Source organism: Peptoniphilus sp. oral taxon 836 str. F0141 (assembly GCF_000179335.1).
GTDB classification, from domain to species: Bacteria; Bacillota; Clostridia; order Tissierellales; family Peptoniphilaceae; genus Peptoniphilus_A; species Peptoniphilus_A lacrimalis.
The window spans coordinates 57,672-102,985 of record NZ_AEAA01000100.1; the positions used below are offsets into that span (position 1 = coordinate 57,672).

Below are 45,314 nucleotides of genomic sequence, written 5' to 3' on the forward strand. Positions count from 1 at the left end.
AGGGTCTTAGAGGGCGATAAGAGTATAAAAATTGGAAGAGTTCTTATTAAAGATTTTATAAACATTGTTACCATAGATGCTGCAAAACCATGCCCTACTGAGTCTGAAATATAGACTGCAATATTATCTTCATTTATTTCAAAAACATCAAACATATCGCCTGAAAGCATATTTGAAGGTTTGTAAATATAGTCAATTTTTAAATTTTTTATAAAGCCCTTGTCTGGTAAGACTGTTTTTTGTATTTGTGATGCCGCCATGGTTTCTCTTACCATTGCCCTGTTTCTTTCTATTATTTCTCTTTGAAGTCTTCTTTCCACTGTTACATTTCTAAAAACTTCTACCACTCCGATTATTTGTCCCTTTTGACCTAATACTGGAGAGCATTTTACTGAATAGATTGTATCTTTTATTATCTCTTCTCTTTGGACAACTTCTCCAGTTCTTAAGACACTTCTTGTGATATCAGGGTTGAAGATACTCTCATCAATGTCACAGAGCAAATTTTTTCTATCGTAACCAAGAGTTTTTTCCATTGCTTCATTTACAAATATAACTCTTTCATCGGAATCTAAAACTCTAATGGGATCGGCAATTCCATTTAATACTTGATGGTCAATTTTTTGCGAGTATAAATAATCTTCTTCCATAATATCACCTCCAGCTTTATGATTATATCAAATTATCACTTCTTAACAAAGGGTCTAGGACCATAATATTGAAAATAATAGGTTTTTATTTTGCCGTTGTATAACTTTCTTTTTCTGTCGGCTTTTTTGCCAAAATCTTTTTGAAAAGTTTCTGAGCCTGTAATGGCATATAAAGACCAAGTTGGTATAGTCTTATAGAGTCTTCCCAGTTCTCTATTAAGTTCCGGTGCTTCTTTTACGGCAAGCCTTTCTCCATAGGGAGGGTTTGTGATTAAAACTCCATAATTATCCTCAAGATCTAAATTGCGGATATCTTTTTGGAAGAAATTAATATCTTCATCAAGACCAAGTATGGCTGAATTATTCTTTGCTACTTCTATTGCCTTATAAGATACATCAGATGCATTAATGTTTAGTTTCTTATCATAATCAATTTTTTCATAGCACTTTCTTTTTTCTTCCTTAAATATTTCTTGAGGAATAAAAATAAAATTTTCAAGGTCAAATTTTCTCATAAGTCCAGGGGCTATATTTTTCCCGATCATGGCAGCTTCTATCACTATTGTTCCCGAACCACAAAAAGGATCGGCTAGTGGTCTTTCAGGATTCCAAAAAGAAAGCATAACCATAGATGCGGCTATTGTTTCTGAAATAGGAGCCTTGTAATTAATTTGTCTGTATCCTCTTTTGTGTATGCCATCTCCTGATGTGTCTATAGCTATTGTGGCTATATCATCAAGTAGAGAAACTTCAATTTTTATTCTCTCATTACTTTTAGAAAACCAGTCTTTTTTATATTTATTTTGTAATTTTTTTATTATTGCCTTTTCAGAAATTCTTTGTATATCTGAAAGAGAAAATAATTTTGATTTATGACTTTTGGCAAGAAGAATAAAGTTTGAATCTTCATTTAAAAAATAAGTCCAATCTATATCGTAAACTTTATCAAAAAGTTCTTCAAAACTTAGAGCCTCAAAAGAGGCAACTACCATAAAAATTCTTTCTGCTGTTCTCAGATTCAAATTCAAAGCACAGACATCTTTATATGTTCCTGTTAATTCTATTCTTCCGTCTTGCACTTTTAAATCATTGTATCCCATATCTAAAAGCTCTCTTTTGCATAGGGCTTCTAATCCAAAATTTGTCGTGGCAATTATTTTAAATTTTTCCATAATTCACCTCTTTTTTATTATACTAAATATTGACAAGGCATAATAGTCTTAAATTTTCTTGACAAGAATTATCCCATATTATACTATTAGTTTTAATAATTAAATTTTATAATAATTAGGGTGATAATTATGTCAAGTTATGATAATAGGAAAAGACCTTATAGGAAAAGAAGGCTCAAGAGAAAGTATGTCATCAGAAGAGCTATCTTTGTTTTCTTTGTTTTTATACTTCTTATGTTTATAGTAAAATCTTGTGGCAGAGGTAAGTCAAATGATAATAAAGAAAATAATTTAAACAATAATTCTGTAAATACTTCTTTACCTGCCAAAGAAACTACCAACAATTCTTCCGATAAGTCACAAGAAAATCACGAAGGAAATTTATCTATAGAAAATGAAAATTTACGAATTTCAGATTTAAGTGTAGAATATGGAACTTATTATACAGACTCAGGAATAGAAAAAGAAAAAAGAATTTTATATGTTCTCGATAACAAAAAAGCTGAGGATGATTTGATTAAGCTTTTAAAAACTTCCATAGAAGGTCAAATTCCTGCAAGTTTTGCAAAGGAAGAGTCCTCTGATTCCTATATTAATATTTCTTTAAATCCTAATGATAATCTTTTGATCAAATCAAATGATTTGTTCAAAACTTCTTATGAAGATATTGATGGTTTATATAAATATATTTATCTGGTAGATAAGTCCCTTGGAAGTGATGGAAAAGTTAAAGCTATATTTATTACAAAAAGTAACTTAAAAGATGATATAGAAAAAATTTTAAAAGACAATAACATTGAAGGAAATGAAATGGAAATAGGTCAATAGTAAATAAAAATTTACTATTGATTTTTTTTGCCCTTAATTTGAAGTTGAATAAACTATTAGTTTCACAAAATTTCATATGATCTTTTTAAATAAAATATAGGCGATAAGAATTAAAAGATATTTTCAAAATGTTTATAGTTCCACTCACAAGTTTTAAAATTATTTCTTTCTAAAATCATCTTATAATTAATTATAATTATCTATAAGTAATATTTTTTTGTATAATTTGTATATAATTTAATCCAATCTAATAAAAAAACGCTTGCATTAACATTGCCAATATGTTAAATTTAACTTGTTAGGAAGTTGTTTGTTAATAACTTATTAAAATTTTTTATTTATGGGAGGGATTGATATTAAACACACAACAAATGAAGTTGTTATGGTAAGACCTAAGGGATTTTTCTTTAATGCCCAAACGGCTGTAAATAATGCTTACCAACACAATGATGAAGCCGATCTTAACGAAGTACAAAAAAGAGCGTTGGAAGAATTTAATAATTTAAGTGATGCTCTTAAGGCAAAGGGAGTAAAGGTTAATATCCTTGAAGATACCGCTGAACCTAAAACACCCGATTCCATATTTCCAAATAACTGGTTTTCAACTCATGAGGGTGGAATAATGTGCATATATCCTATGTTTGCAGAAAATCGTCAAATGGAAATTTCTAAATTTAAGGAAAAGGTTGTTAAAATTTGTAAAGACAAGGCTAAGGATGAAGAATTTTTCAAAATTTTTGATTACAGCGAAAATCATGACAAGAATAAATTTTTAGAAGGTACTGGTTCTATTGTTATTGATAGAAAAAATAAGGTGGCATATTGTTCCCTATCTCCACGTGCCGACAAGAATTTATTTGAAGCTTGGTGTAAAGACACAGGTCACGTTGGCGTAGCCTTTGAATCAAGACAAGACGGAAATCTTATATATCATACAAATATAGTAATGGGTATAGGTGAAAAGAAGGCAATCATCTGCCTTGAAGCTGTTGATGAAAAAGATAGACAAAGAGTAAAAGATAAGCTTATCGAAGGTGGCAATGATATTGTCGAACTTACTTTAGAACAAACTAAGGCTTGTGCCGGTAATACTCTTGAGCTTATGGGTTCAGACGGCAAGAGTTTTATAGTTATGAGCAAAATGGCTTACGATAGTCTTGATAAAGATCAAATCAAAAAAATCGAAGAAACTACTGAAATTGTTTGTGTAGACATTTCTACGATTGAATATTACGGTGGAGGTTCTGCACGCTGTATGATTGCAGAAATTTTCTAATTTTTTTAGAATCTTAATTTTTAATTAAAAAATGGTCTTTGACTAAAACGGAGGATTTATATGAAATTTCTTGATATTTTAATTAATTTGGCGAACTGGTTTTGGGGTCCACCAATCCTAATTTTATTAGTTGGTGGCGGTTTATACCTAACCATACGTTTAGGATTTTTCCAATTCAGGTATTTTGGATACATAATAAAACAAACTTTTGGTGGAATGTTTAAAAAATCTGACGGTGAAGGTTCCGTATCCGCTTTTGCCGCAGCCGCAACTGCCCTTGCTTCCTGTATAGGTGGGGCAAATATTGTTGGTGTTCCTGTTGCTATAGCCTTAGGCGGACCTGGTGCTGTATTTTGGATGTGGGTAACCGCTCTTGTTGGTATGGCAACAAAATTTACAGAAATCACTTTAGGTATAAAATATAGAGAAAAGAACGAAAAGGGAGAATTTGTTGGCGGTGCCATGTATTATCTTAAAAATTCACCCCTTCCATTCTTAGGACCATTATTTGCATTCTTCTTGATGATTGAAATTGCACCTTCTATTTCAACTCAAACTCTTACTTTTATACAAAATGTTGAGCTTTTAGGAATCAGTAAATATGTAGGATTAGGAATATTTCTTATTATAGTTGGCGCTATTGTTTTTGGTGGACTTAAAGGTGTTGCAAGATTTTGTGAAATCGCAGTTCCTTTTATGGCAGCTTTTTATATTCTTGGCGGTCTTGTGGTTATCGCTTTTAATTTAAAACACGTTCCCGGAGCTTTCGCTACTATTTTTGCTCACGCATTCTCACCTGCTGCTGCTGTTGGTGGATTCTCAGGAGCTGCCGTTGCACAAGCTATGAGAAATGGTATTGCAAGAGGATGTTATTCTAACGAAGCCGGTATGGGTACTTCAACTATAGCCCATGCAAGTGCTACTGTTGAAATTCCTGCACAACAAGGTTTGTGGGCAGTATTTGAAATTTTTGTTGATACAATTATAGTTTGTACAGTAACTGCAATAGTAGTTTTAGTATCAGGCGTATGGACAGAAATTCCATCTGATTTAGCAGCAACAATGCCTGCTCAAGCTTTCGGAGCAGCCCTAGGCGCAGGGTTCGGTTCTACTATCGTTTCAGTTTGTTTATTACTTTTCGTTATAACAACTGTTGTAGCAATAATCTTCTTCGGAGAAAAACAAGCTGAATTTTTATTCGGTCACACTGCGGCAATAATTTGTCGTTGCGTATATATGGTGTTTATAGTTCTTGGCGTTGTATTTAGTCTAGAAACTGCTTATTCTCTACTTGACTTCTTGTTAGGTATTGTAGTTATTACAAATATGATAGGTGTACTTCTTATGAGCGGACAAGCCGTTGAAATGAAGAATCAATACTTTAAAGACCCCAAGTACTATCCAAAGGCTAATAAATAGTTAGTAGCTGTTTATATAAAATTTTTCTAAACCCCTGAAAAAATCAGGGGTTTAAAATTTATCTTTTTTAAGTTTTATCGGTTAATAAATTTTTTATAAAAAATATCTGTCGGCTTATAATCACCAACAGATATTTAAAATTATTATTTTTATTTAATGAACATATCCTTTACATCAACTTTATCTTTAATCATTTGAGAATTAAACATAAAGTCTGCTGTCTTTTGAAGACCTTCAACATCCTTATCACTAACTTTTGTATCGAAATTATACTGTGGATACATAGTATCATATGCGTTATCATCAAGTTTTAATTCATTTTTTACAAGTTCCTTAGTTTTATCTGGCTGGTCTTTCATAAAAGATAAAACTTGGTCTTGAGCTTTTTCTAGTGCTTCAATAACATCATGATGTTCCTCATAAAATTTTTGGCTTGTAGCAACACAAATTATAGCTTCAATCAAGCCTTCTCCATCACAAACTTTATGAAATCCCGCTTCTTGTGCCTTATAAGCTGCTGGTCCACCTAAAAGACCAACATCTAAAGAACCATTTTCAAGTCCAGCAAGAGCATCAGGAATTGCCATATTTACAAAATTCACATCTTTAAGAGTCATATTTTTTGTATTCAAATATGCAAGTAAAAGTTCATGCAAATTAGTTCCCATCGGTCCTGCTATTGTTTTTCCCTTTAAATCTTGCGGACTTTTTATAGAGTCATCTTTTGAATATAAGCAAAATGCCTTAGGTGCTCTTGAATACATATTGATAATTTTTATATCTGCTCCTCCGGCATAGGCTGAAACTGCTGATGAACCTCCAAGGGCATATAAAATATCTACATCCCCTGATGCTAGAGCTTGAGTTTGGTCAGCACCTGATGTAATTTCAGCATAATTTACCGGAAGGCCTAAATTTTCTTCAAAAAATTTATTTTGCTTTTCCACTATTGATGGCACATTTAAAGGGCTTGTAACATAAGTTACGTTTAGCTTTTCTATACTTAATTTTTTATTTGTGTCCTTAGTTTCTTTTTCTTCTGTCTTAACATTTGCTTGATTTTCACTATTCGCTTCTCCTGCAGACTTTTGTCCACAAGCAGTAAGTAAAAGGAGTGATAAAACAAGAACTAATACTTTCTTCATACTACTTCCTCCTCTAAGTCTCTCAAAATTTCTGAGCGTAATTTAGAAATACCAATTTTTTCCATATAAACTTTGTGGTATTTCTTTTTGATTTTTCCCTGATCCATTATTAAAATGACATCAGCTATATTTATTGCCTCTTCAATGGAATGTGTTACAAATAAGACTCCAAAATTATTAAGCTTATAAAGTCTTATAAGTTCTCTTTGGAGATGTAACCTTGTAAAATAATCGAGAGCAGCGAACGGTTCGTCCATCAAAATAAAACCCGCCTTTGTTGCAAGTGCTCTTGCAAGAGATACCCTTGAGCACATACCCCCACTAAGTTCCTTGGGATAAGCTTTTTTAAAATCTCTTAGTCCTATCATATCAATCAGTTCATCTATATTTTTATTATTGACTTCTTGTTTCTTTAAGCCAAAAATAATATTTTCATAAACATTTAGCCATGCCATCAACCTTGGTTCTTGAAATACATAGGATATATTTAGATTTTCTTTTTTTATAATTCCTTTTTCAATTGGAATTAACCCTTTTATAGCTTTAAGTAAAGTAGTCTTTCCACAACCAGATTTACCCAAAACTACACTTATTTTGTCTGATTCAATATTTAAATTTAAGTCCTTTAAAACTTTCACTTTTCTATCTGTGATTTTAAAGCTTACATTTAGATCAGAAATTTCTATTTCATTCATAAATCTCTCTACCTTTTAAAAGTAATTTGCTCATTTTTTTAAACAAATAATCGCATAAATATCCCAATAATCCTATAATAATAATGCCCACAATGACAACATCTGTCTGTGAAAGCGAGCGAGCAAAATTAATCATATAACCAAGACCTGTTGATGAGGCTATCATTTCAGCTCCGATTATTGCTCTATAGGAATATCCAAGCCCAATTCTCATACCGACTAAAATATCGTTTAAAGCGTATGGAAGCCTTATCTTGAAAAATAATTTTAACTTTGAAAAGTTAAAGGCTTTGCCCACCTCAATAAGTTTTACATCAGTCATTTTAAAACCTTTGTTGATGTTTAGATACATCGGAAAAAATGATGCCAAAATAATTATTATTATCTTTGTTTTTTCACCTATTCCAAACCACAATATTAAAAGTGGTATAAGGGAAAGAGGCGGTACGTTTCTTAAAAATTGAATGAGCCAATCAAAATACTTGTCAAAAGACTTAAAAATTAATGACGCAATAGAAAGGAAAAAAGCTAGAAAAAAAGCAATAAAATAGCCTATAAAAACCCTAGTAAGAGATGTTGATACATGGACAAAAAGTGAGCCATCTTTTAACATCTGAAAAAAACTTTCCCAAATCATAGGAAAGGTCGGCAATAAATAAGTGCTATAGATTCCTATTTTTGTTAAAAAATACCAAAGGAAAATTATAGCAAAAAAGCTTATTAGACCCTTAAAGTTTACTTTCAAAATTTAGCCTTCTTTCCAAAAAAGTAGAACTTAAAAAATTTCACTAGTTAATGATAACAAATATTATTAATCATTTCAATAATATCCTAGTATTTTGCTAAGAAATATTTATCAAAAAAATATCTGTCGGCTTTTAATCACCAACAGATATTTAAAATTATTTATTCATTTTTACCACAGCAGTTTTTATATTTTTTACCGCTGCCACATGGACATGGGTCATTTCTTCCAACTTTTTTATTTTTTCTTACAAATGGTTTTTTCTTTCCATCATCAGGATTTACTGTTTCTACTTCTTTTGCAACTCTAACCCTTTTTACTCTTTCAGGATTAATTACATGATAAAGCATCTTCACTGTGTCTTCCTTGATAGATTCATTCATTTGTTCAAACATATCAAAGCCTTCTTCAGCATAAGCACGAACAGGATCTACTTGACCAACAGCTCTAAGACCTATACCCTTACGAAGTTGATCCATTGCATCTATATGATCCATCCATTTGGAGTCTACATTTTTAAGAAGGACTACTCTTTCTACTTCTCTAAATCTTTCATCCCCAAATTCTTCTTCTTTTTCCTTATATTTTTCCGCTGAAGCTTCACTAATATATTCTTTAATATTTTCTATGCTGTCATTTTCATGACCCTTTAAAAATTCTTCAGGAAAATCAAAAGTATCTTCCACAAAATTTTCTAATCCTTCAATATCTAAATGTTTAGTATTGTTGTGGTCAAGTTTATTATAAAAATCAACAGTTTGAGAAATTATATCTTCCTTCATAGCTACGATATCATCTTTGAGATTTTCACCTTCAAGGACTCTAGTTCTTTCTCCATAGATAACTTCTCTTTGCTTATTCATGACATCATCATATTGCAATACATTTTTACGAATTGAGAAGTTGTTTCCTTCAACCTTTCTTTGAGCTGATTCAATTAGCCTTGTCAATATTCCTGCTTCTATAGGTTCATCTTCTGGAGTATCAATTTTTTCCATTGTATTTTTAAACCTATCTCCGGCAAATAGTCTAATTAAATCATCATCACCTGAAATATAAAATCTTGAGGAACCTGGATCTCCTTGACGACCACTACGGCCACGAAGTTGGTTATCAATACGTCTACTTTCGTGTCTTTCTGTACCGATTATATGAAGACCTCCGACTTCAGAAACTTTTTTAGCTTCTTCATCAGTTTCTTTTTTAAATTTTTCAACTAAATTTTGATAATCTTCTCTAGCCTTAATAATTTCTTCATCATCAGTTTTAAAATAAGAATCTGCAAATTCAATCATTTCATCTTCCATGCCACGTTTTTTAAGTTCTTTTTTGGCAAGAAAAGATGGGTTACCACCAAGCACAATATCCGTACCACGGCCAGCCATGTTTGTTGCAATTGTAACTGCACCAAAACGTCCTGCTTGGGCAACAATTTCAGATTCTTGAGCATGTTTCTTAGCATTTAGTACCTTATGCTCAATCCCTGCTCTTTTCAAATATTTAGAAAGTTCTTCTGACTTATCAATTGAAATTGTACCTACTAGAACTGGTTGACCTTTTTTGTGAAGTTCATCTATTTCCCTTGTAACAGCTCTAAATTTAGCAGGTTCATCTCTATAAATAACATCATTATAATCTTTTCTTATAACTTGTTTATTAGTAGGAATTTCCACAACGTCAATATTGTAGATGTCACGGAATTCTCCTTCTTCTGTCATAGCTGTACCAGTCATACCTGAAAGCTTTTTGTACATTCTGAAATAATTTTGGAAAGTTATTGTAGCAAGAGTTTTAGATTCAGCTCTAACTTCTAATCCTTCCTTAGCTTCAATTGCTTGGTGAAGTCCTTCAGAATATCTTCTACCATACATTAGACGACCTGTAAATTCATCAACAATTATAATTTCACCATCATTAACTACATAGTCAATATCTTTTTTCATATTACCCTTAGCTTTTAGGGCTTGATTAATATGGTGAGAAAGTTCCATGTTATCTAAATCAGAAAGGTTATCTATGCCAAAATATTTTTCAGCCTTAGCTACACCCTTGTCAGTAAGAGTTGAAGTCTTGTCCTTTTCATTGATTACATAATCAACAGTTTCTTCTTCAAACTCTCTATTAAATCTTTCAAAATTAGTTTCATCTTCAGTCTTTATTCTTGAAGTTAAAGAATTTACAAAATCTCTAGCTCTGACGTATAAATCTGTTGATTCATCACCTTGACCAGAAATAATAAGAGGAGTTCTCGCTTCATCAATTAAAATTGAATCGACTTCGTCCACGATACAGAAATTAAGAGTTCTTTGCACCCTTTCTTCCTTATAAATAACCATATTATCTCTCAGATAATCAAAACCAAATTCGTTATTAGTACCATAAGTTATATCTGCACCATAAGCTTCTCTTCTTTGGTCGCCATCAAGATCATGAAGTATACATCCAACACTTAAGCCTAAAAATTCATAAACTTTTCCCATCCAGTCATGGTCACGCTTTGCCAAATAATCATTGACTGTTACTACGTGGACACCCTTACCAGTTAAGGCATTTAAATATACAGGTAGAGTTGCCACTAGGGTCTTACCTTCACCAGTTTTCATTTCAGCTATTCTTCCTTGGTGAAGAATTATACCCCCGATCACTTGAACTCTAAAGGGTTTCATTCCAAGCACACGCCATGCTGCTTCTCTAACAACTGCAAAAGCCTCAGGTAATAGTTCATCAAGGCTTTCGCCATTTTTATATCTATCTTTAAATTCTTCAGTCTTAGCTTTTAATTCATCGTCAGATAGTTTTGCAGTTTGGTCTTCAAGATCCATAACTTTATTAACCAGTGGTTCAATCTTTTTTAATTCTCTGTCACTATAGGTTCCAAATATTTTATCTATTAAACCCATCTTACCACTCCTTTATCTCAAATATATATTTTAACATTTAAAATATTTATTTACAAATAAAATGCCATTAAATTACTAAAAACGCAATTTTACATATAAATTATAAAGAGTGGAGAGGTTAAAGTCAACTGTTAATTAGTTATTGAAGGCTTCTTCAGCAATTTCCCAAAGGAGTTTTATTTTTCTCCATTGTTCTTCAATAGTTAAAATATTTCCTTCTTCAGTTGAAGCAAAGCCACATTGAGGGGAAATTGAAATTCTTTCAATAGGAATATATTTACTAGCTTCTTTAATTCTATCAAGAATCTCACCCTTATCTTCAAGCTTAGGAAATTTAGAAGAAATAAGACCAAGTACAACTTTTTTATTGGGACTTACTTTTTTTAAAGGTTCAAATCCGCCGGCTCTTTTTGTATCATATTCTAAATAATAACAGTCCACATTTTCCTTAGCAAAAAGCAAATCAGAAATTTCATCATAAGCACCGCTTGAAGCATAAGAAGAATGATAATTACCCCTACAAACATGAGTAGTAATCAATAAATCATCAGGCAAATCAGAAATAGCCTTGTTATTTATAAGCAATAGTTCATTAACTTCTTTATTAAAATCAATATTTTGCTTTTTCAAATTATCTTGATAATTTTTGTCAACAACCATTCCCCAAGTACAGTCATCAAGTTGAAGGTTTCTGCATCCATTCTTATAAAGATCAAGAATTACATGTTTGTAAGCCTTGGCAATATCATTTATTAACTCATCTCTAGATGGATAAATTTTTTCAATTTCTTCTTTGGGATTTCTGTCAATTTCCTTTAGTAGTTGAGCAGGAGCCGGAATTGTTTGTCTAGCAAAATGGTCCTTATCTTCATATTTCTTGATAAATTTATAATGCTCAACAAAAGGATGATTTTCACCAGAAATTTTTCCTGTAAGTGTAGCTGATTCGGCCCTAGTAACTTCATCATGGAAAATATATCCTTCTTTTACATCAATTTTTTTAACCCATTGAAGTCCCCAAAAGAAATCAAGATGCCACCAGCTTCTTCTAAATTCACCATCAGTGAAAAACTTTAATCCTATTTCTTTTTCCCTTTCAATTAACTTTTCAATCTCAGTGTCTTCTACCTTCTTTAATTGAGCTTCAGTAATTTTACCAATTTCAAAATCTTCCCTAGCCTTTTTTAAACTATCTGGTCTTAAAAAAGAACCTACTACATCCACTCTAGCAATTTCTAATTTTTTTGTCATTTTGTAATCCTCCTTATTCTTTATGAGAGTTACTTTAAAAAATAAGTATTAGCCTATAAAAAAAGTCCTTGCTGTTAAAAAACAACAAGGACGAAATATTTCCGCGTTACCACCTATTTTGCATAAATGCCACTCTCAAGTACCAACATACTCTAGCTCTGTAACGGGAGCTCCCGTAAATATCTCATATTGATAAATCCTAGAAAAAGACCATGTTCATCAAAGTTCATTTTGCTTCTTTCACCAAACGAAGCTCTCTGTAAAAACTCCCTCCAACTACTCTTCTTTTTATAAAGTTTATATCTTTGGTTGATGTTACATATTCTACTAACTTATAAAATAAATGTCAAGCTTTTTTTCATTTGGTGAAAAATATTTTTTCCCCACTACCTACATAGCCTATAAAATGCGAATAGGTCTATAATATTATATTTATTGTTAAAATAGTCTAAATTAAATTTTTTGATAACCTTTAAGCTAAAAAACTTGTAAGTTTGGAATATAATAATTTAAAATAATTCTATTTTTCTATAAGTTTTCTTATTTTTATTGCAGACTCACTATTAAAATCTCTGCAAATATTTTCAAAAAATTCCTTGATATCCTTATCATTTAAAATATATTTAACTTGACTATTGGATATACCTATTTTTAAAATTCTATCTATTTGACTATCTTTCCAAGTATCAATTTTTTTCATTTCTTTTATGATTTCATGAGTTCGTGAAAAAGTTGAGCTTTCATTTAACTTATCTATCAAATTTTCTCTTTGTCTATGACCCTTGTCTTGATTTTTCCTTGCATCTATTGTTTCACTTAAGCATTTCTCATGGTCCATTTCCAATATTTCATTTATTGCTGTTCTATCAATAATATTTTTCAATAATTTGTCCAAATCAGAACCTTCACTATAATCAGCTTCTGCAAAATATTTTATTCTTTTTTCTTCAATCATATTAAAAACTTTATTTTTAGACTCTTTGCCATGAACACCAATAGAGTATCCTCCATTTGTGAAAACAAGTTTCATACAAGGTATATCCGTATCGCTATCACCTATGTAGACCATATTTCTAAAAGGGACTCTGAGCTTATCATCAGTAAAATAATCATTAACTTTTGGGTCATTAACTTCAACAGCTCCCTTTTCAATTCTAAATAAATATTGAGTTTTGTTAGTATAATTTATACATTGGGCAGGCCAAACTGCAATTCCATCTTTATCAAAATAAAAAGAACTTGCATAAATTTTTTTGAAATATTTTGCAATTTCAGTCCCCTCGATCATCTCTTTAAGTCCTGATGAAATTATGTAATGCTCAACTTTTATGCCCTTTTCTTGACCGTATCTATTGATTCTATCAAACCATGTAAGAACACCAGGGTATAATTCTACCTTAGAACCATAATCTTTTAATGTATCTTTATTAAAAATATGCCTGCCTCTTGATTTTTTAGTCAACATATACATCCAAGCTAAATTTTGATCCATCTCATTATCATCAGCCAATTTATTAGATTCATTCCAAAAATCCTCAACTTCAAGGTCAAAAGATTGAATAAATCCCTGAGCTTGCATATCATTGGGAGAAAGAGTCTTATCAAAATCATAACAAATCGCTAAAACTATATCCTTATTATTTTCTCTCATCCTAAAGTCCTTCCATATAAAAAATTAATTCAATAAAAAACACCATATTAAAAACAATTTCAAAAACTTTTATAATGATTAATTATATCATTAAGCCCATTCGATTAGTATTAATATATTTTCTCATCAGTCAATAATTTAAATATTGGTCTTTAACTACAAATTTTTTAGAATTATTTTTGTATTCTAATAAAAAATAGTGCTGATGATTTCTCACCAACACTATTTTTTCAAACTTTTTAAAAGTTCATTATTTATAAATTAAATGAATTATTATTTATCATCTTCAAATGAATAAAGTTCTTCAACTCCACATTCTAGAAATCTAGCTATTTCAAATGCTTTAGTTAAAGAAGGATTTGAAATTCCTAGTTCCAATTTAGAAATAAATTGAGGCGTAGTTCCTACAGCATTTGCTATTTGCTTTTGAGTTATACCTTTCTTCTTTCTAATTTCTAATATGTTATTTTTTAACATTTTCTTCCCCTCCATTTTTATTTTAAATCAATTTTAAAACTATACCCTATTTTAATATATTTTCACTTTAAAATCTATATTTTATAAGAAGAAAGTCAATATTATGTTTTAAATTTTTATAAAATATAAATTTTAAAAATTTTTCAAACCCATTTATTTACATCAAAAATTTTTAATATAAATTAGATTAATATTTTGTTAAAACAAAGGAGCTACACTAAAGTAACTCCATTAATATTAAAATTATTATTTATTTAACAATTCATCCAGTTTATTTTTATCAAAACCTACAACTTCTTGGTCATCAACACATATAACAGGAACACCTGTGTATCCCATTGCCATTAATTCGCTTCTTGCTTCTTTGTCAGTTTGAACATTTTTTTCGTCATATGGAATTTCTCTTTCTTGAAGATATTCCTTAGCCATTTGACAATATGGACAAGTTGTTGAGGTATATACAGTAACTTTTTTCATAATTTCCTCCTTCATATTTAGTATCTTTATCTATTATATTACCCAAAGGCTCATATGTTAATCATTTTTTGATTTTTTATGTTCGGCGTGAGTCTTACCTTGATTAAATATTGAAAGTACATGGTCATCATCTAAGGAATATATTGCCATCCTGCCGACCCTATTAACTTTTATAAGTTGTTGATGTCTTAACAAGGCAAGTTGATGAGATATTGATGATTGGCTCATGGATAAGAGTTCAGAAATATCTGATACGCATAAATCTTTTTTGCTCAGAACATATAGTATTTTTAATCTTGTTGGGTCTGATAAAGTTTTAAAAATTTGTGCTATAAAATTTAAAAGGTCACCATCTTCTGTAAATTTTTTCACATCTTCTATAAAATCTTTATCCAAATCTCCCATTAATTTTTCATCCATTAAATCCTCCAAACTTTAAAACATTAACATAAAGTACCAAAAAATCCTCTAAAGTTAATGACTCTGCCCTTCTTTTTGTATCAATCCCTGAAAGTTCTAAAATTTCTGTTACTTTGTTCTTGTCTAAGTTTAATTGGGACTGACTTAGAGAATTTACAAGGGTTTTTCTTCTTTTAGAAAAAGCTGCTCTTACAATTTTAAAAAATTCTTCCCTATCTATATTAGGTAAATCTCTTTTAACTTCTAATTTACATACTCCAGAATCCACATTTGGTTTTGGCATAAAAACTGTCCTTGGAACTGTAAATTCGTAAAAAGCCTTGCAAAAAAATTGTATAAAAACTGAAAGTGAACCATAATCCTTAGTCTGTGGCTGTGCTGTAAATCTTTTTGCTACTTCCTTTTGAATCATAACATTTATAATTTCAATGTTTTCACTATTTAAGAGTAATTTTTCAATAATTGGTGTTGTTATATAGTAAGGAAGATTTGCCACTACTTTAAAATTTTGACCTTTAAATTCTTCATCAATTAAAGTTTTTAAATCAAGTTTTAAAAAGTCCTTATAAATAATTTTTACATTGTCATAGGGTAGTGTTTCCTCTAACAAATCTTTTAGCCTCTTATCAATTTCTATGCTTACAACTTTTTTTGCTCTCAGGGCTAATTCTTCAGTTAGTGTCCCAATACCTGGACCAATTTCTAATACATTATCAGCTTCACTCACTTCAGCACTGTCTACAATTTTTCTTACAATATTTCCATCTATTAAAAAATTCTGACCCAAGGTTTTTGAAAATCTGAAATTATATTTTTTTAAAATTTCAGATACCCTTTTTGGCTTAAAGAGTCTTTCCATTGTTCACCTCTTCTATAGCTAAATTAAATTCATCTCGGCTTATGCCATAAGAATTTAATTTATTTAAAAGTCCTTTACCATTTGAATATCCAATAGATAGAATATCGCAAAATAATTTTCTTCTTTTTGCAGCATCAGCATGGTCCACAAGCTTATTTTCACGTAAATCTTTAAGAGAATATTCAATTTGTTTTTTGTTTAAAACTGCTCTTGCATTTTCAAGTGCCTTTAAAATATCCTCAGGCTTGGCATTTTCTACACCTATATCTCCGTCTTTTGATGATTTGTCCTGAGAAAGATAAGCGTGCTTTGCATTTGGTAAATGTTTTGCTAAATCTTTTCTTATCTGTGAACCCATATAATCTGAGTCGGTAAAGATAATTATTCTCTTTCTTTTTGAAACTTCTTTCAACTGATTTATTAATTTATAACCGTAGCCAAAGCCATGGGTCGTGATTATTTGACAATCACATGCCCTTTTTATTGCGGCTACGTCATCTTTTCCTTCAACGACAATAACATCGTCAATATGTTTTAACATATGTTGTAAAACCTCTTAGTGTTTTCATCTGTAACCTTAACAAGATCAGATTTAGATATGCCCCTCAAATCAGCAATATATTCTGCCACTATATTTACATATTTAGGTTCATTTCTTTTTCCTCTATAAGGGACAGGTGTCATATATGGACAATCTGTTTCAAGTAAAAGTCTATCCAAAGGCACAATTTTTGCAACTTCCTTACGGATTTTTGAATTTTTAAATGTTACGGCTCCGCCAAGAGAAATATAATCTCCAAGTCTTAAATATTCTTTAAGCATCTCTAGTGATTGAGAATAGCAATGAATCACTGCTTTGAATTCATATTTATCATGAGCTTCTTTTAATATATCAAAAGTATCTTGTGATGCATCTCTAGAATGCACCACAACATTTTTTCTAAGTTCATGTGCCAACTTTAGCTGTCTTTTAAATACCTCTTTTTGTATATGCCTTGGCGAATTGTCATAATAATAATCAAGGCCAATTTCTCCAACAGCGACAACTTTTTTCTCTTGAGCTAAAATTTTTAAAGTTTCTTCAACTTCATCAGTATAAGTTATAGCATCATGAGGATGCACACCAACAGTTGCATATATATTTTCATAGGTTTTTGCCAATTCTTGCGAAGTTTTTGAAGACTTCAAATCGCAAGCAATATTAACAATAAAATCTATTCCATTTTCATAAAGAGCATTTATTACTTGATCCCTATCATCGTCAAAGGCCTCATCGTCTAAATGCGCATGTGAATCTATCAAATTTTCACCTCTTAAGAAATTTTTGCTCCATCAACTAAATCTTCTAAGGTTGAAGCTATGGATAATTTTCCATTTTCATCTTCTGCTGCAAGAAGCATTCCCTTAGATTCAATTCCTCTGAATTTTTTAGCCTTTAAGTTACATAAAACTAAAATCTTTTTGCCTGTTAATTCTTCTTTAGTGTATTTATCTTTAATATTTGAAACGATAACTCTTCTGCTATTACCTATTTTTAAATGAAGAAGATATAATTTATCGGCATTTGGATGGTCCTCTACAGATTCAACATAGGCAAGTCTAATGTCAAGCTTTGCAAAATCATCCAAACTTATTTCATCTTTAAATTTTTCATCAGTATCCTTATTAGCTGATGAATTTTCTAAGGCTCTTGATTCCATTAATTTTTTATTTTCATCATCAAGTTTTTCAATTTCTTCTTTTATATCAAGTCTTGGGAAAATAATTTGACCCTTATTAACTTTTGTAGCGTTTGGAATCAATCCCCACTTTTGAGAGCTTTCCCAATCCACTTTTTCTTCTAATCCTAATTGCCTTATAATTTCCTTAGAGGTATTTGTTATAAAAGGATTAATTAAAACTGATATTATTCTTAATGATTCGGCTAAATTATATAAAACTGTATTCAACCTATCTTTGTTTTTTTCATCTTTAGCTAAAATCCATGGAGTAGTTTCATCTACATATTTATTGGAACGTCTGATAAGTTTCCAAATTTCTTCAAGGGCAACATTAAATTTAAAATGTTCCATAGCTTCTTCAACTTTTGCCTTAACAGAAATAGCCATGTTTTCTAAGTCCTTATCTATTTCTTCTTCTCTATTAGGTTTTTCAATTATTCCGTCATTATATTTAGTAATCATAGAAACGGTTCTGGATAATAAATTGCCAAGATCATTTGCAAGGTCTGAATTTAATCTTTGCATGAATTTTTCCTTAGTAAAGGAACCGTCAGACCCGAAAGAAAATTCACGAAGTAAAAAGTATTTTAAAGCGTCTACTCCGTATAATTTTATTATAGGTTCAGGATAAACAACATTGCCTTTAGATTTACTCATCTTGTCATTATCAAATAAAATCCATCCGTGACCAAAAATTTTCTTTGGTAGAGGCAAATCAAGCGCCATTAAAAGTGCAGGCCAAATTAAAGCATGAAATCTAAAAATTTCTTTTCCTACTAAATGCACATCAGCAGGCCAAAATTCATTAAATTTTTCCTTATCAGTACCAAATTCTATAGCTGAAAGATAGCACAAAAGTGCATCTATCCAAACATAAATTACGTGTTTGTTATCAAAAGGAACTTGAACTCCCCATGTCAGAGAGGAACGTGAAACAGATAAGTCTTCAAGTCCTTCAGCACTTTCAATAAAATTTTTAATTAATTCATTTTTTCTGAAGGCTGGTTCTGTAAACTCTTCATTATTATTTAACAAATCAAGAAGTTTGTCTTTATATTTTGAAAGTCTAAAAAAATAAGATTCTTCTTTTGTTAATTGAGTAACTCTGCCGCAATCAGGACAAGCATGGTCATCACCAACTTGAGCCTGTGTCCAAAAGGATTCACAGGGTGTGCAGTAGTATCCTTCATATTCGCCCTTATAAATATCGCCCTTATCGTATAATTTTTTAAATAAATCCTGAACATCTTTTTCATGTTGAGCATCTGTTGATCTTATAAAAGCATCATATTGTATGTCTAAACTTTCCCATAATTTTTTTATATTTGCTACTATTTTATCAACATAAGCCTTTGGCTCCATTCCTGCTTCTTGAGCCTTTGTTGCAATTTTTTGTCCGTGTTCATCAGTACCTGTTGTGAAAAAAACATTATAACCTTGTAATTCTTTAAATCTTTTTATACAATCAGCCGCCACAGTACAATAAGTATGTCCTATGTGTAAATTGTCGCTGGGATAATATATAGGTGTTGTTAAGTAAAAATTTTTCTTCATAATCCCTCCAAAATTTTAACCTCTTCTATTTTAAGTAATCTTTTCTAAATGATAATTATAGCATTGCAAGCCTTAATTATCAAGTTTGTGCCATTTTGCACGACTAGGAATTAAAAAATTCTTCAATAATTTTAAATACATCCTCTTTATTATTTTCTCTTAAAACTTCATGTTTCATATGAGGCATGATAAAATATGACACATTTTTATAACCTATCTTTTTTAAAGTTTTTATTGTATCCATAAGACCTTTTTTCCCTCCAACAACTTGGTCACAATCACCAGTTATTGATAAAATCTTAAGGTCCTTATTTTTTAGCTTATAAGCCCTATAATTTTTTAATTCTTTCATTGCATGAAAAACCGTTAAGTATCCCCTATTTGTGAAAGATTCAAGCATCAATTTATCATTCTTAGCTTCCATGAGATTTTCTTCATTAAAAGATAACCAACCTTCTGACATACCTGAAGAATAAAGCTTTTTTAAAATCTTTGAATTTCCATAAAATCCCATATAAAAATTAATAATGTTTCCCACAAATATTGCAAAATATACTAAAGGATTATAGGTAACTGTTCCAGTTAGTACCAGTTTTTTTATCCTGTAGTCATAATTTTTCAAAAAATTTCTTGCAATCATTGAACCCATAGAATGACCAATCATGTATATATCTTTATCACTAAGACTTTTTATATAATCATTTATGACTAATTGATCATCAATGACTTGGTCTAGGAAATTTATATGCCCCAATGGATATTTTTTATTTACTGATTCACCATGACCCCTGTTGTCAGAAATTACAACACTATAACCTTTTTTGTTTAAAAATTTTATCAAATCCATGTAGCGTTCTTTATGTTCCAAAGCCCCATGAACAATTTGAACCACAGCCTTAGGATCTGGAACTTTATAAATTTTTCCATGAATATATAAATTATCTAAGCATAAAAGCTTAAAATCTTCTCCATTTGCAATCGCCTCCCAAGCATACCTTTTACTTTTTTTGTCGGAAAGGAAAAAATAAGCTTGAGGAATAAATAAAATTATAAGTATTAAAACAATTATTTTCACAAACATAATATCATCTCATTTTCATTTTATCATTAAATAAAAATTTTTAAAAAAAATGTTTCAAATATAAATATCTGAAACATTAAAATTTATAAAACTTTTGCTAAAAATGATTTTGTTCTCTCTTCTTTTGGATTTTGGAAAACCTCTTTAGGCGCTCCTCTTTCAATAATTTGTCCCTGATCCATAAATAAGATTCTATTTCCAACTTCTCTAGCAAATCCCATTTCGTGAGTTACAACAACCATTGTCATCCCATCTTTTGCTAAATCTTTCATTAAATCTAAAACTTCTCCAACCATTTCAGGATCAAGAGCTGATGTTGGTTCATCAAATAACATAACTTTCGGATTCATTGCCAAAGCTCTTGCAATAGCAATTCTTTGTTTTTGTCCCCCGGATAATTCTGAAGGATAAGAATTTTCTTTATCTGGAAGTCCAACTCTTTGTAAAAGTTTTTTTGCAATTTCTTTTGCTTCATCTTCCTTCATATTTTTTACAAGTTTTGGAGCAAGGGTAATATTATCAATAATATTTAAGTTGTTAAAAAGATTAAAAGATTGAAAAACCATCCCCATCTCTTCACGCACCTTGTTTATATCAATATTTTTATCTGTGATGTTTTTTCCTTCAAAAAATATAGAGCCTGATGTCGGTCTTTCCAAAAGATTTAAGCATCTGAGAAAAGTTGATTTACCAGAGCCTGAAGGTCCTATTACTACAAGAACTTCTCCATCTTTTATCTCTTCATTTATGCCCTTTAAAACATCAAGGTTTCCGAAAGATTTTTTCAAATTTTCAACCTTAATCATTTGATAGCCTCCTTTCCAATACTTGCAAAGCTTTTGAAAGTGAATAAGTCATAATAAAATAAATAATTGCTGCATAAATAAATGGTCTTACAGCTTGATAAGTAGCTGAAGCAATAGACTTTCCTGAATACATAAGTTCTGCAACTCCAACAGTATAAACTATTGAAGATTCCTTAATCAAAGTAATAAATTCATTTACAAGAGCCGGTAAAATATTTTTTACTGCCTGAGGCAAAATAATTTTTCTCATGGCTTGGCTTCTTGTAAGTCCCAATGACCTTGCTGCCTCCATCTGTCCATTGTCAACTGAATTTATCCCACTTCTTATAATTTCAGCAACATAAGCTGCAGAATTTAGAGAAATTGATAATGCACACAAAAGCATAGGAGCTTTCAAATATGGTAGAGAATCTGGAATTATTTTTTTTAGTCCAAAGTAAACTATCATAATTTGCACAAGCATCGGAGTTCCTCTGACAATTTCAATGTAGGCACTTGCGATAAATTTTAATAATTTATTTTTAGAGATTTTCATAAGTGCCAAAACAATTCCTATTGTCAAACCTAAAATTACACCAATTAAAGAAAGTTTGATGGTAACACCTGCCCCTTTTAAATAAGCAGGTAAAAAAGTTTTTATGAAATTAATTTGTGAATTTATAAAATTCATATTACCTCCTAAATGATAAAAATAGATAAAAAGAAAAATCCCTACATAGTAGGGAATTCTTCTTACTTATTACCTTCTTCAACTTCTTGGTGAGAAAGTTCTATATTCTCATCAAGCCAAGTATCAACTTTGCCTGAATCTTTTAATTCGCTAACTATTTTTGTAACTTCATCTAATAGTGTTTGATTTCCTTTTTTAATTGCTACTGAAAATCCTTTTTCCTTTGGAGCTCCAATATCTTCAATAAATGCAAGATCTTTGTTTAAATAAGCAAATTCTTTTGCTGGGAGTTCTGATAAGAAAAGGGCATCTACAGATTTATTTTTCAATTGTTCAATAAGGACATTATTTAAATCATAACCTTGAACATCACTTCCAAATTTTTCTTCTGCGAAAGTTTGTTGAACTGTATTTAGTTGAGTTCCAATTTTATGTCCTTTTAAATCATCAAGAGTTTTAAATTTGTCTTTATCTTCAGCTCTAACTACAAGACTTTGTCCACCTGAATAATAAGGCGCTGAAAAATCAACTTCTTTCTTACGTTCATCACTAGCTTCCATTCCTGCAATAATCATATCAACATCACCTGCATTAAGTGAAGTGATTAGACCTTCAAATGCCATGTTTTTAATTTCTAGTTTTACACCTAAAGAATCTGCAATTGCTTTTGCAATTTCAATATCAAGACCCTTATAAGATTCTCCTCCATCTTTATAGGAAACCCATTCAAGTGGTGGGAAATCTGCACTTGTTCCTAAAACAATCTTTCCCTTGGTTTTAATATCTTCAAGAGAAGAGTCACTTGCCTCTTTATTTGCCTCTGTATTTTCTTGTTTAGCATTTTTTGCAGCTTCATTGATTGCCTTGTTTGCATTTTCTTGGCTGCCTGAACAAGCAACTAAGGTAAATACGAGGGCTAAAAGTGAGATGACCATAAATACTTTCTTCATCATATTTCCTCCTATTTTTCACTGAATAATTATTCATAATTATAAACTAATAAAAATATAAAAGCAACGAAAATTTAGGAAAATGAAAATAAAAAAAAGGCTTTGCAGCCTATAAAAAATGGTCGGGGTGAAAGGATTTGAACCTTCGACCCCATGGTCCCAAACCATGTGCGCTACCAAACTGCGCTACACCCCGACGACTTTTATATTATACAAGTTATTTTAAAAAAATGCAAATCTTTTTTTAAAATTTTCAATATAAAAGTTTATATTTTTATTTTTTTATATATAAAAGCTCTAAAAATTCAGCTTTTTGGTCTATAAAAGGTGCATGACCTGATTTATTAAATTTTATAAATTTTGCCTTAAAATTAAAATCTTCTAGAATTTCCTCTGTATCTTCTTGACTTACGATTTTATCATAAGCTCCCCATATAACTTTAATTGGAATTTTATTTTCTTTTAAAACTGATTTATCCATTCTAAAATTAGTCATAGCTTCCCAAAAATCTAAATTATTTCTTTGTAAAAGCATTTCTTGTGCAATTTTTTTCAAAAATAATTCTTTTGGTCTTGTAAAATTAAATAAATACTTAGAAAAATATTTTTCAGCTTCATAATAGGATGGTATGAAATTTTCAATCTTTTGGTATGGATTTAAATTATTTGTATAAAAATCTATCATAGGAAATAAATTTCTTGTATATTCATTTATATCAAGAAATATCCTATAGGGGGAATCATATCCCCTTGTGGATATAGAATCCACAAGGTAAATTTCATTCAAATATCCCCTCAGTTCTTTTAAAGTTTCCATGGCAACAGCACCACCTGCAGACCACGCAATTATTGTTAGATTTTTAAGATTAAGCTTACGTACAAATTCCACTACATCTCTTGCGTAGGTTTTCATTTGCCTAGCAGGAGTTTTATAGCTTGACCTTCCAAAACCTCTTAAATCAAGACCGTAAACATTATAAATTTCCTTACAGCTTTGATAAATATCTGTCCATATATAAGATGTAGCATAGTTTCCATGAATAAATAATAAATTTTTACTATTGTTTACATTTTTCTTATATGTGTAAAAAATATCTTCTCCGCTTGATAGTCTTAAAAAATTAGTATTCATCTTTCATAGATGCCTTATAAATTTGGACAACATCTTTTGCCTCTAAAGGCACAACTCCTCCAACATATCCATTTGATCTTTTTGCTTGTTTTTCTGCCATTTCTTCAAAATATTCATCAGTAATATTAAGCTCTTCAAGGCTCATTGGCAAGTTTAAATCATCCTTGAAAAATTTATATAAGGCTTCAATTCCCTTTTTAGCATTTTCCCTATAATTATTAGTATCTTCAACATCAAAAACATTTATTGCAAAATCGCTTAGCATTTTTTCTGTTTTTTCATTTAAAATATAATTTAAAAATCTTGGTGTCAAAATTGCAAGGCCCACTCCGTGAGTTATATCGTAATAAGCAGAAAGTTCATGTTCCATAGAATGAACAGTCCAGGAAGTATTTTTACCTTTGTTAAGTAAACCATTTATCGCCCACGCACTTGCCCATAAAATATTTGCACGAGCATTATAATTTGTTGGTTCTTTAAGAGCTATAGGACCAAATTTTATGCATGTTTTTAAAATCCCTTCAGCAATTTTATTTTGTAAATAACAACCATCATCTATGCTGAAATAATTTTCCATTGTATGACTCATAATATCTGCAACTCCTGATGCTGTTTGGTAGGGACTTACAGAATATGTAAATTCCGGATTTTCTATTGCAAAACATGGCACTAAAAGAGGACTTGAAAAAGATAATTTTTCCTTGGTTTGTGGATTGGAAACAACTCCAATAGAATCCATTTCTGAGCCTGTTGCTGCGATAGTTAAAATTACACCAATTTTTAAGGCTTTTTCAATTTTTACTTCTTTTTTTATAATCTTCCATGGATCCTTATCTGTAAATACTGCACAAGCTAAAAGTTTAGCTGTATCAATCACCGAACCTCCTCCAATAGCCAAAATAAAATCTAATTTATTTTCCCTAATAATTTCAAGACCTTCTCTGACCTTGTCTACTCTTGGATTAGGCTTTATTGCTGAAAGTTCCTTATAAAAAATATTATTTTCATCTAATAGAGAAATAACTTTGTCATAAATACCTATTTTTTTAATAGAACCTCCACCATAGCATATTAGAACTCTTGAGCCATTTTCTAAAATTTTTTCAGGTAAATATTTTAATTGGTCTTTACCAAATAAAATTTCTGTTTTTACTGAAAAATTAAAATCATACATAACAATACCTCTTTATCTTTTAAATAAATTTTTTCATTAAAAAGAAGAGTTCACAGACTCTTCTTCAGAATTTACTTTAATACAAATTTTTGTTGCCTATTAAATAGACCAAGTTGTGAACAAAACTATAATTTATTTATAGTATTAAAAATAGAAGATATCCTTAAATTTTACTTTTTTATTATTATTTTTCTATCATCAATATATAATATTAAGTTGCAATCTTCAAATTCAATAGGGATGAATAAATTATATGGTTTAAAAGCTATTACCTTTTTTCCCTTGCTTTCTTTAACTTCCAATTTATGAGAAAAAGCCTTAACATAAAGTTTTCCATCTTCTTCAATAAATTCAAATTCTCCATAAGCCTTATCTCTATAAATTCCCAAATATTTTGAAAAATCTTCATCTTTTAAATCTTTAAGTTTATCTTCTTTGGGAGATTTTTTTTCATTAATAGCCTTTAAATCCTTAATATATTTTTCTTGCCAATCTTTTTTTATTCCCAAAGCTTCATCAATAACTGATAGGGTAATTAATTCAGTTCCTTGAGCTTCATTTAAATTTGTCACAATACTTACTGCCATATCTTCTTCAGGCACAAGAATGTGAAAAGCTCTAAAACCATCGACAATTCCCCCATGGCTTATTAATTTTCTTCCCCTATAATTTTCTAGATACCAACCCATTCCATATGTTTTATTTTTTGAGTATGAAAGTTCGGGCATATTTGTATCTGGCCCTATAATAGTTTGTGGAGAATAAAGTTCTTCTTGTATTTTTCTATCAACTATTTTTTCGTTTCCATGCAAGCAAAAATCTAACCATTTCATCATATCTTCCATTGTTGAATAGATTGTTCCTGAACCGTTAGGAAATTTTGTAAATTCATAATTATAAGAGATTTCTTTATAAGTTCCATCTACAAAATCATAGGGTCTAGCCTTATTTTCATCAGGAGCAAATGAGCCTAATACATAAGTATTATTCATTTGAAGTGGTCCAAAAATATTTTCTTTTAAGTAATCCCCATAAGATTTACCTGATAATTTTTCAATGATAAGTCCTCCTAATATGAAGAAATATGATTGATAGCAAAAAGTATATCTTAAAGGCATAGTTGCAGGCAAATAAGCTAAAATTTTTAAAAACTCTTGTGGTTTTTTAAAGTTATTATTGTACCATGCTGCCAAGTGTGGTGGAAACCCTGTTCTATGTGAAAAGCCATCCTTAATCCTTAAATCTTTTGTTAAATAATCATCTTCCATTTTAAAATCTTCATACAATTGCTTTATGGGAGTATCAAAAGAATAGCCATTTTCATATAAGAGTTTTCCTAGGGCTACTGCTGTAAAAGCTTTAGTTTGTGAGCCTATAGCATAAATAGTATCTTTTTCCATGGGCAGATTGTTTTTAATATCTCTTAAGCCCATTGATACAATTTCTTTCTTGCCATTTTTTAATATGCCAAGATTAACACCTTGTAAATTAAATTCGTGAGCATAAGTTTTTAAGATTTTTTCTAATTTGTCTTTCAAAATTTACCTCCTAAGTTTTATTTATTTTCTACTATATATTTTTCAATATATTCATCATAAGTTATTGATTCATCTCTGTAGCTTCCATCAGGGAAAATTTCTATTATTCTATTTGCAATAGAAGAAATAAATTGATGGTCAAGAGATGTAAATAATATATTACCCTTATAGGAAATAAGCCCGTTATTTACCGCTTCAATTGATTCCAAATCTAAATGGTTTGTGGGTTGGTCTAAAACTATTACATTTGAAGAATTAATCATCATCTTGGAAAACATCATACGAACCCTTTCGCCACCTGAGAGGACATTTGCTTTTTTCTTTGTTTCATCTCCAGAAAACAGCATTTTCCCTAAAAATCCCCTAATAAAAATTTCTGATTGTTCTTCACTAAATTGTCTTAACCAATCTATTAAATTTAAATCTACACCATCAAAAAATTTACTGTTATCCTTTGGGAAATATTCTTTTGTTATAGTTTGTCCCCATTTCATTTGGTCTTCATAATTTTCTTCTTCCTCACAAATTGCTTGGAAAAATTTTGTAATAGAAATTTCATCACCAATAAAACCGATTTTGTCATCCTTATTTACTCTCATAGAAAAATCCTTTAAATAAGTTCTTGTATCATCTTTTAAGGTTAAATTATTTATGTTTAATATTTCCTTACCCACTTCTCTTGAAAGGTCAAAAGAAACAAAGGGATACCTTCTAGAAGACGGCTTTATATCATCAAGAGAAATCTTATCAAGAAGTTTTTTCCTTGAAGTTGCTTGTTTTGATTTGGATTTATTAGCAGAAAATCTTCTGATAAATTCTTCAAGTTCTTTTATTTTTTCTTCTTTCTTCTTATTTTCTTCCTTTGCCATCTTTAATGCCAATTGAGAAGATTCATACCAGAAGTCATAGTTACCTACAAATAAATTAATTTTGCCAAAATCTATATCCACCATATGAGTACATACTTCGTTAAGAAAATATCTGTCGTGGGATACGATTATTACAATTCCCGGAAATTCCATCAAAAAATCTTCTAACCACAAAACAGCTCTTACATCAATACCATTGGTCGGTTCGTCTAAAAGTAAAATATCGGGACTGCCAAATAAAGCTTGTGCCAATAAAACCTTAACCTTATCTGATTCAATTAAATCTCTCATGTAAAGGTTATGTTTATCTGTAGTAATTCCAAGACCTTGCAACAAAGTTGATGCTTCAGAGTCTGCTTCATATCCACCAAGCTCCCCAAACTCCGCTTCAAGTTCAGCCGCTCTAATTCCATCTTCATCGGAAAAATCAGCCTTCATATAAATTGCATCTTTTTCCTTTCCTATATCATAGAGTTTTTTATTTCCCATAATTACGGTGTCAATCACAAGATAATCTTCAAAGGCATAGTGGTCTTGGTTTAATTTTGACATTCTCTTATTTTTTTCAAGAGAAACTGTCCCGTTTGTTGGTTCCTTTTCTCCTGCTAATATTTTTAAAAAAGTTGATTTACCGGCACCATTTGCACCAATAATTCCGTAACAATTCCCTGGAGTAAAAATTAAATTAACATCATCAAACAATTTTTTATCTGGAAAAATTACAGAAACATTATTTACACTTAACATAGTCACTCTCCTCTATTTTATTTTATCCTAATTATAAGTGTAGAAAATATAATAGAATAAAATTAAACGCATTTTCTTTATCAAAAATTTTTATCTTTATTTATTTCACTACATCTTAATATTATCAAAAGAAATGTTTTTTAACAATTTATTTAGCAATATTTTCTATTAAATTGACTTTATATTTTTTTATCGTTATAATTCAAATAAAAGGAGCGCTTTGAATGTTGAATTTACTAGAAAAATCACCTTTAGAACGCAGAAAATTGATTCTTGAAGGCAATATTTTACCGACGTTAATCCTGCTCAGCCTGCCCACAATAATTATGGCAATTGTCCAATCTATGATTCCAGTTTTTGATGGATTCTTTTTAAATAATTATGGTGGTGTTCTTGTTGCTGGAGCGGTAACTTTTTGTGCACCTATTGTCAATATAATCAATGGACTTTCTATGGGCCTTGGTTCTGCTGGTATGGCAATAATTGGACAATTTAATGGTCTAGGCGATATAAAAAGAGTAAAGCATGCATCTTTACAACTTTTAGTTTTTGCTCTTGTTTTAGGCATCATCTGTTCACCACTTCTTTATGTTATCGGTCATATTTTAACCAACTATGTAAATAAAGATGTAGCTCCATACATATTGGAATATTTATCATTATATTCTTTTGTAATGCCCATGCTTTTTATGGCAGCCATTTATAATGGAATAAAAAATGCCTGTGGCCAACCCGAAGCAACACTTATAAGAATGGTTATGCTTTTAATTTTAAAAATTATTTTTTCTTTTATATTTTTAAAAATTTTAAGGCTTGGAGCAAAAGGTGCTGTATTTTCAAGTTTTTGCTCATATTCAATCATAACCTTATGGTTATTCTATGATTTATTTATAAAAAAATATGAATACCAATTATCTTTTAAAAATTACAGACCTGACTGGGCAACTATAAGACAATTTGTACGAATTGGTCTACCTTCCATGCTATCATCTATGTTTGTTTTTTTAGGATTTTTCTTAATAAATATGGAAGTTCAATCTTATGGACCAAAAGTTTTAGCCGCTCAAGGAATTGCTTCAAATATAAGTGCCCTTACTTTTACAGTCCCCTCATCAATTTCGACAACAATTACAACAATGATTTCTATGAATGTAGGCAACAATAACATTAAAAAGGGCAAAAGTATTTATTACGAATCATTAATAATAGGCTCTATACTTTCAATAGCTATGATTTTAATTATTACACCTTTTTCTAGAGCTTTTGTAAAAATTTTCCAAAAAACTGTAATGGATGGAGAAATAATTAATATTGCTACTCATGCCCTTAAAATTTATAATATTTCTGTATTCGGTTTCACCTTATTTATGATAGTTCAAGGAACACTTCTTGCTCTTGGTAGGACTAAAGTTACCTTTGTGACCGGATTATTAAGAGTTTGGGGATTTAGATACATATTTATAATTTTGACAAGACATATACTTGGTGTTGATGCAGTATTTTGGGGCAACTTATTTTCTAATACAATAGCTGCAGTAATTTATTTAATAATAATGCAGATGATTCCTTTTGAATCAAATATTTTAAATGAATAAAAAAATAATTTTGTATTTCTAATAAGCTAATGGTGAAAACTATTCTTTTATAATAAAAAACTCTCATAGATTTTTTAATCTATAAGAGTTTTTGTTATTTTTCATGAACTATTTTTCCAGTTAAATGCTCAATATTTAACCTATACACTAAAACGGCACTTCCGCTTCTTTTTATTACCTCATCGACTTCTTTTTCTGAAGTGTAATATTTCATAGCCAATTCTTTAACAAACTTTAAAGTTTCTTCTCTATCTTCAATCAATTCAATTTTGCCGTAGGCTATGGCACTTGAAACTTTATAGGACCAGCCATCTTCTGTAAGCACTTCGTTGCCAAAAGTTACAAAAGTTGCCCTGTTGTCTTTATTTATGCAGTCAATTTTATATCCCATCTTAGCTCCATGAAAGTATAATTTATTTTCCTCTGCATTGTAGAAATAATTTATTGGAAAAGAATGCGGATACCCATTTAATCCATTTACACTAAGGGTTGCTCTTTTATTATTTTTAAGAAGTAGCTTTGTATCTTCTAAAGAAATTTCATTTTTAACTCTTCTAATTTTTCTAAACATAATTCACCTCATACACAGAAATTCTTAATAAGATTTTATCATAGTCAATAAATATTTTATATGACTTCAAAAATAAAAAATTTAATCATAATATAATTTTTAAGTAAATATTTAAAACTATTGTAATTTTTCTGCAAATGTCTTTAAAAATATACCTACAACTTCATGAAATCTATTAATATTATTGATGTAGCAAAAATCCTTACCATAAATTTTCTTAACACTTTTTATATCCTCTTCTTCTCCTGTAAAAACACCAAAGGTATATATACCTTTTAATTTTGTCAAAAGTATTTCCTTGGCACTGTCCTTAACTGCATCTTCTTTTACATAATCTTGACCTTTGACTTTATTAGCACCAATAAGACCTAAATTTATTTCATCATTAGGCTTTCCATCAGAGAGAATAATTAAAATATTTCTTTTTCTGTAGTCTTTCTCAATAATGTATCTCATGTATTTTATTGCAAATCCATCTCTATTAGAACCAGTTGGATTGTAGTAAAATATATCTTTATTTTTTAATCTACTGTCCTTATAATCCTTAACTTTTCTAACTATTAAATAATTATAGAAATTATTATAAAAGACCACTCTTGTTTTAATATTCAATTTGCTAAGCGCCTCGGCAATTATATAAGATTCACTTGCTACTAAACTTTTTCTTTCTATCTGTGAAGCTGAAGAGTCTAAGAGAATATCTACATAAAGATCTTTTGAATCGTTTTTATTTATTTTTTCAAATATCCTTGAATCATTTAAAAACTTGTTTTTCCAAATATCTTTTACAATAATTTTCCCTGAATCGCTTTTTACTATCTCATCTTCCAAGTCCTGCAATAGAGAATTCTTTATGACCTCAGCAAGCTTACTAGAGGCTCTATCAAAAACCAATTTATTTTTATTATAATATTCTAAATTCTGCCTATATGAATTTTCCATTTCTTGAGCAAAATAAGAATTTTTATCTTGGAAATCACCGCAAGAGGTGAATATCTCTATGTGCTTATGGATTCCTTTTGAAATTTCTCTTTCAATTTTTTGGCTTTCAAACCTGGGCAAGGCTTCATTACCAAAATGCTTCTTAGTAATCTCATATAAGGAAACATTTAAGTCTATTTGACCTTTAATCTCCTCAGCCTTTATCCTTTTTTCTTCTTCATCCTCTACACCTGTAAACTCCGCTGAACCAATGTTGTATTTTTCAAGTTTCCAATCATCTATTTCTAATTCTTTTCTCATCATCTGTCTGAAATCAGCTTGCAACTTTTCTTTTTCTATAAATACTTCAAACTTTTTATCTTCTTCAACAGGTAAACTTTTATTTATATGGAAGTATTTAGAAAAAAGTTCTTGGCAGAATTCAATCACTTGAAAAGTATCATAGCTATGAAATCTTATAATTTCATTTATAAGATTTGAGCTAATATTTGAACAAACTGGAATTTTATCAGTTTTTAAGTCATAAAAAGTTTCTAAAAATTCTATTTTTTTATCTTTTTTAGATTTATTAATTTTTTCCTTAAATTCTTTTAAATAGTCTTGTCTAAATTCAAGGGTTCCTGGTCTTTCTCTTGTAATGTCATCCCAAATAACATTTTCTAAAATAATTCTTAGTAAAGTTTTTAGCTCATAACTATTTGATAAATTTTCTATAAACCTTTCAATATAATCTTTTAATAAACTCACATTAAAATATTTCCCTATATATCCCCAAAGTGATGCTGTATATTTATCTTCAACATTAAATAAGGGATTATTATTAAGCTTATAATTTTCTGCAATAGTCCAAGATATATTAAAAAGTCTTTCTTTATTAGTCAAAAAGGTCCTCACTTTTTATATTTGATGTAAATAAAGTTGCAACAACATCCATAACCACTTCTTTTTCATAAGTATCAAAAGTCTTATCTGCAAGCCCCATCTCAAGAGATGAATTTATAGAAAGTCCTCTTTTCATTAAATTTATTGCAGATAAAAGTCCTCTCAAATCTATTGATTTTGAAGATATTTCTGAATTCAACGACTTTTTTTGTAAATCTAAAAATAATTGGGCAAAAATAGGAATATATTCTTTTTTCAAAGACGTATTTTCTCCCATAAGTTTATACAAATCCTCTCTTGTTATTGTAGGCATATCAATTACAAGAAATCTTGAAACCAAGGCCTCATTTAAATCTCTTGTCCCAACATAGCCATAATTCATAGTTCCGATAAATCTTGAAGCCTCATGTAAATTTAACCTGTCATATCCAGGCACATCAATAATTCTTCTATAATCAAGAGCAGAGTGGACAACGGATAATGCTTCATTTTTTGCCATATTTATCTCATCAAAAATCACAAATCCACCATAAATTCCTGCTTGATAAACTGGTCCTTTTTTTAAAGTTACCTGTCCATCACGAAAAGTATCAGCGCCAATTAAGCTTGCCGGATCAGAATTTATATTTAGAGATATTGTCCACAAAGGTCTTTTAAAAAGATAGGCTAAATTTTCAGCTAAAACATTTTTACCTGTAGCCTTTGGACCTGTAAGAAGTATATGATTTCCGCTTAATATAGCTGCTATAGCTTTATTCCAAGTAAGATAGCCGTAATACTTATATTTAGGATTTGGTATTCTATACTCAATTTCATTATCTATTTTGTAAAATTTTATAAATTTATCAACTTCATTTAATAGTTTTTCGTCAACACCTTGTCTTATTAAAAATTCTTTCATAAAACCTCCTTGGCTTATTATACCTTAAATTGGTTTATATAGAGTTAAATTTTTACTTCTTTATTTTTAAAAATAAAGATAGAAATTTTAAGACTTGAAAAAATTTTTTTTATATGTTATTATGAACAAAATTTTATATGACATATATTAAGAATAGTAGGCATGAAAAAATTTTAGAGAGGAAGTGGCTGGTGAAAACTTCTATTTGGAAATGCTAAATCCACTTAATAGTCAGTTATTTTAAAGCGAACTAATAGTTAATTAGGGTGGCAACGCGGGTTCTCTCGTCCCTTTGGGATTGAGGGATTTTTTTATTTTTAGGAGGAAAAAAATGTTAGATATTAAACTGATAAGGACTAATCCGGAACTTGTAAAAGAAAATATCAAGAAAAAATTTCAAGATGAAAAACTAAAACTTGTAGATGAAGTCATAGAGCTTGATAAAAAAAATAGAGAAGCAAAAAATCATGGAGACGAATTGAGAGCTAAAAGAAATTCAATTTCTAAAGAAATTGGTGGCTTTATGAAAAATGGTCAAAAAGATAAGGCTGAATCTGCAAAACTTGAAGTTGCAAAAATTAATAAGGAACTGGAAACTTTAGAAGAAGAACAAAAAAAGCTTGATGAAGAAGTTAGACAAAGGATGCTTGTTATTCCTCAAATTATTGATGAAACTGTACCTATAGGTAAAGACGACAGTGAAAATGTTGAAATTGAAAAATTTGGAGAACCTGCGATCCCTTCTTATGAAATTCCTTACCATGTTGATATTATAGAAACTTTCGATGGAATCGACCTTGACTCATCAAGAAACACTTCTGGTGCTGGATTTTATTATCTAAAAGGTGATATTGCAAGACTTCACTCAGCAATTTTATCTTATGCTAGAGATTTTATGATTGATAGGGGCTTCACTTATTATATTCCACCTTTTATGATTCGCTCTGATGTAGTTACTGGAGTTATGTCTTTTGCTGAAATGGAAAATATGATGTATAAAATTGAAGGAGAAGATTTATATTTAATAGGTACAAGCGAACACTCTATGATTGGTAAATTTATTAATACAATTACCGATCAAGATAAGATGCCTTTAACTATGACCTCATACTCACCATGCTTTAGAAAAGAAGTCGGTGCACACGGAATCGAAGAAAGAGGAATTTATAGGATTCACCAATTTGAAAAGCAAGAAATGGTAGTTATATGTAAGCCTGAAGATTCAAAAAAATGGTTTGAAAACTTGTGGAGAAATACAGTAGACTTTTTCAGATCACTTGAAATTCCTGTTAGAACTTTGGAATGCTGCTCAGGAGATTTGGCTGATTTAAAAGTAAAATCTCTTGATGTTGAAGCTTTTTCACCTAGACAAAATAAATATTTTGAAGTTGGTTCTTGCTCTAATCTTGGAGATGCTCAAGCTAGAAGATTAAATATAAGACTTAGAGGAAAAGATGGCATATACCTTGCACACACTTTAAATAATACTTGTGTTGCTCCTCCAAGAATGCTTATAGCATTTTTAGAAAACCTACTTCAAGAAGATGGAAGCATAAAAATTCCTGAACCTTTAAGAATGTATATGGGTGGAAAAGATAAGCTTGTTCCTAAGAATAAATAATATATAAAATAGGGACTGTTGCAAAAGTCCCCTAATAGAAAAAGACGAAGAAACATTGAACTGACCCCCAAAAGTTGGACTTAAAAACAAACTTAAGGAGGTCAGTTTTTTAATGTCAAAATACAATTTAGAATTCAAACTAAAAGTAGTAAAAGAATATTTAGAAGAAAACATAGGATACCCATCACTTGCAAAAAATATAATATCAAATTAGAAGCAGAGGTAAGAAGATGGGTAAATGCATACAAAACACAAGGCTATGAAGGACTAGAAGTAAAGAGGCAAAATAATAACTACTCTTTAGACTTAAAACTAAATGTAGTAAACTTGTATCTAACAGGAGAAATGTCCTATCAAAGCCTAGCAAATGAATTGAAAATCAATAATCTGCCTATGATAGCTAGATGGTTAAAAGAATTTAGAGCTCATAAAATACAAAGCTTTTTAAGAAAAAAATATTCATTATAGCTAACTTTATTGAGTGCACCCATTTTTATAGGAAACAGGATAAATTTATCTAAAAAATATTTTAAAAGCATAAAACACGATGGCTAAACTTAAATGCTTGATAAAAAAAATGATGTTACAGAGTAGAATCATCTATTCTGCAACATCACCTTTAAAATTTAAGTTAAATTATTTTGTTTCTTTAACTTCTTCTTTTGCGTCTTTCTTTTCGTCTTTAACTTCTTTAACTTCTTTTTTGTCTTCTTTCTTTTCTTCTACTTTAACATCAGCCTTGAAGCCAAGTTTTTCTTTAGCTTCAACAAGTGCCTTAAGTTCATTTTCGAATTGTTCAGCAGTAGCTTTTTCATCATCTAGTAGAGATTTTGCAGCTGCAACAGCATTTTCAAAGTTAGATTTTAATTTGTCGTCAGCTTTTTTGTATGCTTCAGATTCACGAACCTCTTTTTCATTAACAAGTTCTTTTTTAACAGCTTCTTTAAGTTCTTCTAATTTAGGAGCAACTTTTTCTTCTTTAGCAGCTTCTTTTTCAGACATTAATAAAACAGAGTTAGTAGCCTTGTCATAGTCAACGCCAAAACCAAGAGCTTCGCCTAGATCTCTAAGCTTGTAGTAATTGCTGTCGTCAACCTTGTATGCAGTAGCAGTAAGAGCCTTGTCGCCAACCATTACCTTGTCGTTAGTAAGCATTCCCTTAGACATAGCCTTAACTTCTTTTTGGTCAGTTTCAGCAACCTTGTAGTCACTACCCTTAGTTAGAGTAACCATTGCGTCCTTGTATTCAACGCCAAATTTAGCCTTAGTGTCTTTTAAAACAGCAGCTAAATCTCTAAGTTTGAAGTAGTTGTATCCGTCAATATTGTATCCGTAGATTACAACATCTTTTCCGTCAAGCTTAACTTTTTGAGTAGTAGCCTTAACATCTTTAGTTTCAGTTTTAGTGTAAATTTGTGTTTGACCATCTGCTCCACCAATGTATTTAACACCAGGGTGTTCTTTTTCAAACTTTTCCTTAGCTTCTTTAGCTTCTTCTTTAACTTCCTTTGCAACTTCTTTAGTTTCTTTTACAACTTCTTTGCCTTTTTCTTCAACTTTTTCTTTTGCATCAGTCATAGCTTCTTTAGCGTCTTTTACCATTTGTTCAGCCTTAGTAGTTTCTTTAACTTTAGTATTAGCTTCAGTAGCAGCGAAAACTGGGCTAGCAGTAGATAGTAGCATGATACCTGCTAAAGATAGTGATGTAATTTTTTTGTTCATTTTTTATTCCTCCTAAAAAATATAAGATAACTTAATTATACAGAAAAGGGATAGGAAATCAATTCCAATCCCCAAATTCGTGACTTAATTTTACATTTTTAATATTTCTGTAACATTAATAATTAGAATAAGCGTAGACAAAACCACCGCTTGCATCAACAGCTATGAGGCTAGATTTTGTGTAGAAATTGTAAGTTCCAGCTTCGGGCGTGACTTGTTGATTTGCACCTAATTCATTTTCCTTTAAAAATCTTTTCTTATCCCCAACAAGGTCCATAAAGTCACGAGCAAGCTTCTTTGATTCTTCTTCACTTAAATGCTTTTCCAAGAAAGGATATTTTTCGCAAGGGAAGTAGTCAAACTTATAGAATCTTAAATTATTATTTTTATCAAAGATAAATCTCATGGATAAATTCTTCTTTTCATAATCCTTTAAAAACAACTCATAAACCTTGCCGTCTTTCACTTCTTCAACCCTAATGACCCCATCCTTTAAGTAGTCAGAAAGGTCAGTAACCTTCCTTATCTTATCAATAATAGCGAGGTCCTTTCCGTCTTTAGATAAATCCACATCACGAGTAGAATCTTTTTCGTAGCCATTGTCAATTGCACAGTAAAACTCTTTTTCATTCCACTCAAGCTTAGCCTTCATTGCATTGGCAAGAGCCCTTGCAGGCACATAAACTCTGTCCTTTAAAATGAAAGTAGGAGAATCAATTGTGTAGACAATATCGTCAATCCTATACTCATTAGAATCGACATAAAAAACAATTTTCTTGCCCTTGTTGATAATCTCAACCTCTTTAGTGTCTCCCTTCCAATTAACATCGGCGCCTAAATTTTCAGAAACAAGGCGAAGGGGAATGTGAATCCTGTCATTTTTCACAATAAAGTCCTTCTCAAAGACAATATTATTTATGACAAGGGTCATCGTTTTTTCGCTCTTGGCACTTACGCCAGTGAAGAGTAATAAAAAAGATAACAAAAATAAAAGTTTCTTCTTCATAAAATCACTCCTTTAACTAATTATAACACTAAAAAAGCCTTAAAGAATTTACAATAATATTAAGATTTCAAAAAAGGGGGCTAGCTTTTTTAAAAATCCTTATTTCTGATAATTCTCTTTGACCATGTGTATGATGCTATATATATAATAAAACTAAAAATTATAAAGTTTACAATTTTAAAAATTGTTGAAAAATCAAAATAATTCATCAAATCTACTCCAAAAAGATTCTTTATTATTTGGAAAATAGAGGGAAATATATAAATCAACAAAGTTATACTAGAATTATCACCATATTTTAATTTAATCGGTATTATAAAAGAGTATGCTGCCATTACTAAAGAAATGGCTACAAATACTATTAAAAAACTTTTAAATTCTATTTTTCCTATAACCAATAAATAATTAAAAGCAAATATTACTGATAATGCCATTAAAAAAATATTGACTAAAAAATTAAAATTCACAACAGCTTCCCTACTTATTGGATAGATAAGTAAACTGCTTATTAATTTTTCTTTAAATTGCATTGTGTTTAAAATATAATAAATTAAGGGAATAACTACTAAATATGCATTAAAATTTGCTGAAAAACTTAAAGTTAAAAAAATAAATAATAGTATGCCTATAGCAAAAATTATATTCATTATTTTATTTTCATATATAAATTTTATAAAGAGAGTTTTCATATTAAAATTCCTTTCTATTGATAATAAATTTTGATGCCACATAAGATATTGTCAAAAATATAAATGAAATTAAAACTATAATTATTTTTATGTCATTTATATTTATAGAATTATATATTTTAAAAGTTTTAATAGTTCCAAAACCTAATAAACCAAAACATAGAACGATAATTAATAAAAATAAAATTGGATATATTTTACCTTTATTTGCAAAAGCAAAAGCTAGGGGTAATAAAAAAGATATAAGGCTTAAAATAAATAGTAAGGAAAAGAGCGTTATGGCCAAATAAGCTGGAATTTTTATCATTATAAAAGATAATAAAATTAAGCCCATATAGATAAACCCAATTCCTATAAATTCAATATATTTTGCATTTACAAAATCACTTCTTTTTATAGGATACTTAAAATAATCCATATAATTTGAATTATTTACATCTCTAAGGCAATAATTTAATGATATTATTACTAATCCATAGCCTAGAATAAATCTCCCCAAAAAAACTTTATTATTAGCAGAATTTACTAAATTTAGCGATATTGAAAGGGCTAAAATATAAATAATTGATAATATTGTAGATTTAAAATTTTCGTAAAAATCTTTTTTTAAAATAGCTTTCATTATTTGCCTCTTTCATAAAATACCATTATTTGGTCAATTGATGGCTTTTCAAGTATTGCATCTTTATACTTGTTGGAAAATTCCTTTTTATTTTTTATAAGGACATCAGTATTATATTTTTCTTCTTTTATTTTAAGAAAATGTTTATTGTCATAATTACTTAAACTTTTAGAGTCTGTTTTCAAAATTCCATAGTCATATATTAAATCATCTTTGTTTTTTGAAAATACTAACTTTCCTTGAGAAATAAAACTTATATAATCAGCAATTTTTTCTAAATCACTTGTTATATGAGTTGAAAATAATATGCTTGAATTTTCATCTTTTATAAACTCAAAAAATATATCTAAAATTTCATCTCTAATTACAGGGTCAAGTCCTGAAGTCGGTTCATCTAAAATTAGTAATTTAGGATGGGAAGAAAGAGCATTTATAATTTTAAGTTTCATCTTATTTCCAGTTGAAAGCTCATTATATTTTTTATCCTTAGGAATTCTAAATTCACCAATAAGTTTATAAAAATAATCCTTATCCCATTTTTTATAAAGGCTCGCCATGATTTTTTCAATCTCTTTAATTTTCAAATTTTCTGTGAAAAACCCCTCATTAAAAACAACACCAATATCCTCTTTAATCTCTTTTGACATATGATTTCCAAAAACTTTAATATCTCCCTTGTATTTAACAAGATCCAAAATGGATTTTATTAAAGTTGTTTTTCCTGCACCATTTTCACCAATAAGACCCATTACAGTCCCACTTTCCATAGAAAAATTATCAATGGTTAAGTGAAAATCTCCATATGATTTTTCTAAATTATTAATTTCTATTGTTTTCATAAAATCACCTAAATCTTATATAAATTTTCTAAAATATCAAATAAATCTTTTTTCGACATTTTCAGATCTTGAGAAATTATAATAATATCTTTAAATTTTTCCTCAATTTTTTCTATTCCCTCTTCATAAAAAATCTCCTTATCTATGGAGCTAACAAAAGATCCCTTGCCTGCAACTGTATATATTAGACCTTCATTTTCTAATTCACTGTAGGCTCTTTTTGTTGTGATTACACTAACTTTTAAATCACTTGCAAGGCTTCTTAAGCCTGGAAGTGGGCTATCTTTTTTTAATTGTCCGAGAATTATAGCTTTTTTTATCTGATATTTTATTTGTTCATAAATTGGTTTTTCAGATTTTCCGGAAATAATTATATTCATCTAATCACCACTGTATATATTGTATATTAACAGTATATACTCATAAATTATTTATGTCAATATTCTTGACAAATTTTTTTATCTAAAATATTCTTATTTTGGGTGATTAAATGATTATTAAAGAAATTAAAGATAATGTAGGAATTATTACATTAAATAGAGAAGATAAAATAAACGCCTTAAATTATGAAATGTTTATTGATATAGAAGAAACTTTAAAAGAATGGGAAAATTTATCTGATGTAAAAGTAATTCTTTTTGATGCAGCAGGTCAAAGAGGATTTTGTTCAGGTGGAGATTTAAAAGAATTCTATGAGGCTTTTTTGACAAATCCTTCCTGCTTAAATAAACATGAATTTTTTAGTAAAGAGGTCCTTTTAGATAAATATATAATGTCCTATAAAAAACCAATTATAAGTCACTGGTTTGGTATTGTTATGGGTGGAGGCGTTGGACTTAGTATTCATTCTGATATAATTATCACAGATGAAACCACAAAATGGGCAATGCCTGAAACAAAACTTGGCTTTGTGCCTGATGTTTCTGTTGGGAAAAATATATCCACACTTCCTCAAGCTCTAGGTCAATATGTTGGTCTGACTGGAGCTATTTTAGAAGCATCTGATCTGATGAGATATAATTTTTCTCATATATTTTGCAGAAGCGATAATTATCAAAAATTGATAAGAGAATTATTTAAAGTAGCTAAGGAAAATCCGCAAGATAAAATTATTGAAAAATTCAAAGAAGCATCAAAAAATTATAACTTACCTATTAGAAATACTTATATATCTCAAAATATGGATAAAATCGAAAAATATTTTTCTAAAAATAGTGTAAAAGAAATATATAAAGACTTGAAAGATAATTTTGATGACTCTTTCGCATATAAAAATTATCACAATTTAAAAATTCGATCACCTTTAATGCTTAACGTTCAATTTGAAAAATATTTTATGTGTAAAAATTTATCTGCAGAGCAAACAATAGACCTTGACCTTCATATTTTAAATTACGCTACTGATAATGGTGATGTAGCCGAAGGAATTAGGGCTACAATGATTGATAAAGATGAAAATCCAACTTGGTCTGTAAAATCAATAGAGGATGTTGACATGAAAATTGTTATGGACATTCTAAATGAAAAATAAAGTCTTTGCATCAGCAAAGACTTATTAATTATAAAATTATTTACTTTTAAATCTTAAAACTTTTTGCACTTCTCCTATAACAAGGGGGAAGAAAGCACTTATTAAAACTACTGCCCATTCTCTTAAATCTAAATCTACCAGCTTAAAGGCGCTTGATAAAAATGGTATATAAATTACAGCAATCATTAGTAAGAATGAAAAAAGTGTTGCCATAAATAAACTTTTATTTGAAAATATTCCTATTTGGAAAATTGTTTTATCTACAGACCTTGCTGAATAAGACCTTAAAAGTTCTGAAAGTATAAGAGTTGTAAATGCCATAGACCTTGCCATCTCTAATCCATGACCACTTGTTCCAAACCAATTTAATCCTACTATATAAGATACTAAAGTCCCACAAGTTATAGCAATAGCTTGAATTGCAACAGTTATTTTTAAATTTCTATCAACGATTGATTCATCAACTTCTCTCGGTGGCTTATCCATAATATCATCCTCACCTTTTTCAACGCCAAGTGCCAAAGCAGGAAAAGAATCTGTTACAAGATTTAACCACAAAAGTTGAATTGGAATTAAAGGCACAGGCAGATTAAGAATAATTGAAATAAATACAATTAAAACTTCTCCTATGTTGCATGAAAGTAAATATCCCACAAATTTTTTAATATTGGAATAAATAATTCTTCCTTCTTCAACTGCATTTACAATAGTAGCAAAATTATCATCAGTCAAAATAACTTCGGCTGTATTTTTTGCAACATCTGTTCCAGTTATACCCATAGCTATACCAATATCTGCTTTTTTTATTGCCGGAGCATCGTTAACACCATCACCAGTCATAGCTACTATTTGTCCGTTCTCCTTTAATGCCTTAACAATTTGAACTTTATTCTCTGGTGAAACTCTTGTGTAAACTCTTTTTTCTTTAACAAGTTTTCTAAATTCTTCACCAGATAAACCCTTTAAATCTTTTCCGCTAACTGCTTGGTCTTCTGAGTCGGCGATTCCTAATTCTTTTGCAATTGCAAGTCCTGTTTCAAGATAATCTCCCGTAATCATAAATGTAGAAATTCCTGCACTCTTACATTTATTGATAGAGTCTTTAACTTCAGGTCTTGCCGGGTCTATCATCCCACTTAGACCAACAAAAATCATATCTTTTTCTATGCTTTGGCTCGTTAAATCTTTGGGCATTTCATTATAGTTTCTAAATGCATAAGATAAAACTCTTAGGGCTTCTTTAGCAAAACTTTTATTTTTTGTTAAAATTCCCTCTCTCATTTCATCAGTTAGATCCTGAATTTCTCCATTAAGAAAAATTTTATGGCACTTAGATAAAACTATATCGGCAGCTCCCTTTGTAAATGAAGAAACTTTTCCTTCAAAAAAGTTTTCGTGAAAAGTTGTCATCATTTTTCTATCAGAATCAAAGGGTATCTCTGCAATTCTAGGAAAATCTTCTTTTAACTTATCAATGGAATTTCCTATCTTTTCAGTAAAGGTTAATAAAGCTACTTCTGTAGGGTCGCCAATAATTTCTGCTTTATTATTATCATAATTAAGTCTTGCATCATTGGTCAAAGATGCTATAGAAGAAAGTATATATAAATTTTCTTCATCTGATAAGGATATTTTTTCTCCTTTATGAGAAATTTCTCCTTTAGGCATATAACCTGTTCCTGAAACATCAAATATCTTATCATCTACAAAAACTTTTCTAACCGTCATTTCATTTTGAGTTAAGGTTCCAGTTTTATCTGAACATATTACAGTAGTCGTCCCCAAAGTTTCAACAGCTAAAAGTTTTTTAACTATTGCATTTTTTTGAGCCATTTTTCCCATTCCAATAGATAAAACTATTGTAACTATTGCCGGAAGTCCTTCAGGAACAGCTGCCACAGCTAAAGAAATAGAAGTTAAAAACATCTCTTTAAGTTCGTGCTTGTATAAAAGTCCCACCACTAAAACAATTATACAAATACCAATAACTAAAATTCCCAAAGATTTAGATAAGCCTGCGAGTTTTTTTTGTAAAGGTGTTTCTTCCCTATCTAAGCTTGTAATAGATGATGCAATATCTCCTATCTCTGTATCATATCCTGTTCCTATAACCACACCCTTTGCTCTACCATAAGATACAATAGTTGAAGAAAAACAAAGATTAACCCTATCTCCAAGTTCTGTATAATCATTAAAAACTTTTTCAGCATCTTTATCGACTGGGACAGATTCGCCAGTAAGAGATGATTCATCGACCTTTAAATTATTAGATTCAATTAATCTTAAATCAGCAGGTATAATATCTCCTGTTTCTAAAATAACAATATCTCCTGGAACAATTTTTTCAGAATCAATCTGAATTTCTTTACCATCTCTTAGGACTTTTGACTTAGGTGTTGACATTTTTTGTAAAGATGCAATGGCTTCTTCAGCCTTTCCTTCTTGATAAATTGACAGAAAGGCATTTACAATAACTATAGCAACAATAATAAATGAATCAAGTTTTTCTCCTGAAAAGGCAGAAAAAATAGCAGCAACAATTAATATAATAATCATGGGATCAAAAAATTGGTCCTTTAATTTTTCAATAAGCGGTTTCTTTTCTTCCTTTTTCAGGGCATTAGGTCCATACTTTTCTAACCTATTTCTCGCCTCATCTTCTTTTAAACCTAAAGTTGAAGAGGACAATTTTTCAAAACTTTCATCTTTACTAAGCTCATACCAATTAATATTATCCATTTAAACTCCTTACATAAGTTAAAAAACGTAAAAAAATAAGTCTTAAAAAAGACTTTACTAAACTAATATTATTTACAACATTTTAAATAAAATCCCTTGAATTATAGAATTTCTTTATAATTTTCTAATATTTTATATAATACCCATTTATCTATTTTTAAATTATGTAAAGAAAAAATAACTTTACACAATATTTTTTTATTATGTAAAGTCATTTTTTATCATATGTTATTTTTTCTGTATTCGCTAGGACTAAGTCCTGTAAATTTTTTAAAGGATCTAGAAAAGTTTGATGGATTAGAAAAACCAACATCTTGAGCAATATCTGTAATCTCTTTTTCTAAATCTATTAGAAGTTTTTCCGCCTCAATCATTCTCAAATTATTTAGATACCTCATTGGCGTGTACTGAAATTTTCTAATGAATTTGTTGTTCAAATTTGTCTTAGATATTTTAAAATTTTTTGAAAGAAAATCTAAATTAATTTTCTCAGAAATATTTAACCTTAAATATTCTTCTATTTTATTTATATCATCTTGCAAATCTTTCTTGTAATATTTTTTCCTATTATCTGATAATTTTTTCTTGGATATTAAATAGATCAGTTCAAGGGTTTTAAGACATATTAACTTCTTGTCTTTATTTTTTAGAATTTCTATAAGTTCATTAGCCCTATATATTATTTTTTCATCTGAAATGATATAACCTATATCCTTGGTCCCCTCAACTATCCTTATAAATTCTTCAATAAATGTATAATAGTAAAAATCTTTTTCTAATTCTTTGGGAATAATAGAAATATTAAAGGCAATAGTCCTATCACTGGTTGAATAAGATTCTTTTGATTTAGGTATAGATTTGCCCACAAAAATCTCTCTTGTTATTAGGACCTTATTTTTATTAATATAGGTGTAATAATTTCCCTCATAAGAATATCCAATCCTGTAACCATACCTGCCATCATATTCAGAATCCTTGGCATTGTATTTGTGTTTAAAATCAATAAACATTATATAGACACCAGGAAATAACCTATAACAAGTAATCCTATTATCTTCAAAATCAAGATGCTTAAAATATAAAATATCTGCATCTTCAGTAGTTAATATTTTAAAGCCCCAACTCTCAATTCCTTTTCTTTTCATCTACAAATTCCACCACATTTCCACCAGCCATTTTTATAAATTCATAATCATGAGTGATAATTATAATAATTTTATTTTGCTCTTTCATTTTCTTTAAAAATTTTTATTAAATTAATCATATTTTTGTAACAAAGACCCGATGTTGGTTCATCAAGAATCACAATTTTTTTATATTCTATGCTTTAAATTAATTTAATTATTAATATACAAACATATACACCCAATAATGATAATTAAGCATCCCAGTATCTTACCCAAATATTTTTTGTTTGTTTTATCAGAAGTCAATATAGAATATGCAA

Annotated in this window: 41 protein-coding genes, 1 tRNA gene, 1 pseudogene and 1 other annotated feature (1 of these 44 only partly in view); of the genes and pseudogenes, 7 read left to right on the forward strand and 36 right to left on the reverse strand. The window is 29.6% G+C overall.

What is annotated here, in order from left to right; genetic code table 11:
• Together HMPREF9131_RS05015 and HMPREF9131_RS05020 are read right to left on the reverse strand one after the other, a co-directional pair.
• Positions 1-650, reverse strand: partial view of a SpoIIE family protein phosphatase gene (locus HMPREF9131_RS05015; protein WP_009345802.1) — the 5' portion only. Its footprint begins 436 nt before the window's first position; only the first 650 of its 1,086 coding nucleotides appear in the window; it begins with the start codon at positions 648-650; its stop codon lies off the left edge, out of view.
• 35 nt (positions 651-685) lie between these two features.
• A complete protein-coding gene (locus HMPREF9131_RS05020; RefSeq protein WP_009345726.1) occupies positions 686-1,822 on the reverse strand; it encodes a class I SAM-dependent RNA methyltransferase in 1,137 nt (378 codons plus the stop codon).
• Positions 1,823-1,951: 129 nt separating this feature from the next.
• Here HMPREF9131_RS05020 and HMPREF9131_RS05025 point away from each other — a divergent pair, with 129 nt between their 5' ends.
• From HMPREF9131_RS05025 to HMPREF9131_RS05035, 3 genes are all read left to right on the forward strand, one after another.
• The gene (locus HMPREF9131_RS05025; RefSeq protein ID WP_009345763.1) at positions 1,952-2,650 is read left to right on the forward strand and encodes a hypothetical protein; all 699 of its coding nucleotides are present in this window, start codon (positions 1,952-1,954) and stop codon (positions 2,648-2,650) included.
• Between the two features lie 382 nt (positions 2,651-3,032).
• On the forward strand, positions 3,033-3,926 hold the full coding sequence (gene ctlX / locus HMPREF9131_RS05030) for a citrulline utilization hydrolase CtlX (protein ID WP_232202588.1): 894 nt from the start codon (positions 3,033-3,035) through the stop codon (positions 3,924-3,926).
• Positions 3,927-3,986: 60 nt separating this feature from the next.
• Positions 3,987-5,345, forward strand: a complete 1,359-nt coding sequence (locus HMPREF9131_RS05035; protein WP_009345765.1) for a sodium:alanine symporter family protein — start codon at positions 3,987-3,989, stop codon at positions 5,343-5,345.
• A 149-nt stretch (positions 5,346-5,494) separates the two neighbouring features.
• On the opposite strand, the gene HMPREF9131_RS05040 is transcribed toward HMPREF9131_RS05035, so the two are convergent.
• The 22 genes from HMPREF9131_RS05040 to HMPREF9131_RS05145 all read right to left on the reverse strand — a co-directional run bounded on the left by HMPREF9131_RS05040 (position 5,495) and on the right by HMPREF9131_RS05145 (position 28,207).
• The gene (locus tag HMPREF9131_RS05040; protein ID WP_009345767.1) at positions 5,495-6,490 is read right to left on the reverse strand and encodes an ABC transporter substrate-binding protein; all 996 of its coding nucleotides are present in this window, start codon (positions 6,488-6,490) and stop codon (positions 5,495-5,497) included.
• Complete coding sequence (locus tag HMPREF9131_RS05045) at positions 6,487-7,185, reverse strand: ABC transporter ATP-binding protein (protein WP_009345798.1); 699 nt, start codon at positions 7,183-7,185, stop codon at positions 6,487-6,489. Before HMPREF9131_RS05045 ends, HMPREF9131_RS05040 begins: the two co-directional genes overlap by 4 nt.
• Entirely contained in the window at positions 7,178-7,798 is a 621-nt protein-coding gene (locus tag HMPREF9131_RS05050) for an ABC transporter permease (RefSeq protein WP_232202589.1), read from the reverse strand. The genes HMPREF9131_RS05045 and HMPREF9131_RS05050 overlap by 8 nt, the downstream gene beginning before the upstream one ends.
• A 293-nt stretch (positions 7,799-8,091) precedes the next feature.
• Positions 8,092-10,830 (reverse strand): preprotein translocase subunit SecA, encoded by a 2,739-nt coding sequence (gene secA, locus HMPREF9131_RS05055; RefSeq protein WP_004826179.1) that lies wholly within the window; start codon positions 10,828-10,830, stop codon positions 8,092-8,094.
• Positions 10,831-10,965: 135 nt separating this feature from the next.
• A complete protein-coding gene (locus HMPREF9131_RS05060) occupies positions 10,966-12,081 on the reverse strand; it encodes a 5-methyltetrahydropteroyltriglutamate--homocysteine S-methyltransferase (RefSeq protein WP_009345710.1) in 1,116 nt (371 codons plus the stop codon).
• 83 nt (positions 12,082-12,164) lie between these two features.
• Positions 12,165-12,382: a binding site (T-box leader), on the reverse strand.
• 219 nt (positions 12,383-12,601) lie between these two features.
• Positions 12,602-13,732: an HAD family hydrolase gene (locus HMPREF9131_RS05065; RefSeq protein ID WP_009345775.1), complete on the reverse strand. Its 1,131-nt coding sequence runs from the start codon at positions 13,730-13,732 to the stop codon at positions 12,602-12,604.
• 273 nt (positions 13,733-14,005) lie between these two features.
• Positions 14,006-14,209, reverse strand: a complete 204-nt coding sequence (locus HMPREF9131_RS05070) for a helix-turn-helix transcriptional regulator (RefSeq protein WP_009345743.1) — start codon at positions 14,207-14,209, stop codon at positions 14,006-14,008.
• Between the two features lie 246 nt (positions 14,210-14,455).
• Entirely contained in the window at positions 14,456-14,686 is a 231-nt protein-coding gene (locus HMPREF9131_RS05075; protein WP_004826155.1) for a glutaredoxin family protein, read from the reverse strand.
• 57 nt (positions 14,687-14,743) lie between these two features.
• On the reverse strand, positions 14,744-15,106 hold the full coding sequence (locus tag HMPREF9131_RS05080) for a metalloregulator ArsR/SmtB family transcription factor (protein WP_009345791.1): 363 nt from the start codon (positions 15,104-15,106) through the stop codon (positions 14,744-14,746).
• Entirely contained in the window at positions 15,099-15,965 is an 867-nt protein-coding gene (gene rsmA, locus HMPREF9131_RS05085; protein ID WP_009345779.1) for a 16S rRNA (adenine(1518)-N(6)/adenine(1519)-N(6))-dimethyltransferase RsmA, read from the reverse strand. Before rsmA ends, HMPREF9131_RS05080 begins: the two co-directional genes overlap by 8 nt.
• A complete protein-coding gene (gene rnmV, locus HMPREF9131_RS05090) occupies positions 15,949-16,506 on the reverse strand; it encodes a ribonuclease M5 (protein WP_004826147.1) in 558 nt (185 codons plus the stop codon). Before rnmV ends, rsmA begins: the two co-directional genes overlap by 17 nt.
• Positions 16,500-17,267, reverse strand: a complete 768-nt coding sequence (locus tag HMPREF9131_RS05095; RefSeq protein ID WP_009345747.1) for a TatD family hydrolase — start codon at positions 17,265-17,267, stop codon at positions 16,500-16,502. The genes rnmV and HMPREF9131_RS05095 overlap by 7 nt, the downstream gene beginning before the upstream one ends.
• Positions 17,268-17,278: 11 nt before the next feature.
• Positions 17,279-19,240, reverse strand: a complete 1,962-nt coding sequence (gene metG, locus HMPREF9131_RS05100; protein WP_009345744.1) for a methionine--tRNA ligase — start codon at positions 19,238-19,240, stop codon at positions 17,279-17,281.
• Positions 19,241-19,343: 103 nt separating this feature from the next.
• Positions 19,344-20,321, reverse strand: coding sequence for an alpha/beta fold hydrolase (locus tag HMPREF9131_RS05105; protein ID WP_009345708.1), 978 nt, complete (start codon positions 20,319-20,321; stop codon positions 19,344-19,346).
• Between the two features lie 83 nt (positions 20,322-20,404).
• Positions 20,405-21,127 (reverse strand): amino acid ABC transporter ATP-binding protein, encoded by a 723-nt coding sequence (locus tag HMPREF9131_RS05110; RefSeq protein WP_009345718.1) that lies wholly within the window; start codon positions 21,125-21,127, stop codon positions 20,405-20,407.
• Positions 21,120-21,797, reverse strand: a complete 678-nt coding sequence (locus HMPREF9131_RS05115; protein ID WP_004825096.1) for an amino acid ABC transporter permease — start codon at positions 21,795-21,797, stop codon at positions 21,120-21,122. The genes HMPREF9131_RS05110 and HMPREF9131_RS05115 overlap by 8 nt, the downstream gene beginning before the upstream one ends.
• Before the next feature lie 62 nt (positions 21,798-21,859).
• Positions 21,860-22,750: a transporter substrate-binding domain-containing protein gene (locus HMPREF9131_RS05120; protein WP_009345740.1), complete on the reverse strand. Its 891-nt coding sequence runs from the start codon at positions 22,748-22,750 to the stop codon at positions 21,860-21,862.
• 116 nt (positions 22,751-22,866) lie between these two features.
• A tRNA-Pro gene (locus HMPREF9131_RS05125) sits at positions 22,867-22,943 on the reverse strand.
• Between the two features lie 78 nt (positions 22,944-23,021).
• On the reverse strand, positions 23,022-23,879 hold the full coding sequence (locus tag HMPREF9131_RS05130) for an alpha/beta fold hydrolase (RefSeq protein ID WP_009345795.1): 858 nt from the start codon (positions 23,877-23,879) through the stop codon (positions 23,022-23,024).
• Positions 23,869-25,053 (reverse strand): iron-containing alcohol dehydrogenase, encoded by a 1,185-nt coding sequence (locus tag HMPREF9131_RS05135; RefSeq protein WP_009345782.1) that lies wholly within the window; start codon positions 25,051-25,053, stop codon positions 23,869-23,871. Before HMPREF9131_RS05135 ends, HMPREF9131_RS05130 begins: the two co-directional genes overlap by 11 nt.
• 170 nt (positions 25,054-25,223) lie before the next feature.
• Complete coding sequence (locus tag HMPREF9131_RS05140) at positions 25,224-26,591, reverse strand: serine hydrolase (RefSeq protein ID WP_009345789.1); 1,368 nt, start codon at positions 26,589-26,591, stop codon at positions 25,224-25,226.
• A gap of 17 nt (positions 26,592-26,608) precedes the next feature.
• Positions 26,609-28,207, reverse strand: coding sequence for an ABC-F family ATP-binding cassette domain-containing protein (locus HMPREF9131_RS05145; RefSeq protein ID WP_004825002.1), 1,599 nt, complete (start codon positions 28,205-28,207; stop codon positions 26,609-26,611).
• 224 nt (positions 28,208-28,431) lie between these two features.
• Between HMPREF9131_RS05145 and HMPREF9131_RS05150 the strand changes: the two genes are divergently transcribed.
• Entirely contained in the window at positions 28,432-29,802 is a 1,371-nt protein-coding gene (locus tag HMPREF9131_RS05150; RefSeq protein WP_009345785.1) for an MATE family efflux transporter, read from the forward strand.
• A 94-nt stretch (positions 29,803-29,896) separates the two neighbouring features.
• On the opposite strand, the gene HMPREF9131_RS05155 is transcribed toward HMPREF9131_RS05150, so the two are convergent.
• From HMPREF9131_RS05155 to HMPREF9131_RS05165, 3 genes are all read right to left on the reverse strand, one after another.
• Positions 29,897-30,373, reverse strand: coding sequence for a pyridoxamine 5'-phosphate oxidase family protein (locus tag HMPREF9131_RS05155; protein WP_009345797.1), 477 nt, complete (start codon positions 30,371-30,373; stop codon positions 29,897-29,899).
• A 117-nt stretch (positions 30,374-30,490) separates the two neighbouring features.
• Positions 30,491-32,197: a hypothetical protein gene (locus tag HMPREF9131_RS05160; RefSeq protein ID WP_009345796.1), complete on the reverse strand. Its 1,707-nt coding sequence runs from the start codon at positions 32,195-32,197 to the stop codon at positions 30,491-30,493.
• On the reverse strand, positions 32,190-33,098 hold the full coding sequence (locus HMPREF9131_RS05165) for an AAA family ATPase (RefSeq protein WP_009345794.1): 909 nt from the start codon (positions 33,096-33,098) through the stop codon (positions 32,190-32,192). The genes HMPREF9131_RS05160 and HMPREF9131_RS05165 overlap by 8 nt, the downstream gene beginning before the upstream one ends.
• Positions 33,099-33,429: 331 nt before the next feature.
• Here HMPREF9131_RS05165 and serS point away from each other — a divergent pair, with 331 nt between their 5' ends.
• Positions 33,430-34,719 (forward strand): serine--tRNA ligase, encoded by a 1,290-nt coding sequence (gene serS, locus HMPREF9131_RS05170; RefSeq protein WP_009345759.1) that lies wholly within the window; start codon positions 33,430-33,432, stop codon positions 34,717-34,719.
• A gap of 345 nt (positions 34,720-35,064) precedes the next feature.
• Positions 35,065-35,187, forward strand: coding sequence for a hypothetical protein (locus tag HMPREF9131_RS08960; protein ID WP_009345754.1), 123 nt, complete (start codon positions 35,065-35,067; stop codon positions 35,185-35,187).
• A 168-nt stretch (positions 35,188-35,355) separates the two neighbouring features.
• Here HMPREF9131_RS08960 and HMPREF9131_RS05180 read toward each other — a convergent pair whose 3' ends face one another.
• The 6 genes from HMPREF9131_RS05180 to HMPREF9131_RS05205 all read right to left on the reverse strand — a co-directional run bounded on the left by HMPREF9131_RS05180 (position 35,356) and on the right by HMPREF9131_RS05205 (position 39,977).
• Positions 35,356-36,441, reverse strand: a complete 1,086-nt coding sequence (locus tag HMPREF9131_RS05180; RefSeq protein ID WP_009345777.1) for a hypothetical protein — start codon at positions 36,439-36,441, stop codon at positions 35,356-35,358.
• 115 nt (positions 36,442-36,556) lie between these two features.
• Complete coding sequence (locus HMPREF9131_RS05185) at positions 36,557-37,447, reverse strand: copper amine oxidase N-terminal domain-containing protein (protein WP_009345778.1); 891 nt, start codon at positions 37,445-37,447, stop codon at positions 36,557-36,559.
• 89 nt (positions 37,448-37,536) lie between these two features.
• Positions 37,537-38,136 carry an ABC-2 transporter permease gene (locus HMPREF9131_RS05190; protein WP_009345720.1) on the reverse strand — a complete coding sequence of 200 codons (600 nt, stop codon included), beginning with the start codon at positions 38,134-38,136 and terminating at the stop codon, positions 37,537-37,539.
• A 1-nt stretch (position 38,137) separates the two neighbouring features.
• Entirely contained in the window at positions 38,138-38,758 is a 621-nt protein-coding gene (locus HMPREF9131_RS05195) for an ABC-2 transporter permease (protein WP_009345707.1), read from the reverse strand.
• Positions 38,758-39,597, reverse strand: a complete 840-nt coding sequence (locus tag HMPREF9131_RS05200; protein WP_009345770.1) for an ABC transporter ATP-binding protein — start codon at positions 39,595-39,597, stop codon at positions 38,758-38,760. Before HMPREF9131_RS05200 ends, HMPREF9131_RS05195 begins: the two co-directional genes overlap by 1 nt.
• A gap of 8 nt (positions 39,598-39,605) precedes the next feature.
• Complete coding sequence (locus HMPREF9131_RS05205) at positions 39,606-39,977, reverse strand: GntR family transcriptional regulator (RefSeq protein ID WP_004825108.1); 372 nt, start codon at positions 39,975-39,977, stop codon at positions 39,606-39,608.
• Positions 39,978-40,087: 110 nt separating this feature from the next.
• Between HMPREF9131_RS05205 and HMPREF9131_RS05210 the strand changes: the two genes are divergently transcribed.
• Positions 40,088-41,128 (forward strand): enoyl-CoA hydratase/isomerase family protein, encoded by a 1,041-nt coding sequence (locus HMPREF9131_RS05210; protein ID WP_009345766.1) that lies wholly within the window; start codon positions 40,088-40,090, stop codon positions 41,126-41,128.
• A gap of 36 nt (positions 41,129-41,164) precedes the next feature.
• Here HMPREF9131_RS05210 and HMPREF9131_RS05215 read toward each other — a convergent pair whose 3' ends face one another.
• From HMPREF9131_RS05215 to HMPREF9131_RS08695, 3 genes and pseudogenes are all read right to left on the reverse strand, one after another.
• Positions 41,165-43,867 carry a calcium-translocating P-type ATPase, SERCA-type gene (locus HMPREF9131_RS05215; RefSeq protein ID WP_009345712.1) on the reverse strand — a complete coding sequence of 901 codons (2,703 nt, stop codon included), beginning with the start codon at positions 43,865-43,867 and terminating at the stop codon, positions 41,165-41,167.
• A gap of 221 nt (positions 43,868-44,088) precedes the next feature.
• A complete protein-coding gene (locus HMPREF9131_RS05220) occupies positions 44,089-45,012 on the reverse strand; it encodes an AraC family transcriptional regulator (RefSeq protein WP_009345776.1) in 924 nt (307 codons plus the stop codon).
• Positions 44,993-45,182: pseudogene (locus HMPREF9131_RS08695) on the reverse strand (ABC transporter ATP-binding protein); the annotation flags it as partial. The pseudogene HMPREF9131_RS08695 and the gene HMPREF9131_RS05220, both read right to left, overlap by 20 nt.
• Positions 45,183-45,314: the final 132 nt, after the last annotated feature.

What these genes read in the sequence shown, in the direction of transcription:
- HMPREF9131_RS05070 (WP_009345743.1), bottom strand. Translation starts at nt 14,209, where the DNA reads ATGTTAAAAAATAACATATTAGAAATTAGAAAGAAGAAAGGTATAACT.
- HMPREF9131_RS05115 (WP_004825096.1), bottom strand. Translation starts at nt 21,797, where the DNA reads ATGAATTTTATAAATTCACAAATTAATTTCATAAAAACTTTTTTACCT.
- HMPREF9131_RS05045 (WP_009345798.1), bottom strand. Translation starts at nt 7,185, where the DNA reads ATGAATGAAATAGAAATTTCTGATCTAAATGTAAGCTTTAAAATCACA.
- HMPREF9131_RS05210 (WP_009345766.1), top strand. Translation starts at nt 40,088, where the DNA reads ATGATTATTAAAGAAATTAAAGATAATGTAGGAATTATTACATTAAAT.
- HMPREF9131_RS05195 (WP_009345707.1), bottom strand. Translation starts at nt 38,758, where the DNA reads ATGAAAGCTATTTTAAAAAAAGATTTTTACGAAAATTTTAAATCTACA.
- HMPREF9131_RS05220 (WP_009345776.1), bottom strand. Translation starts at nt 45,012, where the DNA reads ATGAAAAGAAAAGGAATTGAGAGTTGGGGCTTTAAAATATTAACTACT.
- HMPREF9131_RS05190 (WP_009345720.1), bottom strand. Translation starts at nt 38,136, where the DNA reads ATGAAAACTCTCTTTATAAAATTTATATATGAAAATAAAATAATGAAT.
- HMPREF9131_RS05075 (WP_004826155.1), bottom strand. Translation starts at nt 14,686, where the DNA reads ATGAAAAAAGTTACTGTATATACCTCAACAACTTGTCCATATTGTCAA.
- HMPREF9131_RS05035 (WP_009345765.1), top strand. Translation starts at nt 3,987, where the DNA reads ATGAAATTTCTTGATATTTTAATTAATTTGGCGAACTGGTTTTGGGGT.
- HMPREF9131_RS05120 (WP_009345740.1), bottom strand. Translation starts at nt 22,750, where the DNA reads ATGATGAAGAAAGTATTTATGGTCATCTCACTTTTAGCCCTCGTATTT.
- secA (WP_004826179.1), bottom strand. Translation starts at nt 10,830, where the DNA reads ATGGGTTTAATAGATAAAATATTTGGAACCTATAGTGACAGAGAATTA.
- HMPREF9131_RS05165 (WP_009345794.1), bottom strand. Translation starts at nt 33,098, where the DNA reads ATGAAAGAATTTTTAATAAGACAAGGTGTTGACGAAAAACTATTAAAT.
- HMPREF9131_RS05185 (WP_009345778.1), bottom strand. Translation starts at nt 37,447, where the DNA reads ATGAAGAAGAAACTTTTATTTTTGTTATCTTTTTTATTACTCTTCACT.
- HMPREF9131_RS05135 (WP_009345782.1), bottom strand. Translation starts at nt 25,053, where the DNA reads ATGTATGATTTTAATTTTTCAGTAAAAACAGAAATTTTATTTGGTAAA.
- HMPREF9131_RS05180 (WP_009345777.1), bottom strand. Translation starts at nt 36,441, where the DNA reads ATGAACAAAAAAATTACATCACTATCTTTAGCAGGTATCATGCTACTA.
- HMPREF9131_RS05150 (WP_009345785.1), top strand. Translation starts at nt 28,432, where the DNA reads ATGTTGAATTTACTAGAAAAATCACCTTTAGAACGCAGAAAATTGATT.
- metG (WP_009345744.1), bottom strand. Translation starts at nt 19,240, where the DNA reads ATGAAGAAAAATTTTTACTTAACAACACCTATATATTATCCCAGCGAC.
- HMPREF9131_RS05080 (WP_009345791.1), bottom strand. Translation starts at nt 15,106, where the DNA reads ATGGATGAAAAATTAATGGGAGATTTGGATAAAGATTTTATAGAAGAT.
- HMPREF9131_RS05105 (WP_009345708.1), bottom strand. Translation starts at nt 20,321, where the DNA reads ATGTTTGTGAAAATAATTGTTTTAATACTTATAATTTTATTTATTCCT.
- HMPREF9131_RS05205 (WP_004825108.1), bottom strand. Translation starts at nt 39,977, where the DNA reads ATGAATATAATTATTTCCGGAAAATCTGAAAAACCAATTTATGAACAA.
- HMPREF9131_RS05215 (WP_009345712.1), bottom strand. Translation starts at nt 43,867, where the DNA reads ATGGATAATATTAATTGGTATGAGCTTAGTAAAGATGAAAGTTTTGAA.
- rsmA (WP_009345779.1), bottom strand. Translation starts at nt 15,965, where the DNA reads ATGGAAAGACTCTTTAAGCCAAAAAGGGTATCTGAAATTTTAAAAAAA.
- HMPREF9131_RS05155 (WP_009345797.1), bottom strand. Translation starts at nt 30,373, where the DNA reads ATGTTTAGAAAAATTAGAAGAGTTAAAAATGAAATTTCTTTAGAAGAT.
- HMPREF9131_RS05020 (WP_009345726.1), bottom strand. Translation starts at nt 1,822, where the DNA reads ATGGAAAAATTTAAAATAATTGCCACGACAAATTTTGGATTAGAAGCC.
- HMPREF9131_RS05025 (WP_009345763.1), top strand. Translation starts at nt 1,952, where the DNA reads ATGTCAAGTTATGATAATAGGAAAAGACCTTATAGGAAAAGAAGGCTC.
- HMPREF9131_RS08960 (WP_009345754.1), top strand. Translation starts at nt 35,065, where the DNA reads ATGTCCTATCAAAGCCTAGCAAATGAATTGAAAATCAATAATCTGCCT.
- HMPREF9131_RS05200 (WP_009345770.1), bottom strand. Translation starts at nt 39,597, where the DNA reads ATGAAAACAATAGAAATTAATAATTTAGAAAAATCATATGGAGATTTT.
- ctlX (WP_232202588.1), top strand. Translation starts at nt 3,033, where the DNA reads ATGGTAAGACCTAAGGGATTTTTCTTTAATGCCCAAACGGCTGTAAAT.
- HMPREF9131_RS05040 (WP_009345767.1), bottom strand. Translation starts at nt 6,490, where the DNA reads ATGAAGAAAGTATTAGTTCTTGTTTTATCACTCCTTTTACTTACTGCT.
- rnmV (WP_004826147.1), bottom strand. Translation starts at nt 16,506, where the DNA reads ATGTTAAAACATATTGACGATGTTATTGTCGTTGAAGGAAAAGATGAC.
- HMPREF9131_RS05145 (WP_004825002.1), bottom strand. Translation starts at nt 28,207, where the DNA reads ATGTTAAGTGTAAATAATGTTTCTGTAATTTTTCCAGATAAAAAATTG.
- HMPREF9131_RS05065 (WP_009345775.1), bottom strand. Translation starts at nt 13,732, where the DNA reads ATGAGAGAAAATAATAAGGATATAGTTTTAGCGATTTGTTATGATTTT.
- HMPREF9131_RS05110 (WP_009345718.1), bottom strand. Translation starts at nt 21,127, where the DNA reads ATGATTAAGGTTGAAAATTTGAAAAAATCTTTCGGAAACCTTGATGTT.
- HMPREF9131_RS05050 (WP_232202589.1), bottom strand. Translation starts at nt 7,798, where the DNA reads ATGTTAAAAGATGGCTCACTTTTTGTCCATGTATCAACATCTCTTACT.
- serS (WP_009345759.1), top strand. Translation starts at nt 33,430, where the DNA reads ATGTTAGATATTAAACTGATAAGGACTAATCCGGAACTTGTAAAAGAA.
- HMPREF9131_RS05060 (WP_009345710.1), bottom strand. Translation starts at nt 12,081, where the DNA reads ATGACAAAAAAATTAGAAATTGCTAGAGTGGATGTAGTAGGTTCTTTT.
- HMPREF9131_RS05130 (WP_009345795.1), bottom strand. Translation starts at nt 23,879, where the DNA reads ATGAATACTAATTTTTTAAGACTATCAAGCGGAGAAGATATTTTTTAC.